Source organism: Marinobacter excellens LAMA 842, assembly GCF_001574445.1.
Taxonomy (GTDB): domain Bacteria; phylum Pseudomonadota; class Gammaproteobacteria; order Pseudomonadales; family Oleiphilaceae; genus Marinobacter; species Marinobacter shengliensis.
Genome location: NZ_LOCO01000002.1, coordinates 288,358 through 336,423, shown reverse-complemented (window position 1 = coordinate 336,423; position 48,066 = coordinate 288,358). Strand labels below are relative to the sequence as shown.

The 48,066-nt window shown below is 57.7% G+C and carries 40 protein-coding genes; 8 read left to right on the top strand and 32 right to left on the bottom strand.

Features of this window, described 5'->3' with window-relative positions; translation table 11 throughout:
• Window positions 1-119 precede the first annotated feature (119 nt).
• From J122_RS03605 to J122_RS03585, 5 genes are all read left to right on the top strand, one after another.
• Window positions 120-1,820 carry an extracellular solute-binding protein gene (locus J122_RS03605; protein WP_061331161.1) on the top strand — a complete coding sequence of 567 codons (1,701 nt, stop codon included), beginning with the start codon at window positions 120-122 and terminating at the stop codon, window positions 1,818-1,820.
• Between the two features lie 46 nt (window positions 1,821-1,866).
• Complete coding sequence (locus J122_RS03600) at window positions 1,867-2,952, top strand: microcin C ABC transporter permease YejB (protein WP_061331160.1); 1,086 nt, start codon at window positions 1,867-1,869, stop codon at window positions 2,950-2,952.
• A 2-nt stretch (window positions 2,953-2,954) separates the two neighbouring features.
• Window positions 2,955-3,977 (top strand): ABC transporter permease, encoded by a 1,023-nt coding sequence (locus tag J122_RS03595; RefSeq protein WP_061331159.1) that lies wholly within the window; start codon window positions 2,955-2,957, stop codon window positions 3,975-3,977.
• A gap of 1 nt (window position 3,978) precedes the next feature.
• Entirely contained in the window at window positions 3,979-5,577 is a 1,599-nt protein-coding gene (locus J122_RS03590; RefSeq protein WP_061331158.1) for an ABC transporter ATP-binding protein, read from the top strand.
• A 68-nt stretch (window positions 5,578-5,645) separates the two neighbouring features.
• Window positions 5,646-6,431, top strand: a complete 786-nt coding sequence (locus J122_RS03585) for an enoyl-ACP reductase (protein ID WP_061331157.1) — start codon at window positions 5,646-5,648, stop codon at window positions 6,429-6,431.
• Between the two features lie 52 nt (window positions 6,432-6,483).
• Here J122_RS03585 and J122_RS03580 read toward each other — a convergent pair whose 3' ends face one another.
• A complete protein-coding gene (locus tag J122_RS03580) occupies window positions 6,484-6,888 on the bottom strand; it encodes a PilZ domain-containing protein (protein ID WP_061331156.1) in 405 nt (134 codons plus the stop codon).
• Between the two features lie 9 nt (window positions 6,889-6,897).
• On the bottom strand, window positions 6,898-8,634 hold the full coding sequence (locus J122_RS03575; protein ID WP_227510075.1) for a DUF1631 family protein: 1,737 nt from the start codon (window positions 8,632-8,634) through the stop codon (window positions 6,898-6,900).
• A 267-nt stretch (window positions 8,635-8,901) separates the two neighbouring features.
• On the opposite strand from J122_RS03575, the gene J122_RS03570 reads away from it, so the two are divergent.
• A complete protein-coding gene (locus J122_RS03570) occupies window positions 8,902-9,975 on the top strand; it encodes a 3-deoxy-7-phosphoheptulonate synthase (RefSeq protein WP_061331154.1) in 1,074 nt (357 codons plus the stop codon).
• 84 nt (window positions 9,976-10,059) lie between these two features.
• On the opposite strand, the gene cobA is transcribed toward J122_RS03570, so the two are convergent.
• The 20 genes from cobA to leuC all read right to left on the bottom strand — a co-directional run bounded on the left by cobA (window position 10,060) and on the right by leuC (window position 34,855).
• Window positions 10,060-10,911 (bottom strand): uroporphyrinogen-III C-methyltransferase, encoded by an 852-nt coding sequence (cobA, locus tag J122_RS03565; RefSeq protein WP_061331153.1) that lies wholly within the window; start codon window positions 10,909-10,911, stop codon window positions 10,060-10,062.
• The gene (gene serS / locus J122_RS03560) at window positions 10,908-12,182 is read right to left on the bottom strand and encodes a serine--tRNA ligase (protein ID WP_061331152.1); all 1,275 of its coding nucleotides are present in this window, start codon (window positions 12,180-12,182) and stop codon (window positions 10,908-10,910) included. The genes cobA and serS overlap by 4 nt, the downstream gene beginning before the upstream one ends.
• A gap of 120 nt (window positions 12,183-12,302) precedes the next feature.
• The gene (locus J122_RS03555; RefSeq protein WP_061331151.1) at window positions 12,303-13,637 is read right to left on the bottom strand and encodes a replication-associated recombination protein A; all 1,335 of its coding nucleotides are present in this window, start codon (window positions 13,635-13,637) and stop codon (window positions 12,303-12,305) included.
• Complete coding sequence (gene lolA / locus J122_RS03550; RefSeq protein WP_228704052.1) at window positions 13,637-14,251, bottom strand: outer membrane lipoprotein chaperone LolA; 615 nt, start codon at window positions 14,249-14,251, stop codon at window positions 13,637-13,639. Before lolA ends, J122_RS03555 begins: the two co-directional genes overlap by 1 nt.
• Before the next feature lie 52 nt (window positions 14,252-14,303).
• Complete coding sequence (locus J122_RS03545; RefSeq protein ID WP_061331149.1) at window positions 14,304-16,889, bottom strand: DNA translocase FtsK; 2,586 nt, start codon at window positions 16,887-16,889, stop codon at window positions 14,304-14,306.
• 23 nt (window positions 16,890-16,912) lie between these two features.
• Entirely contained in the window at window positions 16,913-18,136 is a 1,224-nt protein-coding gene (locus tag J122_RS03540; protein ID WP_061331148.1) for an O-succinylhomoserine sulfhydrylase, read from the bottom strand.
• Between the two features lie 29 nt (window positions 18,137-18,165).
• On the bottom strand, window positions 18,166-19,689 hold the full coding sequence (purF, locus tag J122_RS03535) for an amidophosphoribosyltransferase (protein WP_061331147.1): 1,524 nt from the start codon (window positions 19,687-19,689) through the stop codon (window positions 18,166-18,168).
• Between the two features lie 34 nt (window positions 19,690-19,723).
• Entirely contained in the window at window positions 19,724-20,293 is a 570-nt protein-coding gene (locus J122_RS03530; RefSeq protein ID WP_061331146.1) for a CvpA family protein, read from the bottom strand.
• A 92-nt stretch (window positions 20,294-20,385) separates the two neighbouring features.
• Entirely contained in the window at window positions 20,386-21,066 is a 681-nt protein-coding gene (locus J122_RS03525) for an SPOR domain-containing protein (protein WP_061331145.1), read from the bottom strand.
• Between the two features lie 92 nt (window positions 21,067-21,158).
• Window positions 21,159-22,457: a bifunctional tetrahydrofolate synthase/dihydrofolate synthase gene (gene folC / locus J122_RS03520; RefSeq protein ID WP_061331144.1), complete on the bottom strand. Its 1,299-nt coding sequence runs from the start codon at window positions 22,455-22,457 to the stop codon at window positions 21,159-21,161.
• Complete coding sequence (gene accD / locus J122_RS03515; protein WP_058089715.1) at window positions 22,438-23,367, bottom strand: acetyl-CoA carboxylase, carboxyltransferase subunit beta; 930 nt, start codon at window positions 23,365-23,367, stop codon at window positions 22,438-22,440. The genes folC and accD overlap by 20 nt, the downstream gene beginning before the upstream one ends.
• Window positions 23,368-23,405: 38 nt before the next feature.
• Window positions 23,406-24,218 (bottom strand): tryptophan synthase subunit alpha, encoded by an 813-nt coding sequence (gene trpA, locus J122_RS03510; RefSeq protein ID WP_058089714.1) that lies wholly within the window; start codon window positions 24,216-24,218, stop codon window positions 23,406-23,408.
• 17 nt (window positions 24,219-24,235) lie between these two features.
• Window positions 24,236-25,444 (bottom strand): tryptophan synthase subunit beta, encoded by a 1,209-nt coding sequence (gene trpB / locus J122_RS03505; protein ID WP_197463805.1) that lies wholly within the window; start codon window positions 25,442-25,444, stop codon window positions 24,236-24,238.
• Window positions 25,437-26,066: a phosphoribosylanthranilate isomerase gene (locus J122_RS03500; RefSeq protein WP_061331143.1), complete on the bottom strand. Its 630-nt coding sequence runs from the start codon at window positions 26,064-26,066 to the stop codon at window positions 25,437-25,439. Before J122_RS03500 ends, trpB begins: the two co-directional genes overlap by 8 nt.
• Window positions 26,063-26,971 carry a tRNA pseudouridine(38-40) synthase TruA gene (truA, locus tag J122_RS03495; protein ID WP_061331142.1) on the bottom strand — a complete coding sequence of 303 codons (909 nt, stop codon included), beginning with the start codon at window positions 26,969-26,971 and terminating at the stop codon, window positions 26,063-26,065. The genes J122_RS03500 and truA overlap by 4 nt, the downstream gene beginning before the upstream one ends.
• A gap of 88 nt (window positions 26,972-27,059) precedes the next feature.
• On the bottom strand, window positions 27,060-30,125 hold the full coding sequence (locus tag J122_RS03490; RefSeq protein WP_061331141.1) for a FimV/HubP family polar landmark protein: 3,066 nt from the start codon (window positions 30,123-30,125) through the stop codon (window positions 27,060-27,062).
• Between the two features lie 313 nt (window positions 30,126-30,438).
• A complete protein-coding gene (asd, locus tag J122_RS03485; protein ID WP_061331140.1) occupies window positions 30,439-31,554 on the bottom strand; it encodes an aspartate-semialdehyde dehydrogenase in 1,116 nt (371 codons plus the stop codon).
• Between the two features lie 126 nt (window positions 31,555-31,680).
• Window positions 31,681-32,754, bottom strand: a complete 1,074-nt coding sequence (leuB, locus tag J122_RS03480; protein ID WP_061331139.1) for a 3-isopropylmalate dehydrogenase — start codon at window positions 32,752-32,754, stop codon at window positions 31,681-31,683.
• Between the two features lie 17 nt (window positions 32,755-32,771).
• Window positions 32,772-33,419 carry a 3-isopropylmalate dehydratase small subunit gene (gene leuD / locus J122_RS03475; RefSeq protein ID WP_061331138.1) on the bottom strand — a complete coding sequence of 216 codons (648 nt, stop codon included), beginning with the start codon at window positions 33,417-33,419 and terminating at the stop codon, window positions 32,772-32,774.
• 17 nt (window positions 33,420-33,436) lie between these two features.
• Window positions 33,437-34,855: a 3-isopropylmalate dehydratase large subunit gene (gene leuC, locus J122_RS03470; RefSeq protein ID WP_061331137.1), complete on the bottom strand. Its 1,419-nt coding sequence runs from the start codon at window positions 34,853-34,855 to the stop codon at window positions 33,437-33,439.
• Window positions 34,856-35,342: 487 nt separating this feature from the next.
• On the opposite strand from leuC, the gene J122_RS03460 reads away from it, so the two are divergent.
• Window positions 35,343-36,218, top strand: coding sequence for a LysR family transcriptional regulator (locus tag J122_RS03460; protein WP_061331135.1), 876 nt, complete (start codon window positions 35,343-35,345; stop codon window positions 36,216-36,218).
• On the opposite strand, the gene J122_RS03455 is transcribed toward J122_RS03460, so the two are convergent.
• The 10 genes from J122_RS03455 to J122_RS03410 form a co-directional block, all read right to left on the bottom strand.
• Window positions 36,219-37,364 (bottom strand): MFS transporter, encoded by a 1,146-nt coding sequence (locus J122_RS03455; protein WP_227510081.1) that lies wholly within the window; start codon window positions 37,362-37,364, stop codon window positions 36,219-36,221.
• Between the two features lie 30 nt (window positions 37,365-37,394).
• Window positions 37,395-38,489, bottom strand: a complete 1,095-nt coding sequence (aroC, locus tag J122_RS03450; protein ID WP_061331133.1) for a chorismate synthase — start codon at window positions 38,487-38,489, stop codon at window positions 37,395-37,397.
• A 35-nt stretch (window positions 38,490-38,524) separates the two neighbouring features.
• Entirely contained in the window at window positions 38,525-39,430 is a 906-nt protein-coding gene (prmB, locus tag J122_RS03445; RefSeq protein ID WP_061331132.1) for a 50S ribosomal protein L3 N(5)-glutamine methyltransferase, read from the bottom strand.
• A 78-nt stretch (window positions 39,431-39,508) separates the two neighbouring features.
• Window positions 39,509-40,735, bottom strand: a complete 1,227-nt coding sequence (locus J122_RS03440; RefSeq protein ID WP_061331131.1) for a patatin-like phospholipase family protein — start codon at window positions 40,733-40,735, stop codon at window positions 39,509-39,511.
• Between the two features lie 4 nt (window positions 40,736-40,739).
• Entirely contained in the window at window positions 40,740-41,651 is a 912-nt protein-coding gene (locus J122_RS03435) for a DUF4892 domain-containing protein (protein ID WP_082780498.1), read from the bottom strand.
• On the bottom strand, window positions 41,644-42,564 hold the full coding sequence (locus J122_RS03430) for an alpha/beta fold hydrolase (RefSeq protein WP_061331130.1): 921 nt from the start codon (window positions 42,562-42,564) through the stop codon (window positions 41,644-41,646). The genes J122_RS03435 and J122_RS03430 overlap by 8 nt, the downstream gene beginning before the upstream one ends.
• A 12-nt stretch (window positions 42,565-42,576) precedes the next feature.
• Window positions 42,577-42,927, bottom strand: coding sequence for a PilZ domain-containing protein (locus J122_RS03425; protein WP_058089697.1), 351 nt, complete (start codon window positions 42,925-42,927; stop codon window positions 42,577-42,579).
• Between the two features lie 106 nt (window positions 42,928-43,033).
• A complete protein-coding gene (gene holB, locus J122_RS03420; RefSeq protein WP_061331129.1) occupies window positions 43,034-44,065 on the bottom strand; it encodes a DNA polymerase III subunit delta' in 1,032 nt (343 codons plus the stop codon).
• Window positions 44,058-46,148, bottom strand: coding sequence for a DUF3488 and DUF4129 domain-containing transglutaminase family protein (locus J122_RS03415; protein ID WP_061331128.1), 2,091 nt, complete (start codon window positions 46,146-46,148; stop codon window positions 44,058-44,060). Before J122_RS03415 ends, holB begins: the two co-directional genes overlap by 8 nt.
• Window positions 46,145-47,176 carry a DUF58 domain-containing protein gene (locus tag J122_RS03410; protein ID WP_227510074.1) on the bottom strand — a complete coding sequence of 344 codons (1,032 nt, stop codon included), beginning with the start codon at window positions 47,174-47,176 and terminating at the stop codon, window positions 46,145-46,147. The genes J122_RS03415 and J122_RS03410 overlap by 4 nt, the downstream gene beginning before the upstream one ends.
• A gap of 231 nt (window positions 47,177-47,407) precedes the next feature.
• On the opposite strand from J122_RS03410, the gene J122_RS03405 reads away from it, so the two are divergent.
• Entirely contained in the window at window positions 47,408-48,022 is a 615-nt protein-coding gene (locus J122_RS03405) for a hypothetical protein (protein ID WP_061331127.1), read from the top strand.
• Window positions 48,023-48,066 lie beyond the last annotated feature (44 nt).

Sequence of the window (48,066 nt, the reverse complement as noted above, 5' to 3'; positions counted from 1 at the left end):
GCGAGTACGGGCGGAAAGTGGTTCCCATCAGACGTCCTGTTGCCGAAAAATTTTCGGTTTATTATGCCAGAAACGAGCTTCTGCCGCGCAGACTCCTAGCGCCCGTGCATGGGATCGCCATGCACGGTGAGTTGAAGTACCCGGAAGGCTTCAGCCACTTCGATTACGTCAATCCTGAAGCCCCAAAGGGCGGCACCCTGAAGCTGTCCGTGGTATCCAACGGCTTCGATAGCTTCAACCCGTTTGTGATTCGGGGCGTGGCAGCCGCCGGCGTCAGCACCTACGTCTATGACACACTGATGGAATCATCCTCGGATGAGCCGTTCTCCGAGTATGGCTTAATTGCCGAGAGCGTGGAGTTTCCCGAGGACCGCCGATATGTGATCTTTAATTTGCGGGAAGAAGCCAGGTTTCAGGATGGCACCCCGATCACCGCCAAAGACGTCGAATTCTCGCACCGTATCCTGACCACCGAAGGACACCCCTTCTACCGCAACTACTATGCGGACGTGAGCAAGGTCACCGTTGAAGATAGCCATCGTATCCGATTCGATTTCGGTGACACCGAAAACCGTGAGCTGCCTCTGATCCTGGGGCAGATGCCCATCCTCCCAGCCCATTACTGGGAAGAGCGGGAGTTTGGTCGAAACGGTCTGGACGTTCCGGTGGGCAGTGGGCCCTACCGCATTGGTTCGTTCGATGCTGGGCGCTCTGTTACCTATGAGTTGGTTGAAGACTACTGGGCAAAAGACCTGCCTGTACGTGTGGGACGTTTCAATTTCCAGCGCATCCAGTACGAATACTACAACGATGACACGGTAGCGCTGGAAGCCTTCAAAGCAGGCAACTTCGACTTCCGCCAGGAAACCTCCGCAAAGAACTGGGCAACCGCCTACACCGGCCGGCGTTTCGAAGATGGCCGAATCGTTCGCGAGGCCATCCCTCATCAACGCCCAAGCGGTATGCAGGGTTTTGTCTTCAACACCCGAAAGCCGGTATTCAGTAACCCGAAGGTCCGCCAGGCCCTGGCTTACGGCTTTGACTTCCAGTGGGCTAACCGCAACTTGTTCTTTGACCAGTACACCCGAACCAACAGCTATTTCGAAAACAGTGAACTGGCCTCATCCGGTCTACCTCAAGGCCCTGAACTGGACATCCTTGAACGCTTCCGCGATCAGCTGAACCCGGAGGTCTTTACCCGCGAATACACTCCGCCTGACACCAGCGACAGCCGGTCCATGCGCGACAATCTGCGGGCAGCCATGGAACTGCTGAACGAGGCCGGCTACAGCATCCGTGGCGGCAAAATGGTGCATGAGGAAAGCGGCAAGCAACTGAGCTTTGAAGTGCTGCTGTTCCAGAAGAGTTTTGAACGTGTGGTACTGCCCTTTACCCGCAACCTGGAACGCCTGGGCATAGACGTCACCGTGCGCCTTGTTGACAGCAACCAGTACATTCAACGGGTGCGCAGCTTTGACTTCGACATGATCACCCAGGTGCTTCCGCAATCCGACTCCCCCGGCAACGAGCAGAGGGAATACTGGCACTCCAGCACCGCGGACGTATCCGGCTCCCGAAACTTCATGGGTGTTAACGACCCCGTGGTAGATCAGTTAGTCGACATGGTGATCCAGGCACCGGATCGGGAACAATTGGTGCACCGTGTGCGCGCCCTCGACCGGGTACTGCTGCACAGTCACTATGTGATTCCGCACTGGTACCTGACCAAAGACCGGGTAGCCTACTGGAACCATTTACAGCGACCTGAGGTCACACCGAAAAATGGTATCGACCTGAACAACTGGTGGATCAACCGCTGATCCACCGACTGTCACCAACGCTGTAATGAAAGGATTCCTCCCCTAAATGGGCATCTACATTCTCCGGCGGCTTGCTCTGATCATCCCCACACTGGTGGGGATTATGCTCCTCAATTTCATCATTGTTCAGGCCGCACCGGGCGGCCCGGTTGACCAGCTTATTGCCCAGATGGAAGGCCACGGCAGCAGTGCCCTGGCACGGGCGGGCGGTGGTGATACCGGTGGCGAAGTCGTCACCAGCTCCGGCGACAGCCGGGGTTCCCGGGGCCTGCCACCGGAATTGCTGAAAGAAATCGAGGTGATGTACGGTTTCGACAAGCCCGCCCATGAACGCTTCCTGAAGATGCTCAAGGATTACGCCACGTTCAATTTCGGCGAATCCTTTTTCCGGGACCGTACCGTCGTTGAGCTGATCATCGACAAGATGCCGGTTTCCATTTCCCTGGGGCTCTGGTCAACCCTGATCATTTACCTGATTTCCATCCCCCTGGGCATTCGCAAAGCGGTGTCAGATGGCTCCCGATTCGATGTCTGGACAAGCTCTGCCATCGTGGTGGGCTATGCCATTCCCGGCTTCCTGTTTGCTATTCTGTTGATCGTGTTGTTTGCCGGCGGCAGCTATTTCGACTGGTTCCCCCTCCGGGGCCTGACCTCTCCGAATTTCGATGAGCTCAACTGGTACCAGAAGATCGCTGATTACTTCTGGCACCTTGCCTTGCCGGTGACCGCCAATGTGATTGGCGGCTTTGCCACCCTTACCTTGCTCACCAAGAACTCGTTCCTGGATGAAATCGGTAAACAATACGTGGTGACGGCCCGTGCCAAGGGACTGGCAGAAAAACAGGTACTCTATGGCCATGTGTTCCGCAACGCCATGCTTATAGTGATCGCCAGCATGCCGGGTGTTCTGGTGTCCCTGTTCTTTACCGGGTCTTTGCTGATCGAAGTGATTTTCTCCCTGGACGGCCTTGGCCTGCTAGGCTTCGAGGCGGCTCTTAACCGGGATTACCCGGTGATTTTCGGCACTCTCTACATCTTCACGCTGATGGGTTTGATTCTGAAGCTGATCAGCGACATCACCTATGTGCTGGTAGATCCGCGCATCGATTTTGAAAGCCGGGAGGGCGCATAACCATGCCCCGACTGACTCCCATCCAACAGCGCCGACTGCGGAATTTCAGGAATAATCGCCGTGGTTTCTGGTCACTGTGGCTTTTCCTGGCCCTGTTCGGTCTTTCCCTGGTGGCAGAACTGATCGCCAACGACAAGCCACTGGTGGTCTCCTATCAGGGCGATGTCTATTTCCCGGTGGTACAGATGGTGCCGGAGGAAACCTTTGGCGGCTTTCTGCCCACGGAAACCGACTACCGGGATCGCTTCATCCGGGACGAAATAGAGGCCAACGGCTGGATACTCTGGCCGCCGATCAAGTTCAGCTACGACACCATCAACTATGAACTGAGCGTACCCTCGCCCGCGCCACCCAGCGCCGAACACTGGCTGGGGACCGACGACCAGGGCCGGGACGTGGCTGCCCGGGTCATCTACGGCTTCCGGATTTCCGTGGTTTTTGGCCTGACCCTGACCATCGCCAGCTGCATTGTCGGCGTGATCGTCGGTGCCATTCAGGGCTTTTACGGCGGCAAGGTGGACCTGTTCGGCCAGCGTTTTATCGAGATCTGGTCCGGCCTGCCAATGCTGTACTTGCTGATTATCCTCTCCGCCATTGTCCAGCCCAACTTCTGGTGGTTGCTGGGCATTATGTTGCTGTTCAGCTGGATGGGGCTGGTGGATGTGGTTCGTGCCGAATTCCTGCGGGCGAGAAACTTCGAATACGTAAAAGCGGCCCGGGCGCTCGGGTTGGGTAACCGGCACATCATGTTCCGGCACATTCTGCCGAACGCCATGGTGGCCACCCTCACCTTTTTGCCGTTTATCCTGACCGGGGCCATTACCGGGCTTACCTCGCTGGATTTCCTGGGCTTTGGCCTGCCATCCGGTTCACCATCCCTGGGGGAGCTGATTGCCCAGGGCAAGGCCAACCTCCATGCCCCCTGGCTGGGCATTTCTGCCTTTGTGTCCCTGTCGGTGATGCTGACGCTCCTGGTATTTGTAGGCGAAGCCGTACGAGATGCCTTTGACCCGAGAAAGAACTGATATGAGTGAGCTCCTGACCATCTCGGATCTGTCCATCCACTTTGATAACGGCCCGTTGGTCGTAGACAGCCTGTCGCTGCGGGTTCGCCTTGGGGAAACCCTGGCGCTGGTGGGCGAAAGCGGCTCTGGCAAATCGGTGTCGGCCCTGTCTGTTCTCAGGTTACTGGATGCCCGGCACGCCCGTTATCCATCTGGCAAGATTCTGTATCGTGGCGAAGACTTGCTGGGCGCAAACGATAGCAGGTTGAGGCAAATCCGCGGCCGGGAGATCAGCATGATCTTCCAGGAGCCCATGACCTCGCTCAACCCCTTACACACGGTTGAAAAGCAGATCACCGAAACTCTGGAGCTACACAAGGGCATGCGTGGCCCCCAGGCCCGAAAGCGTTGTATTGAACTGCTCGACCTGGTGGGCATTCCCGAGCCAGAGCGGCGCCTGAACAGCTACCCACACCAGCTGTCCGGTGGCCAGAAACAGAGGATCATGATCGCCATGGCCCTGGCCAACGAACCGGATCTGCTAATCGCTGACGAACCCACCACGGCTCTGGATGTGACCGTACAGAAACAAGTACTGGAGTTGCTGGAATCGCTGAAACAGAAACTCGGCATGGCCATTCTGATGATCACCCACGACCTGAGCATTGTCCGCCGCTATGCGGATAGAGTGGTGGTTATGGAACAGGGTCAATGCGTTGAGGAAGCCGCCACCGAGCAACTGTTCACCGCGCCTGCGCACCCCTATACCCGGAAGCTCATTGATGCGGAACCACCAGAAAACCCTCTCCCACCGACGGATGGTGGTAGAACACTGATGGAAGTCACGGGGCTGAATGTTCAGTTCCCCATTCGCAAGAACCTGCTGGGCAAGGTCAAGGAGAGTTTCCACGCGGTTCAGAACGTGAGTTTTGCCCTGCAACCAGGCGAGACACTGGGTATTGTCGGTGAAAGCGGCAGTGGCAAAACCACCATCGGACATGCGCTACTGAAGTTAACCGCCAGCACCGGGAGTATCCGGTTGGCGGGAACCGAACTTGGGCCTCTGTCCCAGAAGCAGTTCCGACCCTGGCGCAAGCGGGTCCAGATTGTCTTTCAGGATCCTTTCGGTAGTCTGAGCCCCCGGATGTCGGTGGCTGAAATTGTCCGTGAAGGGCTAGAGATACACGACACCAACGATGCCGAGCAACACGACGCCAGAGTGATTCAGGCACTGAAGGATGTGGGGCTGGACCCAGACGCCAGGCACCGTTACCCCCACGAATTTTCCGGCGGGCAGCGACAACGCATTGCCATCGCCCGGGCACTGGTGTTGCAGCCGGAACTGATCATTCTCGATGAGCCTACCTCCGCCCTGGACCGGACCGTCCAGAAGCAAGTGATTGAGCTTTTACGGGAAATTCAGGCCAGATATAAGCTAAGCTACATCTTTATCAGTCATGATCTGGCTGTCGTTCGGGCACTCAGCCACAAATTGCTGGTGCTGAAGAACGGCCAGATAGTGGAGTACGGGGCCGCTGAGGCTATTTTCCGGGCACCGAAACAGGACTACACCCGGGAACTGCTGACCGCGGCTTTCTTTTATCAGCCTACGACCAATTGACCGTTACCCCAGCCGACGCATGTCGGGGATAATGCGCTGAAACCAAGGAACACAGGGAGCAGATACCCATGGGAATCCTCAGTGGCAAGAAAGCACTGATTGTTGGTGTAGCCAGCAAACATTCCATCGCCTACGGCATCGCCGAGGCATTCGCCCGTGAAGGCGCTGAACTGGCCTTCACTTACCAGAACGAAAAGCTTCAGTCCCGGGTTGAGAAATTCGCGGATCAGTGGGGCAGTCAGCTGACGTTCCCCTGCGATGTGGCCAGTGACGAGCAGATTGACGCTGTGTTCACCGAGCTCAACAAACACTGGGATAACATCGACATCATTATTCACGCTGTTGGTTACGCGCCAGCGCATGAACTCGACGGTAACTATGTGGATGTGACCACCCGTGACGGTTTCCGTATCGCCCACGACATCAGCTCCTATAGCTTTGTCGCACTGGCCAAGGGCGCTCGCAAGATGATGCATGAGGGCAGCAGCCTGCTGACCTTGAGCTATCTCGGTGCGGAAAGGGTTCTGCAGAACTACAACGTCATGGGGCTTGCCAAGGCCTCACTGGAAGCCAACGTGCGCTACATGGCCGCCAGCCTTGGCCGGGAAGGTATCCGGGTAAACGGTATTTCCGCAGGCCCTATCAAGACTCTGGCTGCTTCCGGCATCAAGAGTTTCCGCCGAATGCTGGCCGAGAACGCCAAGCAGGCTCCCCTTCGCCGCAACGTCACCACTGAAGAAGTCGGTAACGCCGCAGCGTTCATGTCGTCCGATCTTGCCTCTGGTATTACTGGTGAGATTCTCTACGTGGATGGCGGCTTTAACATCACCGGGATGAGCGAACTGGAATCCTGATTGTCATCCTGTGAAGTCATCAAATAAGCCGGCTCCATGCCGGCTTATTTGTTCAACTCTCAGCAAGGGCTGTGGCAACCGCATCCATCCATTCCAGATAATCCGTCTCATCCGATTCCAGAATCTGGACACCCATCAGGTATTCCTGGCCCGTTTCACGGCACCACACAACCTCCACCATTAACCGAAACCGCTGCGTTTTGTGCCCAAGACTGATCTCCGCCATCAGCAACGAGTTCAGCACCAACGGCTCCGACGAGACAAGGCTCAGGCCCCTCGCCGAAATATCGCGAATCTGGCATTCAAGAGGAACGGCATCCTGTACCTCAACATCCGGTTCAGGTGACTCAAGCCACAGCCATGCCCGAGCCCTGGCGGTTAAACGATATTCCTCGCGATTGTCCTGCCCACCGGGTAACCCCTGGGAGCTTCCGAACTCGTAGTTATCATCAACCATAAGCCATCCTCAGTTACGGCCAACACGGATCCGGCCAACAACCCGGCTCAGGGTGTCGTCGAACTCTGCTGCACTCCCCAATATCCGGATGCGGCCTGATACAACCCCGGATACCAGCTCATCGTGTAGAAACTCACGGCGATTAAGCCCCAGACGGTCCACGAACACGAACTTCCGGGATGCAGAAATCTTGACCGCCAGTTTCAGCCTGGTCGGTTCCTCATCATCCTTCTGGGCGGCCAGTACAATCCAGCCTCCCAAACCAATACTATCCACCTGTTTGGCCGCCGCCAGCTCACGTTCTTTCTGGAGACGTTCGTGCTCCGCTTTCTCATCTTCCTGGCGCTGCCGTTCCACTTCGGCCCTCTGTTGCTCCAGGGCTGCCTGTTTTGCCTCTTCTTCGGCCTTTCTTGCGCGCTCGGCGGCTTCCTTCTCCTTTCGCAGTGCCTCTGCCCGAGCCCTCGCTTCCCGAGCCGCCTCTTCACGTTGCTTCTGTTGTTTCTCGCACACTTTGAACAACAGGTTCACGGTTTCCGAGAGCACCTCACCAAACGGTGTCGGAGCCGGTAAGGGCCGCAGGGTGTCGGCTTCAAGATCTGCCAGGAACAGCGCCCAGTCCTGCAGGCCGAGCTTGACGCCGGCGCCGTTGGTCCAGAGCACTTCCCCACTATCTTCGAGCAGCGCGAACAAATAACGCCTTTGCTCAGCGGCGCCCTCACCTTCGACAAACCAGCGGCCGATAAAGCCCTCGGCCTGTTGCGGGTCTACCGAAGCCAGCGATAGCCAACGGCTGTCCCAGGTCAGACTGGTGCCGCTACCCAGGGCAGGCTTGAGTTCCGGCACCTCGCCGCGGATACGCGCTACGATAACCGTCTGAATATCCGCCAAAGCGTTCTCCGGTAACCCCTGGCCGAGGGCCCGGGTCCACACATCCTGTATCCGGCCTCCTATCTGCTCGCCTACATGGTAAAGCCGGTTCCGGTCTCTGTCCGACAGTGCAGGATCACCAAGCCATACCAACCACTCGAGCAGTTTGTTGGCGTGTCGATACAGCTCACTGTCTGTGCCCTCGGACCAGACGCTCTGTTTGAGAACCTTGTACCAGTCCTCGATGATGAATCGACTGATGACCACCGGTAACTCACGCCCTGTCAGTGCCCTGCCGATCAGCGCGCGGGAAACCTGGTCGGCAAGACGCTGCCGCGAAGCACCACGCTCGGTCTCAAGAAGACGTTCACGCAACCGGCTGACCTGGTGCTCACCTTTCTCCCGGTCATCAAGCCATTGTTGACAATAGCTCTCCACCAGTTCGGGCTGGCCACTTTCAAAGCTGCCGGACACCGCGATAACCAGGCTGTCCAATTGGTCCAGCAACACCCTGGATGATCGCCCCCCGGTATCACTCCACCCCCGCCACTCCTGCAGGTTGTCCAACCAGTCAAGAACAACGTCGCTGAACACATTGGTTCCGCGGGTATCGAGCTGCCACGCCAGCCAGAACCGTAATCTGGCAATACGACTGACCAGGGCACGATGCAAACCACTGGTTTTCAGGAACACGTCCATTATCCGGTCAGACAGATAGGCTGCATTGACCTGGCGCACGGTCCATTCGATCTGCACCGACCGCAGAACGTCCGTTACCCGCTCGTCCCGTTGTTCCGTCCAACAGGAAAACAACAGCGGGCGCCAATCGGCATTGGACTCAGGTGACGATTTTCCGGCCGGATAGGGTAAATCCGGCACCCGGATACCCGAAAGAACCTGCGTAATCCTCTCTGAAACCACCTTTCGGGGGGAAGAGTCTGCTTGTGGTTTCCTGGCTGGCGGCGACATCCGTTACCTGTTGACTGGAAGCGTTGAAAAGGGTCTTCAAATAACGCAGTATAACCAACTCGCCGGGGTTTACAGCAACTGCAGACCGGCACCATTCGCGTTAATTATTAAACACCGGGCCCATAATGACAGCGTTACCCGGTGATGTAACGATCTGATTCGGGGAAGCACAACAAGATGTCGGGCAAGAAACTGGAAAACCTGAACGTGGCCAGCCAGGAACCACTGATCACTCCTGAAGCGCTGAAGAACGAAATGCCGCTGTCAGATGAAGCTGCCGAAACCGTAGCCTCTGGCCGCCAGGCCATTTACGACATCATGGATGGCAAAGACCACCGCCTGTTTATCGTGGTTGGCCCCTGCTCTATCCACGATGTGGAGGCAGCCCGCGATTACGCTGCCCGGCTGAAAAAACTCGCCGACGAAGTCAGCGATACCCTGCTGCTGGTGATGCGGGTATATTTCGAGAAACCGCGCACCACCGTTGGCTGGAAAGGCCTGATCAACGACCCACACCTGAACGATACCTTCGATATTGAACAGGGCCTGCACATTGGCCGTCGCTTGCTGCTGGATATCAACGAGATGGGTCTGCCAACCGCCACCGAGGCCCTGGACCCAATCTCCCCCCAGTACCTGCAAGACACCATTGCCTGGTCCGCCATTGGCGCCCGCACCACCGAGTCTCAAACCCACCGGGAAATGAGCAGCGGCCTGTCCATGGCCATTGGCTTCAAGAATGGCACTGATGGCAGCCTGGACGTAGCCGTTAACGCCATGAAATCGGTTTCTCACCCCCACAGCTTCCTGGGCATCGACCAGCAAGGCAAGGTGGCCATCATCCGCACCAAGGGCAACAACTATGGCCACGTGGTGTTGCGCGGCGGCGGTGGCAAACCGAACTATGATTCCGTGAGTGTTGCACTGTGCGAGCAGGCGCTGGACAAAGCCAATCTGCGCAAGTCGATCATGGTGGATTGCAGCCACGCCAATTCCAGCAAAGATCCGGCCATTCAGCCTCTGGTCATGCAGGATGTGACCCATCAGATCCTGGAGGGCAACCAGTCTATCCAGAGCCTGATGGTGGAAAGCCACATCAACTGGGGTAACCAGTCCATTCCGGAAAACCTGGCAGACCTGAAATACGGCGTGTCGGTAACCGATGCCTGTATTGACTGGGAAACCACCGAGAAAGCCATTCGGGATATGCGCGAAAAGCTCAAAGACGTGCTGCCCAAGCGTAACGCCTGAGCGCGCTGACAGGATTCACGGGGTAGCCGATCAGCTTCGGCGCCCCGTGCTACGAATACACTGGCTCGCTTTACTTCTCCTCCCTCAGGCGCCCTCTACAGCTCCCCGCCATTCCAGGCGACTTCTGAGCCCGACCACGTGACCGATAATCACCAGAGTGGGCGCCTGAACACCACTGTTCTCCACCTTGCCAACAATATCACTGAGCGTGCCCACCACCACTTTCTGGTCGGCGGTTGTGCCCTTGGACACCAGCGCCACCGGCATATCTGGTGTCATGCCATGGCCAATCAATTGCCGGCAGATAATCGGCAATCCCACCAAACCCATGTAGAACACCAGTGTCTGATTATTCTGCACGAAGTCTGACCAGGGCAAATCGCAGGTATCGTTTTTCAAATGCCCGGTAATAAAGCGCACCGACTGGGCGTGGTCCCGGTGAGTCAGCGGAATGCCCGCATAGGCCGCACAGCCGGACGCTGCGGTTATGCCGGGAACCACCTGAAAGCGAACACCGGCAGCCGCCAGCGTTTCAATCTCTTCGCCGCCGCGGCCGAAGATGAACGGGTCACCACCCTTGAGGCGCACCACTTTTTGGCCCTCCCGGGCCAGCTCCACCAAGCGCTGGTTGATCTGATCCTGCGGCAACGTGTGATTTGAGCGCTGCTTGCCGACATGAACCACCTCAACGTTATCGGGGATCAGGGAGAGTATTTCCGGGGAAACCAGCCGATCGTAGAGAATAACGTCGGCGGACTGGATCAGGCGCCAGGCCTTGAGGGTCAGAAGTTCAGGATCACCTGGGCCGGCGCCCACCAGGGCGACCTCGCCCGCAGAATTATTCGGGTTTTCGGTTACCGGGTTGGGCCTGTACCGAACTGGTGCAGGCCCTGCCTTGACGCCCCTTCCTGGTGCATCCGTGAATGGTTCGCTCATTGGATCAGATCAATGCCTTTCATATAGGGTTTGAGAACGTCCGGAACCAGAATACTGCCGTCCTCCTGCTGGTAGTTCTCCATCACCGCGATCATCGCACGGCCAACGGCCAGACCCGATCCGTTCAGGGTATGAACAGGCTCGGGCTTTCCGGTTTCCGGGTTGCGCCAACGTGCTTGCATACGCCGTGCCTGAAAATCACGGGTGTTGGAGCAGGATGAAATTTCCCGGTATTTACCCTGCCCAGGCAGCCACACTTCCAGATCGTAGGTCTTCGCTGCGGAGAAGCCCATGTCGCCGCCACACAGGGTAACCACACGATACGGCAGTTCCAGCAACTGCAGCACCTTCTCGGCATGCCCAGTGAGCTGTTCAAGCGCCTCGGTGGAGTCCTCGGGGCGCACAACATGCACCAGTTCAACCTTGTCGAACTGATGCTGCCGGATCATGCCACGCACATCCCGGCCGTAGGAACCCGCTTCGCTGCGGAAACAGGGGGTATGGCAAACCATCCGCAGCGGCATTTCACTGACCTCGAGAATACTGTCGGCCACCAGGTTGGTCGCCGGCACTTCGGCGGTCGGGATCAGGTACAGCGGGTTGTCACCGGCGGTACGGAACAGATCCTCTTCAAACTTGGGTAGCTGGCCGGTACCGAACAGCGCGTTGGCATTGACCAGGTACGGCACATAGGCTTCGGTATAGCCATGCTCTTCTGTGTGCAGGTCGAGCATGAACTGAGCCAGTGCCCGATGCAGCTTCGCCAGTTGGCCGCGCATGACGGCAAAGCGGGAATGCGCCAGTTGGGTGGCCTTCTCGAAGTCCAGACCCTTGAGCTGTTCGCCCAGAGCAACGTGGTCCCTGGGTTCGAAATCAAAGTTACGCGGCGTGCCCCATACACGGGTCTCTACGTTGTCGTCTTCGTTGGCGCCCGGTGGAACGTCTTCATCCGGCAGATTGGGAATGCCGGCAAAAAACGCGTTCAGGGATTCCTGTACTGAGCGCAACTCCTCCTCAGCTTCGGCCTTCTGCTGCTTGAGATTGTCCACCTCTTCCAGTAGCGGTTTGATGTCTTCACCCGCCGCTTTGGCCTTACCAATGGATTTCGACCGTTTGTTCTGCTCGCTCTGCAGCGTTTCCGCACGAACCTGAATGGCTCGACGGCGTTCCTCAAGGCGTTCGAAGGTGGCAACGTCAAACTCGAAGTTTTTGATAGCCAGCCGACGGGCAATTTCTTCAGTCTGTGAACGGACACGTTTCGGATCGAGCATGATCTTCCTGAATTTTCCGGTTAACGAATAGTATGGATATCACGGCATTATACCTGCCGTGGTTCTGCTGACCACCATCCCCGGGCCGAGGGCCAGGTAATTTGCGGCATGAGGGTTACATCAATAACGCTTTTTGCCGCTTCGGGCATCGAGATCATCCAGGCGCTGGCGCTTTTCAGCCAGTTTGATCTCCAGTCCACGCATGACCGGCTGATAGTAACGGCGCTGGTGAATCACTTCAGGCAGGTAAGACTCTCCGGCAGCGTAAGCGTCCGGTTCGTCATGGGCGTAGCGATATTCATCACCGTGGCCCAGGCTTTTCATCAGCTTGGTAGGAGCATTACGCAGGTGCACCGGCACTTCGTAATCAGGATCCTTTCGGATGTCCGCCATGCACTGGTTGAACGCCTTGTACACGGCATTACTCTTTGGCGCCAGCGCCAGGTAGGTGACGGCCTGGGCCAGCGCCAGCTCCCCTTCCGGCGACCCCAACCGCTCCTGGGCATCCCAGGCCTGCATGGTAATTTGCAGGGCACGGGGGTCTGCGTTACCGATGTCTTCGCTGGCGATCCGCACCAGGCGCCGCGCCACATACAGGGGGTCACAGCCGCCATCCAGCATACGGCAAAGCCAGTACAGGGAACCATCGGGACTGGAGCCACGCACGGATTTGTGCAACGCGGAGATCTGGTCATAGAACACATCGCCGCCTTTGTCGAAACGGCGCAGACTGGTTTGCAGCACCTGTTCCAGAGTCTGGGCAGTTATGACGTTCTGTCCGGTACTATCAGGCTCGGCCAGATCGGCGGCCACCTCCAGAATGTTCAGGGCGCGCCGTGCATCGCCTCCAGAAGCTTCAGCCATGTTATCCAGCACCTCCGCTGGAACCTGCAGGCTGCCACCGAAACCCGCCGGCGAAACCAACGCTCGATTCAGAAGCTCAAGGATGTCCGGCTTGTCCAGATTTTTGAGCACATACACGCGAGTCCGCGACAGGAGCGCGCTGTTCAGTTCGAAAGAGGGGTTTTCCGTGGTGGCACCCACAAAAATGAAGGTGCCATCTTCAATATGTGGGAGAAATGCATCCTGCTGGCTTTTGTTGAACCGGTGCACCTCGTCAACGAACAGCAGCGTGTCCCTGCCCTGGGACTGCTTGCGGTTGCGGGCCCGCTCGACCACATCCCGGATATCCTTGACGCCGCTGAGCACGGCAGAGAGCGTTTCATAGGACAAGTCACCCACGTTGGCCAACAGCCGGGCAAAGGTGGTTTTGCCCACTCCGGGTGGCCCCCAGAGAATCATCGAATGCAGTTGGCCCTGTTCTACGGCGCGCCTGAGCGGTTTTCCGGGGCCGACCAGATGAGCCTGGCCAACGTATTCGTCCAGGTTGGTCGGCCGCATTCTGGCCGCAAGGGGCTGGAATCCGGCCTCGGGCTCAAACAGGTTGTCCTGCATCAGGCACCGTCCCGAATAATATCCACCTCCTCGGGGTATTCCAGGCGGAAGGCACTGTTGTCCAGTTCCTGATTCAGGGTTATCCGGTCAAAGCTGAGAATACTCAGTTGAGACAGCGAATCTTCCATTCTCATTTCCTGGAGCTCACCGTTGTAGAAGCTCAAGCGCAAGGATGTAAACAGGGAATCGGCGCCCCTGGGAACCAGTGTGAACTCGCGGGTATTGTCACCCATCCGGCGCTCACTCACATCGTAGGTTTCCTCAAGATTATCCACTTCGCCACTCAGAAGCAGCGCCGGTGTTGTCTGCACCCGGTCATCGAGGGTGTGAATAGTGACCTGTTCCAGATCCGGGTCGTAAACCTCCACCGTGTCGCCGTCACTGACAATAAACTGGGACAAAGGCGCACCGGTCTCCCAGTAGAACAGACCCGGGCGCTTGGCCTTGAGGGAACCGCGGGTTTCCTGAACCCGGTTGCCATTTTCATTGACCACAATCTGGATGAAATCGGCCTGGTAGGTTTGGTAACTGCGCAACATGGAAGCCAGCTCTTCAGCGGCATCGCGAGAGCTGTTACCCTGTTCCGCAGAGGCCGTTGCCACAACGGCCATCATGCACAGCGCCGCTATCGTCGTGTAGACAGATCTGATCATAAGTATGCTGCTCCTAGTCTCTTGGGGGCGGCGGCGCCAGAACTTCCCTGGCACCATTGTGACCCGCCGGACTGACCACTCCCGAGGCTTCCATGGCGTCCACCAGGTTCGCGGCACGGTTGTAGCCGATCTTGAATTTACGTTGTACGGAGGAGATCGACACCCGTCGGTTCTCGGTCACATAAGCGACCGCTTCGTCGAACAGCGCGTCTCCTTCGTCACCACCGCCTGCACCGCCTTCGCTGAGGGTTGGCACGCCCGGCAGGTGCTCACCTTCGGCGCCGTTAAGCACATCATCCACGTATTCCGGTTCACCCCGGGCTTTCCAGGCACTGACCACCCGGTGTACTTCGTCATCGTCAACGAAGGCTCCGTGTACCCGAACCGGCAGGCCGGAACCCGGCGGCAGGTATAACATATCGCCGTGGCCCAGCAGCTGTTCGGCGCCGCCCTGATCAAGCACGGTACGGGAGTCGATCTTGGACGACACCTGGAACGACATCCGGGTCGGGATATTGGCCTTGATCAGGCCTGTGATCACATCCACGGATGGCCGCTGGGTAGCAAGAATCAGATGGATACCGGCGGCACGGGCCTTCTGGGCAATGCGGGCGATCAGCTCTTCCACCTTTTTGCCGACAATCATCATCATGTCAGCAAATTCGTCGATTACGACAACGATGAACGGCAGGGTTTCCAGTTCTGGCCGCTCCTGTTCGTCGTTGGCCAGGTATTCATCCGGTTTCCAGAGAGGGTCCAGTAACGGCTCGCCCTCGGCGCGGGCGTCTTTCACCTTTTTGTTGTAACCGGCGATGTTGCGCACGCCCAGGCTGGCCATCAAACGGTAGCGCCGTTCCATCTCCGCCACACACCAGCGCAGTGCATTGGCGGCTTCTTTCATGTCCGTCACAACCGGTGCCAGCAGGTGCGGGATGCCATCGTAGATGCTCAGTTCCAGCATCTTCGGGTCCACCATGATAAAGCGCACTTCATCGGGGCTGGCCTTGAGCAGCATACTCAGCAGCATGGCGTTAACCCCGACCGATTTACCCGAACCGGTCGTACCGGCCACCAGCAGGTGCGGCATCTTGGCCAGGTTGGCCACCATCGGATTACCACCAATATCATTACCCAGCGCCAGGGTCAGCGGCGATGACGACTCGGTAAATACCCGGGCCCCAAGCACTTCGCTCAGACGAACGATTTCCCGCTCCTCATTGGGAATCTCGAGGCCCACCACGGACTTTCCGGGTATGACTTCCACCACCCGCACACTCAACACTGCCAATGAACGGGCCAGATCCTTGGCCAGGTTGGAAATCTTGCTGACTTTCACCCCGGCGGCGGGCTTGATCTCGAATCGGGTGATAACCGGGCCAGGATTGACTTCGACCACCTCAACCGTGACACCGAAATCCGCCAGTTTCTCTTCGAGCAGGCGCGACATGTGCTCCAGAGATTCTTCCGAGTAGCCCTTTTCTTTGTGTTCCTCTGGCGGGTCCAGCAAGGAAATCGGCGGAATCAGGCTCTCAATGTCTTCCAGCAAAGAGCCCTGCTTGCTGTTGGTTTTCTTGTCGGCCGGCTCCTGATCATCCTTCTTGAATGGGGCAATTTTCAGCGCCCGGTTCGCGGGCTTGGGCTGCTGAGGCGCGGCCGCCTTGCGAGGCGTTTCATCCCGATCCCCTGAGCTGAAACTTTCCAGTCTTGCGGGTTCAGGTTCAATTTCAAGAAGCCCGTCAATAGCCGGTTCCTTGCGAGCTTTGCTTCTGTCTTTTTGCGTTCCTTTCTCGGCCATTTTTGCTTTACGGCGGAACAAACGGCGCCACCAGGCGTCTTTCTTCGGTGGCTTTTCTGTTACCGGATCGGTCCTTGCCACCCGATCTTTGACGACCGGAGGCTCTGGATCAGGGCGGGCACTGGATGGCGCACCGGGGCTTTTCACATTGCGCTCGCTACTTTTAAACAGCGACTGAAGCCAGCGCCCGGTTTTCAGAGTGAATCCACCAACATGGTCCATCAGGCGGAACCAGGACAGGCCGACGGTCACGGTCAGGGCGAACAGGAAGATCGCGATCAGCAACAGCGTGGTGGCCGGCAGATTGAAGAAGCGCACCATGGCTTCTGAAACCGCGGTGCCCAGTACACCACCGGAGGAGGCACCAAGACCAAATACCGAATAAAGGGAAAGCAGGCTGGTGGCCGACAACAGAATCAGCAGAAACCCGCCAAAGCGAACCATGAACAGTGGCCAATGGAGGTCGAGTGACTCGTGCCTGCGACGGATCAGCATGACGGCATAACCGGCAATCATCACCGGGAAAAGCCAGGAAACCTGCCCGAAGAAGTCTACCAGCAGGCTTGCGAGCCAGGCGCCGGAGCGCCCGGCGGCGTTATCCACGCGGGTATCGTGGCCGATACTCGCCCACCCGGGGTCAGACGCACTGAAGGTAAACAGCGCCATCGCCAGATAGATGCACAGCACAATCATGCCGATAACCGCACCCTCTCTGGCCCCTTGGGCCATCAGGCGGCGAAAGCGCTGTTGTTTTTCTGTCAGTTCCGTCGATGCTGCTTGTTTCGCTTTAGCGGATTCCGCCATGAATGCTCAAACCGTCAGTGAGTTTAGTCTTTCAGCGCCTGAAAACCCCGTGTCAGATCGGCTTTCAGGTCATCAATGGCTTCAATGCCAACAGACAACCGGATCAGATTCTCGGTGATGCCCGCCTTGTCTTTATCCTCGGGAGATAACCGGCCATGGGTTGTCGTCGCCGGGTGGGTGATGGTGGTTTTCACATCACCCAGATTCGCTGTGATTGAAATCATTCGGGTGGCATCAATAAAGCGCCAGGCTTCTTCTCTGCCCCCTTTAACCAGAAACGACACAATTCCGCCAAACCCGTCCTGTTGCTTCTTCGCCAGCTGATGCTGGGGATGGCTTTCAAGACCGGCGTAGAACACCTTATCCACGCTCGGCTGGCTTTCCAGCCAATTCGCCAACTCTAACGCATTGTTGCAGTGGGCTCGCATACGGATCGGTAAGGTTTCCAGCCCTTTCTGGAACACCCAGGCATTGAACGGGCTCATGGTGGGCCCGGCAGATCGCAGGAACCCGTAGATCTCATCCAGATACCTGGCAGGCCCCACCACTACCCCGCCAACACAACGGCCCTGGCCATCCAGATACTTTGTGGCTGAATGAATCACCAGATCCGCACCTTGCTCAAGGGGTCGCTGCAATACCGGCGTACAGAAACAGTTATCCACCACAAACAGGGCATCGTTGGCCCTCGCCAACGCAGACAACGCGTCCATATCAGCGATTTCACAAAGCGGGTTGGATGGCGTTTCAATAAACAGCATCCGGGTTTCTGGCCGGACTGCTGCCTCCCAGCCGTCTGCATCGGTCAGGCTAACGAACGTGGTTTCAACCCCGAAACGCGCCATATACTTCTGGAACAAGACGTTGGTGGTACCAAACACGCCACGGGAACAGATAACGTGATCTCCGGACTGCAGCAACGCCATACAGGTACTCAGGATGGCCGCCATGCCCGAGGCAGTGGCAACGGCCTTTTCTCCACCTTCCATGGCAGCGATGCGAGCCTCAAAACCCTGAACCGTTGGATTGGTAAAACGGGAATAGATGTTGCCGGGCTCCTCACCACCAAAACGGGCTGCCGCCTGGGCGGCACTGCCATAGACGAAACTGGAGGTCGGAAAGATGGCGTCGCTGTGCTCCAGCTGACCGGTGCGGACCTGCCCTGCCCTCACGGCCAGGGTATCCACTGACATACCGTCCAGATCCGATTCAGGAATCCAGAGATGTTCTTCACGGCCGATTGTCATAGTGTTCTCCTGGCACGGGCGTTAGGGGTTCAGTCTTCGTCATTATGGAGGTCGATAATGGCATTATCACCATCGATGATCTGCCCACCGGGACGCTTCTCGTCTTTACGCAGGTCCTCGAGCCGGCGCAGGTAGGCTTCGTCTACGTCACCGGTTACGTAATCACCGGTAAACACCGAGCACTCCCAACCATCGATATCGTCGTTGACATCGTTGACGCAGGTAATCAGGTCTTCCAGGTCCTGGTATACCAGCCAGTCAGCACCGATCTGCTCCCGAACCTCCTCCACCGAACGGTCGTGGGCAATCAGCTCACTGGCCGAGGGCATATCAATGCCGTACACGTTGGGATAACGCACAGGCGGCGCTGCCGAGGCGAAGTAGACGTTCCGGGCACCGGCGTCCCGGGCCATCTGAACGATTTCCTTACAGGTGGTTCCCCGGACGATGGAATCATCCACCAGCATGACATTCTTGCCGCGAAACTCCAGGTCTATGGGATTGAGCTTCTGGCGCACCGACTTCTTCCGCATTTTCTGGCCGGGCATGATAAACGTCCGCCCGATATAGCGGTTCTTGATAAAGCCTTCGCGGTATTTGACACCCAACTGATAGGCCATCTGCATGGCCGAAGTCCGGCTGGTGTCCGGAATCGGGATCACCACATCAATGTCATGGTCCGGCCGCTCCCTGAGCACCTTGTCTGCCAGGGTTTCGCCCATGCGCAGTCGTGCCTTGTAAACCGACACGCGGTCCATGATGGAGTCAGGGCGCGCAAAATAGACGTGCTCGAAGATGCATGGATACAGCTTCGGGGATTCCGCACATTGCTCGGTGTAGAGGGTACCATCGGTTTCGATATAAACCGCTTCACCCGGTGCAATATCCCGAACGATCTCGAAACCGGCGGCGTTCAGAGCCACGCTCTCCGAGGCGATCATGTATTCTTTCTGGCCATCTTCGCTTTCCCGCACACCGTAACAGGCCGGGCGAATGCCATTGGGGTCCCGGAAACCGACAATGCCGTAGCCGGTAATCATGGCGATCACGGCATAGGCACCCCGGCAACGCTTGTGCACGGCGCGGACGGCGGAAAAAATCTCATCTTTGGTCGGGTTCAGTTTCCCAAGCTTCTGCAGCTCATGGGCAAATACGTTGAGCAACACTTCGGAATCGGAATTGGTGTTGATGTGGCGCAGATCGGTGCGGAACAAATCGCTGCTCAGGTCATCGGCATTGGTCAGGTTGCCGTTGTGCGCCAGAGTAATGCCGTAGGGGCTGTTCACGTAAAACGGCTGGGCCTCGGCAGAGCTTGAACTGCCAGCGGTGGGGTAACGGACGTGACCGATCCCCACATTGCCTACCAGTCTGCGCATATGCCGGGTATGGAATACGTCCCGGACCAGGCCATTGTCCTTGCGCAGAAAGAACCGGTTATCCTGAAAAGTCACAATACCCGCCGCATCCTGGCCACGGTGCTGGAGAACAGTCAGTGCATCGTAAAGAAGCTGGTTGACGTTTGAAGTACTGACAATACCGACAATGCCGCACATGGCTGGGGAACTCTCCGAGTGTTAAATCTGAATGTTAACGGGATGCAGGCGTGGGTTCCACGCCTTCCTGCTCTGTTGAGGATTCGGTGCTGTACCCGGCCCCTGCTTCGGGGCCCAGGAACCGGGCAAATTCATCACCCAGGGTTCGGCGGGACCAGTCTTCGACCACCGCCAGACGGTCGATCATCACGGACGTTCTCCACCAGGTATCTTCGGCAAGCGGTGTGTAGCGGGTAAACGCGATACCGGCAATGACCACCACCACACCCCGCAGCAACCCGAACCCCATGCCGAGAACGCGGTCGGTGGCTGACAATCCGGTCGCCCGCACCAGATGACCAATCATATTATTGATAATAGCGCCCACAATCAGGGTGCCGAAAAACAGAATTGCAAAGGCCGCAATCAAACGCACCAGTGGTGTTTCCACGGTGGATTCAAGCAATGACTGCATCTGAGGATGGAACGTGCGGGCAATGATGAATGCCGCAACCCAGGTCACCAGCGACAGGGCTTCGCGAACAAAGCCCCGCTTCAGACTGATCAGCGTGGAAACAGCAATCAGAGCAATGATGACCCAGTCAATCCAGATCAGCGCGTCCATGAAAAACCCGATGGAGAAAAGAAAGCGCGAATTCTAACAGGAAACCGGGCGTCACCAAACCGCCTGAGGCTCATAAATTGCAAGTCACCGGGTCACTTTCCGCCGGAGGTAACCAGGCTGTTCAGTGAGAAGGCATCATCCAGGGCTTTCTTGGCGGCCTCGGCCTCGGACTTGTTGACAAACGGCCCGCTGAACACCCGGGTCAACGTGGTGTCGCCGCGCTCCACTTGCTGCAGGTGAGCGCCGTACCCCATGTCGCGAACATTGTCGCGCAGCCGGCGGGCATTGTCGGCATTACCAAAGCTGCCAAGCTGGACAACCCAGGCACCTTCAAGTGACCGGGTGAACTCAGCGGATTCCTCCGCCGAGCCGGCAGAAGTGGCCGGCTCAGAGGATTGCGAAACCTGTGGCTGAGGTTCTGAACTGGCTGCACGGCTATCCGTCGTGCGGGTAACCGGCTCTGCTACCTCGGCCGCGGGCTCGCGGGCGCTGGACGATTCTGGCGCAGACTCCTCAACGCCTTCAATCAGTCGATAACCGGGAGCTGATTCCGTAGCGGGAGGGTCCTGAGGCGCTGAATTCATGCCGTAGTCGCTGCCGCCAAGGGCCGGCTCCGGGGGAACGTCCACTTCAGGGAACGGCGGCTCCTCGGGGATGGTGACAGGCCGGGACTGGCGCTCGGAATGGGGCTCGTCAAATATCATCGGCACAAAAATCACAGCCAGGGAGACCAGAACCAGCGCACCAATGATTCTTTGTTTCAATCCGTTCACGAGAAAGGGCTCCCTTAACCTAACAGTTTGGTACTGATACTAACCGCCGAGTGCCGTTAACACAAAGCTCCGGCGCCTGCCATGGACAAAGTTTAAGAGACTTCGCCGGCAAGTCGGGCCCGGGCCTCCGCAACAGTGTAGAACGAACCGAATACCACAATGGTGTCGTTCTCGCCGGCCTCCGCCAGTGCCGAAGAGATGGCATCAGCCACAGACTCAGACGCCGTGCAACCGGCAATTCCGCAAGCCCGCGCCCGCTCCACCAGAGTCTGCACCTTCAGCCCGCGCGGCACATCGAGACCGGCGAACCACCAGTGTTCGACAACTGGCGCCATGGCCCGCATTACCCCCTCCACGTCTTTATCCGCCAGAGCGGCATAAACACCGAACACCTTGCCCTGCCCTGACCGCTGCAACTCAAGCCGCTGAGCCAACCAGCGTGCGGCATGGGGATTGTGACCAACATCCACGATCACATCCGGCCTTGTTCTCAACCGCTCAAAACGCCCCGGCACCGTTACAGACCTGGCTGTATCCGCTAACAGGCTGACAGTCATGGTTGGCGCCAACACCCGCGCCAACACCACCGCTGCCGCAACACTTTCGACAGGTAGCGGGCCGGCCGGCAGGGTTATACTGAGCCCCTCAATCGTCAGCTCAACGGAATCGCCAACCGGCCTGAGCCGGTAATCACGCCCGGTCACCTTAAGATTGACCTTCTGCGCGGCGGCCTGCTGAAGAACAGAGGCGGGAGGCTCCGGATCTGCACAGACCGCAGTAATCCCGGGCCGCAGAATACCGGCCTTTTCGAAGCCGATCACTTCCCGGTTATCGCCCAGAAAGCCGATATGGTCGATATCAATAGAGGTGATCACCGCGAAGTCAGCGTCCAGCACATTAACGGCATCCAGACGTCCACCAAGGCCGACCTCCAGAATCCAGTCTTCGACACCCGCGTCGGCGAGCGCCACGAAGGCTGCCAGGGTTCCGAATTCAAAGTAGGTCAGGGAAACCTTACCCCGTGCCGCCTCCACTTGTTCGAAGGCGGATATCAACGCCGCATCGCTGATATCCTGACCGTTAATCCGCACCCGCTCGTTATAACGCTGAAGGTGGGGCGAAGTATAAGCTCCGGTGGTTCGCCCCGCGGCCCGCAAAAGCGACTCCAGGGCCGCCACGGTCGTGCCTTTGCCGTTGGTGCCCGCTACAGTGATGATTCGCGCTGCTGGCTTTCGCGGAAACAGGCGGCGCAAAACCACCAGAACCCGATCCAGGCCAAGGTCAATTTCGGTGGGATGAATGGCTTCCAGATACTGAAGCCACTTTTCAACAGACGCACCGGCCCCGGGAGGGACCGTTACGGGCCTTGCGTCAGTGCTGGGAGTGTTCATCTGTGTCAGGTTTTTCCGTGATCTCGAACTCGATGGGATCTTCTGTCCCTGGCTTTTCCTGGCCGGTGAACTTGGCAAGAACGTGGGCTACCCGCTCGCGCATCTGGTGCCGGTGCAGAATCATATCGATAGCACCGTGTTCCAGCAGGAATTCACTGCGCTGGAAACCTTCCGGCAGTTTCTCGCGGACGGTCTGCTCGATCACCCGGGGGCCCGCAAAACCGATCAGCGCATAAGGCTCGGCTATATTGAGGTCGCCCAGCATCGCGAGGCTGGCAGACACACCGCCGAACACCGGATCGGTCATGATCGAAATGTAGGGAATGCCTTCCTGCTTGAGCTTCTCCAGCACTGCAGCGGTCTTTGCCATCTGCATCAACGACAGAATGGCCTCCTGCATACGGGCGCCACCGCTGGCAGAAAAGCAGACCAGGGGAATACGGTGCTCAAGGGAAACATTGGCCGCCTGTACGAATTTCTCACCAACCACCTGGCCCATGGAACCGCCCAGGAAGTTGAACTCGAAAGCACAAGCCACCAGGGGAACGCCCATCGTTGAACCCTTCATAGCGACCAGGGCGTCTTTTTCGCCGGTTGCTTTCTGGGCTGCGGAAAGCCGGTCCTTGTAGCGCTTGCTGTCCTTGAACTTGAGCCGATCAGAAGGCTCCAGTTCTGCGGCTATTTCTTCGCGGCCGTCCTTGTCGAGGAAGATGTCCAGCCGGCGCCGGGCAGACACACGCAGGTGGTGGTTACACTTCGGGCAAACGTCCAGGTTTTTCTCGAGTTCAGGCTTGTATAAAAACGCCCCGCACTTGGGGCACTTCTTCCACAGCCCTTCCGGCACCCCGGTACGTTGCCGCGATTCCGAGCGAATCTTGCTCGGCATGATCTTATCCAGCCAGTTACTCATGCTTTCATCCTGTCCTTTGATGCCTGGAAGCCGGCCCCTCAGGATGCCAGACTATCCAGGGCTTCACGCATCGGGTGCAACAGATCCGTCAGCGCCTTGGCCAGGGCTTCGGGATCTGTCTGGTGTCGGGCTATTGTATCGACCAGCACGCTTCCGACAATTACACCATCGGATACTTTGCCAACGGCAGCCGCTGTCTCCGCATCCCGGATTCCGAATCCGACACCGACCGGCAGCGCCGTCAGTTCGTGCACATGGGCCACTTTTTTCGCCACTTCATCAACATTGATGGTTGCCGACCCAGTCACGCCCTTGATTGAAACATAGTACACATAACCGGATGAGTGTTCGCTGATTGCCTTGATGCGCTCATCCGTGGTAGTGGGCGCCAGCAGGAAGATTGGGTCCATGTTACGGGCGGAAAACAATGGAGCGACGTCTTCGGCCTCTTCCGGCGGCAGGTCAACGGTGAGGATACCGTCTACACCCGCATCGGCCGCAGCATCCGCAAACGCCTCGTAACCCATGGCTTCCATCGGGTTCAGATACCCCATCAGTACCACCGGTGTGGTGGTGTTGGCCTTCCGGAATTCCTTGACCATTCCGATGACCTGGCGCAGGGACGTGCCATGCACAAGGGCTCGCTCACAGGCAAGCTGGATAACAGGCCCGTCCGCCATGGGATCGGAAAACGGCACGCCCAACTCAATGATGTCTGAGCCAGCATCCACCAGGGTGTGCATCAGGCTGACCGTCTGCCCCGGCTCTGGGTCACCGGCGGTGATATAAGGGATCAGCGCCTTACGACCCTGCTCTTTCAATGATTTCAGTACGCCTTCAATTCGGCTCATGCCTGCTCCTGATACCTTCAGATCTCAATGCCATCCAACTGGGCAATGGTGTGAATATCCTTGTCGCCACGGCCGGAGACATTGATCACGATCATCTTGTCCTTGTCCATGGTTGCTGCCAGCTTAAGCGCGTAGGCAACCGCATGGGCGGTTTCCAGCGCCGGCATAATACCTTCAACACGGGTCAGCTTGCGGAAACCATCCAGCGCTTCGTCATCGGTGACCGAGACATAATTGGCGCGACCGATGTCTTTCAACCAGGAGTGCTCTGGGCCTACTCCCGGATAATCCAGGCCAGCGCTGACCGAATGGGTTGCTGCGATCTGGCCGTTTTCGTCTTCCATCAGGTAAGTACGGTTACCGTGAAGAACCCCCGGGCGCCCGGCACACAAAGGTGCGGCATGCTGACCGGTTTCGATACCCAGGCCGCCTGCTTCAACACCATAAAGCTCAACGTTTTCATCAGACAGGAACGGATAGAACATGCCGATGGCATTAGAGCCGCCACCAACACAGGCTACCAGCGCATCCGGCAGTTTACCCGCCTGCTCAAGGGCCTGGCGACGGGTTTCCCGACCAATCACCGACTGGAAATCGCGAACCAGCAGTGGATAAGGATGCGGGCCGGCCACGGTACCGATGATATAGAAGGTTTCATCAACATTGGCCACCCAGTCACGCATGGCGTCGTTCATGGCATCTTTCAGGGTTTTGGTGCCGCTCTGGACCGCATGCACGGTGGCCCCGAGGAGCTTCATCCGGTAGACGTTGAGGGACTGGCGTTTGACGTCTTCCGCCCCCATGAACACATGGCACTCAAGCCCAAGCCGCGCGCAGACCGTCGCGGTTGCCACACCATGCTGTCCGGCCCCGGTTTCAGCAATAATTCGTTTCTTGCCCAGGAAACTGGCCAGAAGCGCCTGGCCAATGGTGTTGTTCACCTTATGAGCACCGGTATGGTTGAGGTCTTCACGCTTCAGCCAGATCTGGGCACCACCGGTTTCCCTGGTCAGTCGCTCGGCAAAATACAATGGACTGGGACGCCCCACATAGTCCGCCAGGTCTTTATCGAAAGTGGCCTGGAATTCGGCATCATCTTTCAGCCGGAGATACTCTTTCTCCAGCGTCATCAACGAGTCCATCAGGGTTTCAGAAACAAACCGGCCACCGAAGGCACCGAAGTGACCTTTCGCATCCGGAAGCGCCTTCAACATCTCTTCAGTCAGTTTTACAGACACGGTGAACCTCTTTCATAAAATCGGATAGTTTGGTGGCGTCTTTCTTGCCCTTGCTCTGCTCCACCCCTCCGCTTACGTCGACAGCCCAGGGCCTGACTTCTTCAATGGCGCGGGCTACGTTAGCAGAAGACAACCCACCGGCCAATATCAGGGGTAACGGCCGGTGTTCAGGAATCAATGCCCAGTTGAAGGACTGCCCAGTTCCCCCATAGCGATTCGGATCCCAGGCATCAACCAGAAGGCCGGAGGCCTTGCGATAGTCATCAAAGGCGTTCTCTATCTGACCCTCTTCGCGAACCCTGACCGCTTTGATCCAGCGGCGTCCGAAGCTGTCACAGACGTCCGGGGATTCATCGCCGTGGAACTGCAACAGATCCAGCGGAACCTGATCCAGCACACTCTCGACAAACCGGACATCCGGATTCACAAACAAACCGGTCAGCGTGACGAAGGCAGGTATTCGATTCGCCAGCGCCCTGGCATGCTCAACCGTGACCGAGCGTGGGCTCGGCTCATAGAACACCAGACCGATCGCATCTGCGCCGCACCTTACCGCGACGTCAATATCTTCGGGCCGGGTCAAGCCGCAAACTTTTACACGGGTGGTCATGTTTCTGACACCGGTTGTTTGGGGTGAATGTGCGTTGGCTCAATAGGACCGTTCTCACCGTCGGTGAACCAGGGACTTACGAAACCGGGGCCGCACAGAGCCCGCGGTATTGCGTACTGATCCGGGTAGCCAACATCCACAAGATAGAGTCCGTCCGGTGGTGCGGTCACACCCGCCAACTTGCGATCTTTGCTGGCCAACACCTCACCAATCCATGGTTCAGGCTGCTTGCCCGCCCCTACGGCCATCAAGGCGCCGGCAATGTTGCGCACCATATGGTGTAGAAAAGCGTTGGCCTGAACATCTATTACGACATAGTCGCCCTTTCGGGTTACCGAAATCCGCTCAAGATAACGAACCGGCGTTCTGGACTGACAACCGGCTGCCCGGAACGAACTGAAGTCGTGTTCACCGACAAGCACCTGAGCCGCCCTGTGCATACTGGCAACGTCAAGCGGCCGAAAGGTCCAGCTCACCTGCCCCCGCTGAATCCCGGGCCTGACAGGACGATTCAGAATAACATACCGGTAGCGACGATAAACCGCCGAGAAACGTGCATGAAAATCTGCCACCCCGTTACCCGCCCAGTGCACGGAAATATCATCCGGCAAGGCGGTATTCATGCCCATGACCCAGGAGCGGAGATTCCTCACCGAGGGAGTATCGAAATGGGCCACCTGAAAGCTGGCATGAACGCGGGCATCCGTACGCCCTGCGCACACCAGGTCAACCGGGTGATCAGCAACCCTGGACACGGCCCTGGCCAGCTCGCTCTCCACTGACCGGACACCACTTTTCTGGAGTTGCCAGCCATGAAACCCGCGACCGTCGTATTCAAACGCAATGGCTACCCGACCGTTACCGATCGCATTATCTGTGGTCAAAGGCTGAGAATTGAGAAACAAGGATTGGTCCGTCGAAAAGAGTTCACTGAAAAACAAAGCGCCGGCCTTATGGCCGGCGCTGTTGCCGATATAACGAGATTATAACGGATCAGGAAAGATTTTTAAGGAGCTCCTGAGCTTCCGCCTTCTGCTCGTCGTTTCCTTCCAGAGCGACCTCTTCAAGGATATCACGGGCTCCGTCGCTGTCCCCCATCTCGATGTAGGCCCGGGCCAGATCGAGTTTGGTGGCTGCTTCGTCAGTCCCGGCAAGGAAATCGAAATCATCGTCCTCGCCCAATGACTCCTCATCGATATCAAGCGCGGAACTTTGCTCCGGCTTTCCGTCCAGCGATTCGGACGCCAGCGGAACCAGATCGTCATCCATGGCATCAGCCTCCTGCTCAGTAGCCCCGGGCTCACCCTCCTGAGTCTGTTCACTTGGCGGCTCTGAGTCAGCCGGTTCTTCGCTGCTGAAGGCGTCTTCCAGACCAAGCTCTTCATCCAGGGATGCGGCTTCCTGTTCCGGACCTGCGGGCTGCTCGTCAGACTCAGAGAACTCTTCCATCAGGGCGAGATCCTCGTCAGACACATCAAGTTCCAGGTCGTCCAGCGTAGACTCGTCAAGGTCCAGCCCTTCCGGCTCTCCTTCTTCCTCAGCAACCTTGTCCAGTTCGGCATCAAGCTCGTCCAGGAAGGACTCATCCAGGGCATCCACGTCGCCCGACAATTCATCCTCAACGGTTTCCGCATCTCCAACCTGTTCTGCTTTATCAGACTCCTCTTCCAGTCCGAAATCCAGAGTATCCTCTTCCGCTGTCTCAACCGCCGGCTCTTCGGTGGCTTCGTCTTCAAGTGCGGACTCGAAATCGAAACTCAGATCCTCTTCGTCGGCTTTGGCCTCGCCCGAGTCTTCAAGATCCATTTCGAGAGAAGAGAAATCCTGCTCTTCGGAAGTGTCGACGGCGGATTCGTCTTTTTCAGATACCTCAAGACCGGAAAGGTCGTATTCAATCAGATCGTCGGGAGAATCACCCTCCTTCTCGACGTCCGATTCCAGCTCTCCGAACTCGTTCTCCTGCTCAGGCTCGGGACTGGCCTCAAACTCGTCTGCTTTCAAGTCATCGGACAGTTGCCACTCATCATCAGACGGTAATTCGTCTTCCTGACCAAGCTCTTCCTCTGTCGCCACCGAAGTACTGAAGGAATCAGACCGCAGTTGCGACTCAAGGTCGTCGATGCTTGGCATAGACTCGGCTTCTTCAAGGCGCTCGCGGAGAACCGTTGCCTGCTCAATAGCAGCTTCGTCTTCCAGGGCCTCAATTTCACCGTACTGTTTCTCGAACGAATCACGATCCTGACTGTCCGCGTATACCCCAAGCAGCTTCAACCGGAGATCAGTGCGGCTCGGCTCCCGGGAAATGGCGGTTTCAAGTACCTGTGCTGCCTGATCATGACGACCATAGGCAATGTAGGTGTCGGCTTCGGCCAGGGCATCAGCGCCTTCTTGCTGATCGCCAGCTTCGTCTTCCAGGCTCAGATCAAACGAATCGCTTTCGCTACCGTCCTCGCTGTTGAGTTGATCGTAGAATGCCTTTTCACGATTGGCGTTCCGGCGTGCAACCAGCAGAAGCAACAGCAACAGCAAAACCAGACCGCCACCCAGGGCAATCTGGTACATCGGATTGTTTGAAATGGCGTCAATCACATTGCCGGGGAAACCCTTCTCCGCGGCGGGAGGGGCAACAGGAGTTGGCTGACGAGGCTGTTCGCTCGGCTGCTCTGCTGCCGGAGCGGCGGCCACGTCTGTCTCTTCCGCTTCCTGCTCTGCCGCTTCATCGACGGGTTGCGCTGATTCGGTAGTCGCGACTTCCTCACCGGCGCCATCAACGCCACTGTCGTCTGTCAGCTCATCCATTGCGGCCTGCTCGCCACCCTCAGCTGCGGGCATCTCTTCGAGCGCTTCCGAATCGTCCTCGGCGACCTCGTCAGCGCCGTCAACTGCCGACAGTTCTTCGGCCTCGTCGTCCGGGAGCTGATCTGCTGCTGCCTCTTCAGCCGTCATACCCTGCAAATCTGCAAGTTGGCTGTTCTTGAGCTCCAACAGACGCTGCAGGGTGGACACCTGATCCTGAAGATCCGCCAGGCGGCTGTTCAATTCTTCGTTTTCGCGGCGCGTGGCTTCCAGTTCTTCCATTGCTACCGCTGAGCCTACGTCGCTGCCGCCCGGCAAATCGCCGTCACCGCCAGCAGAGCCACCCTCGGTTACGTCTCGGGATTCACCATCAGCTACCAACAGGCGCAACTCATCGCCGGCAGTACCAGCCTGGGTAGGCGCCGGGGCAGATTCAGCCTCTGCGGTACGGGTGGCATCAACCGTGCGGGACTGGAACGCCTCATTCTGCTGCGCGACCACCCGGTTGGCTTCCGCCTGACTACGGCTTCGAATCTGTTCCAAAGTCGGAACTCGCAGGACTTCACCGCGCTTCAAACGGTTGATATTGTCACCGATGAAGGCATTCGGGTTCTGGTCCTGAAGGGCCAGCATAACCTGCTGCATGGACACAGAGCTGTCCGGGCGGACACGCTGGGCGATGGTCCAGAGTGTGTCTGATGGACCGGTCGGGCCGAACGTGTCAGCCTGATAACCCCGGGCAAGTGAACTCTCGGCCTGGGCCTGGCGACGCACAGACTCCTGGCTACGGGGCGCTGCCTGCCTTGGACTTGCTGGCGCTGCCGAAGGAGCACTCACCTGCTCCTGAACACCGGAATCTTCGGCATACACTGGTGGATCTACCAGCACCGAATATTCCCGCATCAGTCGGCCATTAGGCCAGGTCAGCTCCAACAGAAAATTCAGGTAAGGTTCCCGGAGTGGCTCCCGGGAAGAGACGTTAACAACGAGACTGCCGTCAGAAGCGGTAACCACCTCAAACCTCAGCCTGCTCAGAAACTGGTGGCGATCAATGCCAATCCGCTGATAAGCGGCTTCCGGTGCAACATTTACAAATACATCACCGGGATCCACGCCACGACTTTCACGGAGTGATATTTCCGCATCCAGGGGCTCATTCAGCCAGGACTGCAGTTCAATTTCCCCCAGCCCCAACGCCTGAGCGACACCGGAACCGAGCCCTCCCGCCAGCGCCATGGCAACCGCAAGCTTGCGTACCTTCATGCTTTTTCCTTTCCAGTCTCCGTTATTCTTTACTGCTGTATCTCAACAGAATCGGACGAGGTTGGATGACTTCCGTCTTTTTAGTTCTCGTTGTTATATCGCAATTATACCGTTCAGTTTGGCAAGTATTGTTGATAAAGCCTCTTTTATCAATCAATCAGCCGCAATCCTTGCACCGTTTTTTTACCAATCGGGCGGAACTCCTTAACAGCCCTGAAAATAACAGGGGCGGACGCTGAAATCAGCCTCCGCCCCACTCCGGCATACGAAAAACCGGACACAGTTGGCATTAATTACCACTGTGTAACACTATTTAACGTTCCTGCAGAATCCGCAACATGCGGCGCAGAGGCTCAGCGGCCCCCCACAGCAACTGGTCACCCACGGTAAACGCAGAAATGTATTCCGGCCCCATGGACAACTTGCGAATCCGCCCAATGGGGATACTCAGGGTGCCGGTCACTTTCGCCGGTGTGAGCTCCTGCATGGTGGCATCACGATCATTCGGGATGACTTTCACCCAGTCGTTGGCCTTGGCAAGGATACCCTCGATTTCCGCAACCGACAGGTCTTTCTTGAGCTTGATCGTCAACGCCTGGCTGTGAGAGCGCATGGCGCCAATACGAACACAGATGCCGTCGATAGGAATCGGATTGTCGCTGCGGCCAAGAATCTTGTTGGTCTCAACGCCCGCCTTCCACTCTTCCTTGCTCATGCCGTTATCGAGCTGCTTGTCGATAAACGGAATCAGGCTGCCCGCCAGGGGCACACCGAAGTGCTCGGTGGGAAAATCACCGGAACGCATGGTGTCAGTCACCTTGCGGTCGATTTCCAGGATGGCGGAGGAAGGATCGGCCAGCTCAGACTTGACGCTCTCATTCAACGCGCCCATCTGGCTCAACAGTTCCCGCATGTTCTGGGCACCGGAACCGGAAGCCGCCTGATAGGTCATCGGAGAGACCCACTCAATCAAATCCTGCTCCAGCAGACCACCCAGGGCCAGCATCATCAGGCTCACGGTGCAGTTACCGCCAATGTAATCTTTTACGCCCTTATCCAGGGCGGCATCGATTACGTTGCGGTTGACCGGGTCCAGCACGATGACGGAGTGATCCACCATCCGCAGGGACGATGCCGCGTCAATCCAGTAGCCATCCCAGCCTGCATCACGCAGTTTCTGATAAACGGCTGAGGTGTAATCCCCGCCCTGACAGGTCAGGATAACGTCCATGCCTTTCAGGATGTCGATATCAAAGGCATCCTGGAGTGGCGGAACGCCTTCTTTGCCTACGTCCGGGGCCGGCTTGCCCGCCTGGGAAGTGGTAAAAAACACCGGATCGATGTCGGCAAAATCGTTTTCTTCACGCATGCGCTGCATGAGGACTGAGCCCACCATGCCACGCCAACCTACAAGTCCAACTCGCTTCATGTGCGACCTTTGAACCTCACATTATGCCCGCCCGCTACCGTTATCGCTGGCAGGGACAGGATGGATGATCCCGCAGTGGCAGCATCGCGCCACTGTCGGGTCTCGGTTTAGCGAATCAGGGCTGACTCAAAGCGCATTGAGAACAGCTTCACCCATTTCCCGGGTTGAAACCTTCTTACCACCGTCTGACATGATGTCTGCGGTGCGCAGCCCCTGATCCAGTACCTTGCTGACCGCCGCTTCAATCGCTTCTGCGGCTTTTTCCTCATTCAGGCTATAACGCAGCATCATGGCTGCACTGATGATGGTGGCCAACGGGTTGGCAATGCCCTGCCCGGCAATATCCGGCGCCGAACCGTGGCAAGGCTCGTACATGCCCTGCTTTTCAGAGTTCAGCGACGCCGACGGCAACATGCCGATGGAGCCGGTGAGCATAGCCGCTTCGTCAGAAAGAATATCACCAAACATGTTACCAGTCACAATCACATCGAATTGCTTGGGTGCGCGCACCAGCTGCATGGCGGCGTTATCCACGTACATGTGGGACAACTCGACATCCGGGTATTCCCGCTTCAGATCTTCCATGACTTCGCGCCACAGCACGGTTACTTCCAGTACGTTGGCCTTGTCTACTGAGCACAGCTTTTTGCCACGCTGTTGGGCTGCCTCAAAGGCGACGCGGCCGATGCGGCGAATCTCGGACTCAGTGTATTGATAGGTGTTGTAGCCCTGGCGTTCACCATTCTCCAGCTCGCGTACACCGCGGGGCTGTCCAAAATAGATACCGCCGGTCAGCTCGCGCACGATCAGGATATCCAGGCCAGAAACCACTTCCGGCTTCAGGGAAGAAGCGGAGGCCAATTGCTGATACAGGATGGCAGGGCGCAGGTTGGCGAACAGCTGAAGGTTGGACCGCAAACCCAGCAAGCCCTTCTCCGGGCGCTTGGCCATCGGCAGGCTATCCCACTGAGGACCGCCGACGGCACCCAGCAGAATGGCGTCGGCATTGCGCGCCTTCTCCAGGGTTTCGTCCGGCAGCGGTGAGTCCGTGGCATCGATCGCCGCACCACCCACAAGAGCCTTGTCGAAGGTCAGGCCAAGATTGAACTGATCATTGACCTTGTTCAGAACCTTTTCCGCTTCAGCAACAATCTCCGGACCAATGCCGTCACCCGGCAGAAGCAACACATTACGGGACATATCAAAATCCTTGTTTATCAGTTTCCAGCGTTAAACAACCAGGGGGCAGTCTGGCGGCGAGCATCTTCGTAGGCGCGAATGGCATCGGCATCTTCAAGGGTCACACCGATATCATCAAGGCCATTGAGCAGACAGTGACGACGGAAATTATCGACATCAAAACTGTAAGACTCACCAGAGGGGGTCGTTACTGTCTGAGCTTCCAGGTCCACCGTTAACTCATAACCGTCATTAGCCTCTGTTTCACGGAACAACTTATCAACAATTTCTTCATCAAGAACAATGGGTAACAAGCCGTTCTTAAAGCAGTTATTATAGAAAATATCAGCAAAGCTCGGGGCAATAATCACCCGAAAACCAAAGTCATCCAACGCCCAGGGCGCGTGCTCACGGCTGGAGCCACACCCAAAGTTCCGGCGGGCCAGCAGCACACTGGCGTTCTTGTAGCGGTCCTGGTTGAGCACAAATTCCGGGTTCAGCGGGCGGCCAGAGCAATCCTGGTCCGGCTTTCCTTCGTCCAGGTAACGCAGCTCATCAAACAGGTTCGGGCCAAAGCCCGTGCGCTTGATCGACTTCAGAAACTGCTTGGGAATGATCATGTCCGTATCCACATTGGACCGGTCCATGGGGGCAACAATACCCTGGTGTTGCGTAAATGCGCGCATGGTCTCTCTCCTGTGGATCAGTTCAACAACTCACGAACATCAACAAAATGGCCAGACACGGCTGCCGCCGCCGCCATCGCCGGGCTCACCAGATGGGTACGCCCACCAAAGCCCTGACGGCCCTCGAAGTTCCGATTGGACGTGGACGCACAATGCTCGCCCTGCCCCAGCTTGTCGGCGTTCATGGCCAGACACATGGAACAACCGGGATCACGCCATTCCAGGCCCGCCTCGATGAAGATCTTGTCCAGACCTTCCTGTTCTGCCTGGGCTTTCACCAGACCAGAACCCGGCACAACCATCGCCTGTTTCAGGCTGGCGGCCACCTTGCGGCCTTTCACCACGGCCGCAGCTTCGCGTAAGTCTTCAATGCGGCTGTTGGTGCAGGAACCGATAAACACCCGGTCCAGCTGGATGTCGGTAATCTTCTGGTTCGGCTGCAGCCCCATGTATTTAAGCGCGCGAACAATGCCTTCACGCTTGATCGGGTCTTCTTCCTTCGCCGGGTCCGGCACATTGCCATCAACACCGGTCACCATCTCCGGAGACGTACCCCAGCTTACTTGCGGCTTGATGGCGGCACCGTCCAGCTCAACCACCTTGTCGAATACCGCATCGTCATCGCTGTGCAAGGTGCGCCAGTACTCAACCGCCTTGTCCCACGTTTCGCCTTTTGGCGAGAACGGACGGCCTTTCACGTAGTCAATGGTGATGTCGTCCACCGCCACCATGCCCACGCGGGCACCGCCTTCGATGGCCATGTTGCAGATGGTCATCCGGCCTTCCATGCTCAGGCCACGAATCGCCTCACCACCGAACTCGATGGCGTAACCGGTACCGCCAGCGGTGCCGATCTTGCCGATGATGGCCAGAACCACATCCTTACCGGTCACACCCGCGCCAAGCTTGCCGTTCACCTTCACCAGCATGTTCTTCATTTTCTTCTGAACCAGGCACTGGGTCGCCAACACGTGCTCAACTTCGGACGTACCGATACCATGAGCCAGGCAACCAAAGGCGCCGTGGGTAGAGGTGTGGGAGTCACCACAGACAATGCTCATACCCGGCAAGGTTGCCCCCTGCTCCGGCCCGATCACGTGCACGATGCCCTGGCGCTGGTCTTTGATCTTGAATTCCAGAATCCCGAACTCGTCGCAGTTCTTGTCCAGAGTCTCCACCTGGGTACGGGAAACCGGGTCAACAATGCCGTCGATGCCTTTGTCACGATCGGTAGTCGGCACGTTATGATCCGGCGTGGCGATGTTGGCATCAATCCGCCACGGCTTGCGGTTGGCCAGGCGCAGACCTTCAAACGCCTGCGGCGATGTCACTTCGTGCAGCAACTGCCGGTCGATGTAGATCAACGCAGAGCCATCGTCCCGCTGTTTGACCAAATGGTCGTCCCACAACTTGTCGTATAAAGTCTTGCCCGCCATGGTTGCTCTCTCACTCTCTGGGGGTTTCTGTTTATGCTCTCAGTTCGCCTATCTTACTCTTTCGCCCCGAATAACCTCAATTCATGTTTTTCATTCTTTGCATTCCTTTAGGTTATGGGCTTAATATTCCGGTTGTTTAGTGCAAGACGCAACTGGGTAGGTCAGGCTTTTCAAAACCCGCCTACAAGCACGTCCATGTGGGCTCGTTTCGGGCCGTCCATGGCCCTCAACGGTTTTGAAAAGCCTTCCCGCCCAGTCGCGCCCCGGACAATAATCGGGGCTTCTTTAGAACCAATGAATCGATCGGCTGTAACCCAAAGCTGGAGTTCCGGCTTGCGGGGCACCTTTCCAAAAATCTCGTAGGCCATGGATGGCCGGAGCGAAGCGCACAGGGATGTGCTCGTAGCGTTTTTTGAAAAGGTGCCCCGCAAGCCGGGACCTGCCACAGAACCAAAGGCCTATCCCAACCAGAGGCGGGACAACAAAAATGGACGCAAACTCCCTGAAAGCCTTCCTGACCATAGTCGACCAGGGCTCCTTCTCAGAAGCCGCCGAAACACTCCACCTGACACAACCGGCCATCAGCAAACGCCTCGCCGCCCTCGAAACCCAGCTTGGCACCAAACTCATCGACCGAAGCAACCGGGAAATCCGCGTCACCGAAGCCGGCGCCAGACTCCTGCCCCACGCCCGCAAGATCCTCGACGAAATACACAACGCCCGCCTCGCCCTCAGCCCAAACGCCGACACCATCGAAGGCGAGCTCCAGCTCATTGCCAGCCACCACATCGGCCTGCACCACCTGCCAAACTGGCTCAGGCGCTACCGCCGCGGATACCCACAAGTAACGCTGGACCTTCAGTTCATGGAATCCGACGCCGCCTACCACCAGATGAAGAAGCGTAACGCCGAGATTGCGTTCGTCACCCTCAGCGACAGCATGAACCCGGAATTCCGCATTCTGGTGCAATGGCCAGACCCGATGGCCTTTGTCATTGGCGCGGAGCATCCGCTGGCACAACTGAAACACCCACGGCTGGCAGACCTTGCCCAACACCCGGCCCTGCTGCCGGACACCAGTACTGCGACCTACCGGGTGGTCAGCCGATTGTTTCTGGAAGCGAACCAGCCACTGAAACCCTTGATGCCCACAAACTACCTGGAAACCATCAAAATGATGACCAGTGTCGGCCTGGGCTGGAGTGTGCTGCCGGTGAGCATGCTGGACAACAGTCTTCGGGTACTTGACGTTGGACACCCGGTTTCCCGGGTACTTGGCGCGGTGGCCCTGAGTGGCCGGCAATTGAGCAACGGTGCCCGGGCACTGCTTGAGATTGTCGAGGCTGAAGAGATCGGCTGCTAATCAATGACCAGAGTGGTCGTCCGGCACGGGCATTGGCTGTAAACCGCGCCAGGTCACGACAATAGCGATGGCCATGGCGAACGCACCGCCCCAGAATGCCGCGGAGGTACTGATTCCTTCCACCAGGAAACCGGACATCCAGGCGCCGAGGGCACCGCCGGCACCAAAGGTCAGGCCGCTGTACAAGGCCTGCCCCTGGCCATGGTGGTGCTTGCCAAAGAACCCCTGAATGTATTGCACAGAAATCGCATGCAACGCACCGTAGGACGCTGCGTGAAGCAGCTGGGCGAAGATAAGTATGGGCACGACCATGGTCAGTTCGGCAATGAGTATCCAGCGAATCATGGTCAGGAACAGAGCCCCGATAACAATCTGGCGCACACTGAACCGATGCGACAACCGGTGCATCACCAGAAACAGTCCTATTTCCGCCAGCACACCCAGTGACCAGAGCAAGCCAATCGACAGCTTGCCGTATCCATGTTGTTCCAGATGAATGCTGAAGAAGGTGTAGTAGGCACCGTGGGATACCTGCAGCAGGAAGTTCATCAGGAAGAAGGCAATAACAGCAGGATGAGTGACGATGGCTTTCAGGCTGCCTTTCGGAGCCGGCGGTTTACGCTCGCCCCGCTCCGCAGGCACCAGAAACGCCGATACGGCGATGCCTGCAAAGACGGGCAACAGCAGCCAGGGCAGATAACTGATCGGAACCCACTCCAGAATGGCACCCACGACAGCCACGGCACCGATAAAACCCACCGAGCCCCAGAGCCGAACCTTGCCGTACTTGTCTTTCCTCGTGCCAAGTGCCCGCAGGGTAATCACTTCGTAAAGTGGCAGGATCGCGTTCCAGAAGAAGGTAAAAGCCAGCATCACCAGAAGCAGGCCATAGAACCCGGGTTCCATGAACACACCGGCGAAGAACAGCGACCCGGTAATGGCGCCAAACCGGACCAATCGCACCCGCTGGCCGGAACGATCCCCCAGCCAGCCCCAGACGCTTGGCGCGACAATCTTGGTGAGCTGAATGGTCGCCATCAGAGTGGCGATTTGCAGATAGGAAAAGCCCTGGCCCTCCAGGTAGAGGGACCAATAAGGCAAAAGCCCTCCAAGGAGGGCGAAGAACCAGAAGTAGAGGTTAGACAGCCGCCAGTAGATGGTGACGCCTCCGTTTGATCAAAGCTGACCGATGACGGGTGTGCTCACTTCCACATCGCCATTCTGCCCCCGGTGGCGCAGGTAATGGTCCATCAACACGATGGCCATCATGGCCTCGGCGATAGGCGTGGCGCGAATGCCCACACAGGGATCGTGGCGACCGGTAGTAATCACCTCAACCGGATTACCATGCACATCAATACTCCGGCCCGGCAAACGCAAGCTGGATGTGGGCTTTAACGCGATGCTGGCAATAATTGGCTGGCCGGAGGAAATCCCGCCGAGCACGCCGCCGGCGTGATTGGACAAAAACCCTTCCGGCGTCATTTCATCCCGGTGTTCAGTGCCTTTCTGATCAATGCAGCCAAACCCGGCGCCGATTTCCACTCCCTTTACCGCGTTGATGCTCATCAGTGCGTGGGCCAAGTCTGCGTCCAACCGATCAAAAATCGGCTCACCCAGTCCCGGCGGCACACCATCAGCGACGACGTTAATGCGGGCACCGATGGAATCCCCTTCTTTGCGCAGGGCATCCATATAGGCTTCCATTTCTGGCACCTTGTCGGCGTCCGGACAGAAGAAGGGGTTCTGGTGCACCTGATCCCAATCGTGCTTTTCCGCCTTGATTGGCCCAAGCTGAGACAGGTAGCCACGAATGCGAATGCCCAGACGCTGCTCAAGAAACTTTCGGGCGACCGCGCCGGCGGCAACACGCATGGCCGTTTCGCGGGCCGATGACCGGCCACCACCCCGATAATCCCGTACACCATACTTATGTGTGTAGGTGTAGTCGGCGTGCGCCGGACGAAACTGTTCGGAAATCTTGGAGTAATCCTTGGAGCGCTGGTCGGTGTTCTCGATGATCAGGCCAATCGGCGTCCCGGTGGTTTTACCCTCGAACACACCAGAGAGAATGCGCACTTCATCCGCCTCACGCCGCTGCGTGGTGTGGCGGGAAGTCCCAGGCTTGCGGCGGTCCAGATCCTTCTGCATATCGGCTTCTGATAGTTCAAGGCCCGGAGGGCAGCCATCGATAATGCACCCCAGAGCAGCCCCATGGCTCTCACCGAATGTGGTTACGGTGAACAGTTTACCAAATGTATTTCCCGACATAATTCAGCACTTTATAAAGGTTTTATAAAATATTTTTAACTGTTTCTGACCTGCCATTCGCGCAGGTCAGCAGCCGTTACCAGAAACACGCCATCGCCGCCGCTATCAAATTCCAGCCAGGTAAGCGGCAGGTCCGGATAGGCATCATCCATGGCACCCCAGGAGTTACCTACCTCCACGATTAACAAACCATTCTCGGTAAGATGCTCCGCAGCCCCGGCGATAATACGGTGGGCAATATCAAGACCATCGTCGCCTGCAGCCAGACCCAACTCCGGTTCGTGACGGTACTCTTCAGGCATGTCTGCCATGTCTTCAGCATCCACGTAGGGCGGATTACTGAGGATCACGTCGTAACGGCCTTCGATGTTCTCAAACACGTCCGAACGGATGGTCTGAACCCGACCTTCCAGGCCATGCAACTCGATATTTGAGTCCGCCACTTCGAGGGCGGCCTCGGAAATATCAGACAGATCAACCTCGGCTTCATCAAAGACGGTGGCCGCGCCGATACCGATACAACCGCTGCCCGTGCACAAATCCAGTATCCGTTGAACGGGCTGGCTCCCCAACCAGGGCTGCAGGCCATTCTCCAGCAGCTCGCCAATCGGCGACCGGGGAACCAGCACCCTCTCATCAATGTTGAACGGCATACCCATAAACCAGCCTTCGCCCAGAAGGTAGGCGATTGGTACGCGCTCATTAATGCGGCGCTCGATGCGCTCAACAATCAGTTCGCGCTCTGTGCGCACCAGGCGCGCATCCAGGAACACATTGTTGTTTTCCAATGGCAGGTGGACACTGCGTAAAACCAGCTGCACGGCTTCATCCCACACGTTGTCGGTACCATGCCCGAAATACAACGGCGATGCCGCAAACCGTGACGCGGCGTAGCGCAGAAAGTCCCGGATGGTGTGTAGATCGTCAACTGGACTGGTCACAAAAACGTCTTCCTGGTCAGGCTAATGTAGCGCGGCATTATACGCCTATTAAGCACAGGCCTGCAGCCCACACACAGATTAAAGGGCCAACGGGCCGGAACTGCTGCGGCTTTGCTCAAACCGGTCCAGGGCGGCGGCCATACGCTCCCGGCCCAACTGAATCAGCTCCGGGGCCTTGTGATAATCGTAACTTCGGCTGGCGTTCTTGGGGATATTAACCAGGAGATCAGGCGGATACCCGGCAATCTTGTATTGAACCAGAGCACTCTGCATGGTTTCGATGGTGAGGTTCATCACATCAAATTTGCCAATGCCCAGCTTGTCCCAGTCAATGGTCTCGTGGTCATCTCGCTTCTGGTGATGAGCGGCCTTCTCCGGCTCCTCATGCCGGGCTTTCAAATCCTTCTCTTTATGCTTTTTCGCCATCTCCCGGGTGATTTTTTCTTCGGGAGATTCCCCGGTATCGAGTTTCCTGGAAGTCAGGGATTTAATGGCATCCCAGTCAAACCACCGTGAGGCTTTGTCACGGATGGCATCGACCCATTCATCCATATCACTGCCGGAGTCTTCATCGGCAAATGCCGCATCGGGAATTCGCCTTGGCTGTTCATCCTCGCCACTCAGGTTGACGGCCATGATCAAATCGGCGTGGGCAGAGATCGTCGGAATAATCGGCAGGGGATTCAGCAATGCACCGTCTACCAGCACCCTGCCATCCAGCACCAGAGGCGTCACAACACTCGGGATGGCAATGGATGCCCGGATGGCGCGATCCAGCGGCCCTTCCTGAAACCAGATTTCCTTGTGGGCAAGGAGATCGGTGGCAACCGCAGTAAACGCAATGGGCAAGTCTTCGATCCGGGTATCGCCCAGAATGTCACGGACCACCGAGAAGACCTTCTCTCCCCGAATAGCGCCGACCGAGGTGAAGGTAACGTCAAGCAGTTTAAGGACATCGAACTGGCCCAGCCCGGTCACCCAGTCCTTGTATTCCTTCATCTTGCCAGCCGCGTACATACCGCCGATCAGGGCGCCCATGGAACAGCCCGAGATCGCGATAATGTTGTAACCCCGCTCCTGCAGTACCTCAATGGCGCCAATATGGGCGTAACCCCGGGCACCGCCACTACCGAGGGTCAAGGCGACCGTTTTGCCGTTTCCGGTTTGCGAGGGCTTGCGTACAGTATTGGCCGGAGCTTCGGCCGGCGATACGTCAGAACTTGCCAATACTTTGTTGACGCCATCCTCTGCAGGCACTTGCTCACTGCCGACCTGTTGGTTGTCTGGCTTGTTGTCCCCGGACATTCCCTTACCTCTTGATTACCAGGATTTCGATGCGGTCACCCGTGCGGTTAGGGTCCGCTACCTGAACCCCCGGCCCGATAGCCAGGGTGCGGACCTGCTCCCGGGAAACTCCGGATTTCGCCAGCACGTCGGCCAGGGCGCCCGCAGCCCTTTCCGCCCTTGCGATCGAATCATTCAGGGTTTCATCATTTTCCAGCGAAGAAAACGCGGCAAGCACCACCTCGGCGCCCTCCTCTGCCGCCCACTCTCCCAGCCGCCGGCGATCCGTAGTCGACAGGTCAAACCGATGGGTAACACCGCCCTGCCAGGGCACAATAATGGGGCCCAGCAGTCGTGCAGCAGACGCCTGAAAGCCGGGAATGTCCGCCCCGGCTGCTACCCGGAGGTGTTCAACCCACACATATTCACGCTGATTGCCACGGGTAACGGTGTACACCAGGGTCAACCATCGGTTGCCATCAACATCTGCCACGGCACCGACGAAGTAGTCCTGGTCCTGATCCCGGCCGAGGAGTCTGGGTTGCTCAAAAATCTGGTTTGCCCAGACGTTGCTTCGGCCGCAGGCCACTCCGGAACATTCAAAAAGGATCTGGCCGCCTCGCGCCTGAAGCTCTCGCCGGTAGTGTTCCTGTGCGGCCCTACGGCTAGCATCCCGGTTGATTTCGAATAACTGACCCTTGCCGTTCACCGGCAGCCTGGCCATGACATCCGAGCGGATCTCTCCGCGTATTTCGCGAACCGGGCTCATAAGCACGAGGTGTCCGGACGACCGAATGTCCAGCGCCGACTGAAGGCTCGACTGGGCGAACTTATCCAATGGCTCGCCAAGCTCCGATGCTGACGCCACTGAACCGCAAGCCAGCAAAGCAGCCGCCAACAGGCTTCGGAGTTTCATTACAACAGCACGATTATTCATTGAATAGAAACCTTTTTATAGCATGTGCAACCGGCTTGGTGTCACCATCCAGGTGACAATGGTGCCCCCCGGGAACGTCCACTGTCGTCAGATCGGGTATCAGCTCTGCACGTTTGTCCAATCCGCCACGGCTGGCCAACAACCCTTCAGACGCTCTTACGAACAGGGTTGGCGTCCGGATGGCGGCCAGTGAGGCATGAACCTGCTCTTCGGTCATCATTAAAGGCGTGGGGTGTCTTAGCCGTGCATCAGTGCGCCAGACAAAGCCATCTCCTTCAGCCCGCATGTTTCTGGGCACCAGCAATGCTGCGGCCTCCGCGCTCAACGGGCTGAGCCCGCCCTCACGGATCCTCGCCGCCGTCGCCACATCGGGATAGACCGCCGGAGGTGCCGATCCGTTCCGTCTTTTCTGCAAGGCCCGGCGCAACTGGGGGATGGTTTCCTTGGCGGGGCGGCTCAGGGCACCCAGACTGTCAATCATCACCAGCCGCCTCACCCTCTCAGGGAAAGCTGCCGCATACAGGGCACAAACGATACCACCCAGCGAATGGCCCACCAGATCAAGGGGGTACCGTTCGCTTTCCGGAAAATGATGGTCAATCAATTCACTGAGGTCTGCCACATAGTCCATCAGCCAGTAACCATAGCCCGGTGGTCGATGCCCCGAATGGCCATGACCGGCCATGTCGATTGCGTGAACACTGGCATCGGTGGCCAGCGCTGGTGCCAACCGGGCGAATGTCATGGCGTTATCAAGCCAGCCGTGCACCATAAGTATGGGGGAGCGAACTTCGTGCGAGGGGTCAGTATGCCAGGTCAGGCCGGCAAGGGTCAGGTTATCGAGCGGCCAGTGTGCCTCCCGGCAGCCGGCCGGAATGTCGTGCCCACTGCCGGGTAACACAGTGTCAGTCATGCAAGGCGAGTCCTACATGGTGTGCGTTGGGCGATCAGAGCTCAGCGAGCCTGCGAGGTAAGACTCGATCTTGGTCCTTGCGGATTCATCGTCACCGTTAAACTGGACGCCGATACCTGCCGCACGGTTACCTTGCGCTCCTTTAGGGGTAATCCACACCACTTTACCCGCCACGGGTATCTTTTCCGGCTCGTCCATCAGGTTGAGCAGCAAAAACACCTCGTCTCCGAGCTGATATTGCTTCTGGGTAGGAATGAATAGACCACCTTGCCGAATGTAGGGCATATAGGCGGCGTACAGAACCGCTTTGTCCTTGATGGTCAGGGTGAGAATGCCGCTGCGTGCGCCAAATCCTGGGCCCATATCACATACCTTCTACGCTGGAAGTTCTTGTGTCGTTAAACATTGCCACAATGCTTCAGGAATTTCCTGACATTTCACAATCATAGCAGCTGAAATTGAAGAAAGCTCAGCTTGCTTTCCGCTTCCTTGGCATCAGTTCCCGCCAGGCAATCAGAAGCTGGCTGGCCTCCAGTTCCGGGCTGGCATTGTATACCGCGGCACTGCGACTTTCCTTAACCAGGTCCAGGAGCTGATGAGCCCGCCACGGCGGATTGTTGTTTGCCAGATAACCAAGCATGTCCGCCGCTTCCGGGTCAGATACTGCGCCCCCCACACTGGCCCGCGCCAGATCCGCGGCCCAGCTTTCAAATAACCAGAGCGAATCGTCAAGGCCAAGGGCCTTGAAGGATTTAGCCGCCTCGCCAACCGGAATTTGCCCTTTCATAAACTGCCGGAATGCTTCAAAGGCCTTGTCCCGAAGGGGCAGAAAATCTCCCAGGGCATAGTCCAGCGCCAACCGTGGTGCATTGCCCGCCAGCATCAGGCTTTTGGCCAAGGTCTCCGCACCCGGCCGGCCTGCTTCGTCCAGCTCAGCCACGCGGGCAGCCAGCCATTGCCCACCCTGCTCTGCTGTCGGCAAGGGTATGGTCAGCGCCTGACAACGGGAGCGAATGGTCGGCAGGACCGGCCGGCCGCTCTCCTGCAACAGCAGCAAAGTCACATCCGGCAACGGCTCTTCCAGGGTTTTCAGCAGCGCATTGGCGGCATTGATGTTTAATTGATCTGCCCGGTCAACAATCGCGACCTTGTGGTGGCCAACCTGGGGCGAAGCAACGGCAAACGTGGAGAGTGACCGTATCTGGTCAACCTTCACCATGCGCGATTTTTCCGGGGCATAAACCCGTAAATCCGGGTGGCTGCCTGCAGCCAACAGATCACATTGCTTGCAACGGCCACACGCCACCGCCGCGCCGTATTCTGACTTGGCCGGTGCTTCACACAACAGCAATTCGGCCACTGCCTGGGCCCAGGCGCGCTTTCCTACGCCACGCTCACCCACTACCAGCAATGCGTGGGGCAAGCGGTCCTGTGCCAGTCGGCTTTGCACTGCCGACCAGGCGCGGGCCAGCCAGGGCATTTCCTGTGCGATGTCAGTCATGTTTCGGCATCCGGGATCCGGTTTCCTGATTGCGTTTGAGTTGACGCTTCATGGTTTTCAGCAGCCGCCTCAGCCGCCGTGTATCGTCATCAGCCTGACGGGTTGAGGCAGAGCTATAGTAATGGCTGTTCACTGTCCGGGCAAAGATCCGGGCAGACTCCGCCACCGATGGCCGGGCCTCGGCCATGCGTTCCGCCAGCACAACCGGGGTTTCGCCACTGCGCACAGGTACACCGGCCTGTTCACACAGCCGGTGCCATGATCCGACGACGCGCCTGAAGCCATCCTGACGTGCTCCCCGGGTCATTGAAAGCGCCGACACCAACCCGGCCACAAGAAGGGCAAAGCCAACCAGCCCGGCGGTAATGTAGCCAAGCTCCTTCATGCCAATGCCGCCTGGCAGCCGGGACATCAGGTTCATCTGGCTCTGGCCCTGATAGCCCACCACCCAACGCTGCCAGTGGTAGTTTATTCGGTCGAGCTGCAGTGACGCCCACTGCAAAACCGCCAGATCGCCATAACGCTGGGGAGAGGTCAGGTTGTTCTCCAGGAAGGAGCCCTCTTCGGCCATCGCCTCCCGCAATCCGAACTCAATACGATCAGGAGCAATTGCAGCAGTTGGATCAACCCGAACCCAGCCCCGGCCTTCCAGCCATACCTCAACCCAGGCATGGGCATCGTACTGCCGCACAATGAGATAATCGCCCCCGGCGCCGGCATCTCCGCCCTGGTAACCCACCACCACGCGCGATGGAATACCAGCAGCCCGGAAAACAAAGGTGGCAGCGCCCGCGTAATGGGCACAGAACCCGCGCTGCTCCTCAAACAACAGGGTATCCACACCATCGTTGGGCATCGGCGGTGGCCGCAGTGTGTAATAGTATTCTTCGTTACGGAACCGCTGCATGAGCTCGTTAACCACCTGGGCCGGGGAATACTGGCCCGCCAACTCACTGGCCAACGCCCTTGCCCGCGGGTTCCCTTCACCAGGCAATTGCAGGTAGCGCTCCCGCGCTGCCTGGGAAAGCTCGCTGTCTGGCCGGGTTTGCCCGGCAGCAATCGCCAACCGGTAGCGCACAGGGCTGTCTGCTGGGCGACGGAAACGGAACAGGTCTTCCCCTGCGTCAAACACGTTGTCCGACACCGCAATGGAATTTTCCAGTGAGAAGGCCCATCGTTGGTCCGTCGGCTCCATCAGTACATCGTACTGGTTGCTCGCCAGCGCACCAATACCACCATCCACCGCCACCCTGCCCGGGCGTTGAAATGGCTCCCGGTCGCGTTGCCGCCAGGTCTCACCGTCAAGATAATCGAGAATCAGCCCTCGCCAATAGCGATCGCGATACTCGGGAATCGGACCACCAAAACTCACACGGAACGCTCGCTCACTGCTCTGGGCCAGATTGGAGATGTCGCCGGGGCGCATGGTATCGGAGATACCGCTGCGAGCCTCGCCGGAAACCAGCGGGACACTCCACAGCGGCGCCATACGCGGAAAGAACACGAATAACAGGACGACTACCGGCAGGGTTTTCACCATCAAAAGTCCCAGCCGCTTCCAGCCCGCCTTCAATGAACCGGGCAAATCCGGGGCATTGAGAATCTGCAGCCCCACCAGCAGGCAGGCAATGGCCGCGAACGTCAGCAGGGCCCACAGGATGTCCTGCTGAAACAGGAAGTTTACAGCCGCCAGGTACACCAGAATAAAAAACAGTACATAGAAGTCCCGGGCGGAGCGGGTTTCCAGCCATTTGAGCCCAACCGCCAACACGAAGAACGACGCAGCAGTATCGACGGTAAAGCGGCCCTGAACAGTGCCTACGTAGACTCCGATCAACACCAGCATAATGCCCGTCCGCAACCAGCGCCCCGGCAATCGCACCCGACCACTCTGGGCCAGCCAGCGCCAACCTGCCAGCACCACGCAGGCGGCAATCAGCCACCAGGGTAACCGGTTCCACTGTGGCAACAGTAACAGTGCAAAACTGCCAATCAGCCAGAGAAGCGCTGTGCCAGGAATGGCATCTATCGGTACTTCGGAACGACGGTTTCTACCAAGGAGCACATCGACCAGGCGGCTCATATACTGCCTCCCGCCGCAGCCCCGTCTACGGCTTTACGGGTACCAAACGGTAATGCATCCTGCTCTCTCGGTGGCTTTTCGCCCCAGACCGCCAGCGCCCGCAGGCATCGGTCTGCATGGATTGGGCCGGTGTCGGGTTCGATGACTTCCCCCGGCAGGTTCAAACCAAACTTCGCGCCTTTCTGTAGCCGGTCAGCCACCAGCCAGGCCAGGTAACTGAGCCTGAGCTCAGTATCCGCGCCCGGGAAAGCGTTGAAATCCAGCCAGTGGGGGCTTCCTTGCTCCCCTTCCCAATCGGCAACCACCATCTGCCCGGAGCGGGCAAACCGTTTCCACATGACCCTCTGGCTAAGATCCCCTTCACGCCAGGGCCGAAGGTCGGCATTATCCTGACCGGCCACAGGCGCGGAAGAGCGGGCCTCACTGCCGTCATTCACCTGGCTGATTACCTCCGGAGCAACCAGTGGCCTGGGATAGGCAATGCCGGCCGAACTCGGGCGCAACCAGGACCAGGCCTTGAGCAACCCGAATGGAAAACGGGTTTCAATCCGAACCTTGTCTGGCCGAAGGTACCCACGATGGGCTGAGGGAATGGGCAAAATAACGTCCCGGGCCTGGCCAGCCGGCACATGGACACCTTCCAGCTTTGAATCCTCAACCGACAGCGCAATGGCAAGCCCGCTATCCTTGCCAGCGGTGACCCGGAATCGAAACGGTACATCATCCCCGGCCTCGCCCTCGCCGGGCTGAATAAGGGCGAGCGTCAGCCCCGAGAGATTGCGATGGGTCTGATGCATGGCACCGACGAACAGGGCCCCGAGAATGAAGGTCAGGAGGTAAATAAGGCTGTTCTGGTAATTGATACCGGTGATCAGCATGATCAGCAGCAGAACACCAAAAACCACCCCAGCACCGGTTGGCAGGATGAAGATGTTTTTCTGGCTGAACGTCTGGCTGTCTCCGCGGGGAACCCTGCGGTTAATCCAGTGCTGCCATCGTTGCCGGAGTTTTCGCGTTATCATGCCCATCAGGCCGCATTCTTCCTCAAAAGTTCACCCGTTACCGGCACGCATCAAACCATATTATCCGGCCGCCCATAAAGCTTTACTGCCAAACTGCGGATTCTGATCACAGACCAGGCACTTTCCGGTTGAAAAACTGTCTGACAAACCGAATACTCCGATAAGGAAGCGTATTGACTGAATAGAGTAGTCTCAGCCGCGCCCCTCAACTGATCCGGTAACGCAAGAGGCTATGCCATGACACGCCCAACACTGCTTGCAACGGCCATCACCGTCACTCTCTCCGCTCCGGCCATGGCCGGCGTTCAGACGATGACATCGGATGAGATGGTGGAAACCTATGTTCAGGATTCCGCCGTCATTGTCGTTCCAAGGGACCAGCAAAAGACCGAGGCGGACCGCCAGCGCATCATCAGGGCGCTGACCATCTCGCCCGGGGAACCGGTACTGAGTGAAGCCGAAGAGGAAGCCTACCGCGAAGCGCTCCAGCGCTATATGGGAGATGGCAAGTCCGACGCTCTGAGCAGCGCCGAGGAGGAATTCCTGCGCAGGGCTCTCCTGCTGCCAACCGAGGAACTGGCCCGGGCACAACCCCCGGCCAATTTTGCCGATACCCTTCCACAACTCATTTTCGGCCAGCAACCACAGATACCCGACGAACCTTTTACCCAGACGTTTCTTAACGACCAACTGGGAATCGGATTCGACGGGCAGAACCTGAACTTCACTATCGGTAATCCGCCGGGCATTGATCGCATTGATATTCCCCACGGGATCAATGAGGGGCCAATCCAACTAACCCCAAGACCCGGTGGCGGATTCGACCTGTCCATTCAGGTGCCCGACCGCTGATTCAGAGCTCTCATCTTAAAAAAAAGTAAAACGGCGACCTTCTT

Coding starts and splice junctions, on each gene's coding strand:
- lolA (WP_228704052.1), bottom strand. CDS start 14,251: ATGATGGCCGTTGTGGCAACGGCCTCTGCGGAACAGGGTAACAGCTCT.
- aroC (WP_061331133.1), bottom strand. CDS start 38,489: ATGTCGGGAAATACATTTGGTAAACTGTTCACCGTAACCACATTCGGT.
- J122_RS03545 (WP_061331149.1), bottom strand. CDS start 16,889: ATGGCGGAATCCGCTAAAGCGAAACAAGCAGCATCGACGGAACTGACA.
- J122_RS03540 (WP_061331148.1), bottom strand. CDS start 18,136: ATGACAATCGGCCGTGAAGAACATCTCTGGATTCCTGAATCGGATCTG.
- J122_RS03425 (WP_058089697.1), bottom strand. CDS start 42,927: ATGGGCCCAGGATTTGGCGCACGCAGCGGCATTCTCACCCTGACCATC.
- J122_RS03440 (WP_061331131.1), bottom strand. CDS start 40,735: ATGTCCGGGGACAACAAGCCAGACAACCAACAGGTCGGCAGTGAGCAA.
- J122_RS03435 (WP_082780498.1), bottom strand. CDS start 41,651: ATGAATAATCGTGCTGTTGTAATGAAACTCCGAAGCCTGTTGGCGGCT.
- J122_RS03605 (WP_061331161.1), top strand. CDS start 120: ATGCACGGTGAGTTGAAGTACCCGGAAGGCTTCAGCCACTTCGATTAC.
- J122_RS03600 (WP_061331160.1), top strand. CDS start 1,867: ATGGGCATCTACATTCTCCGGCGGCTTGCTCTGATCATCCCCACACTG.
- J122_RS03415 (WP_061331128.1), bottom strand. CDS start 46,148: ATGAGCCGCCTGGTCGATGTGCTCCTTGGTAGAAACCGTCGTTCCGAA.
- J122_RS03555 (WP_061331151.1), bottom strand. CDS start 13,637: ATGCAGGACAACCTGTTTGAGCCCGAGGCCGGATTCCAGCCCCTTGCG.
- trpA (WP_058089714.1), bottom strand. CDS start 24,218: ATGAGCCGAATTGAAGGCGTACTGAAATCATTGAAAGAGCAGGGTCGT.
- J122_RS03585 (WP_061331157.1), top strand. CDS start 5,646: ATGGGAATCCTCAGTGGCAAGAAAGCACTGATTGTTGGTGTAGCCAGC.
- J122_RS03580 (WP_061331156.1), bottom strand. CDS start 6,888: ATGGTTGATGATAACTACGAGTTCGGAAGCTCCCAGGGGTTACCCGGT.
- serS (WP_061331152.1), bottom strand. CDS start 12,182: ATGCTCGATCCGAAACGTGTCCGTTCACAGACTGAAGAAATTGCCCGT.
- J122_RS03530 (WP_061331146.1), bottom strand. CDS start 20,293: ATGGACGCGCTGATCTGGATTGACTGGGTCATCATTGCTCTGATTGCT.
- cobA (WP_061331153.1), bottom strand. CDS start 10,911: ATGAGCGAACCATTCACGGATGCACCAGGAAGGGGCGTCAAGGCAGGG.
- accD (WP_058089715.1), bottom strand. CDS start 23,367: ATGAGTAACTGGCTGGATAAGATCATGCCGAGCAAGATTCGCTCGGAA.
- J122_RS03490 (WP_061331141.1), bottom strand. CDS start 30,125: ATGAAGGTACGCAAGCTTGCGGTTGCCATGGCGCTGGCGGGAGGGCTC.
- leuC (WP_061331137.1), bottom strand. CDS start 34,855: ATGGCGGGCAAGACTTTATACGACAAGTTGTGGGACGACCATTTGGTC.
- J122_RS03570 (WP_061331154.1), top strand. CDS start 8,902: ATGTCGGGCAAGAAACTGGAAAACCTGAACGTGGCCAGCCAGGAACCA.
- asd (WP_061331140.1), bottom strand. CDS start 31,554: ATGAAGCGAGTTGGACTTGTAGGTTGGCGTGGCATGGTGGGCTCAGTC.
- J122_RS03430 (WP_061331130.1), bottom strand. CDS start 42,564: ATGACTGACACTGTGTTACCCGGCAGTGGGCACGACATTCCGGCCGGC.
- purF (WP_061331147.1), bottom strand. CDS start 19,689: ATGTGCGGCATTGTCGGTATTGTCAGTACTTCAAACGTCAACCAGCTT.
- holB (WP_061331129.1), bottom strand. CDS start 44,065: ATGACTGACATCGCACAGGAAATGCCCTGGCTGGCCCGCGCCTGGTCG.
- folC (WP_061331144.1), bottom strand. CDS start 22,457: ATGAACACTCCCAGCACTGACGCAAGGCCCGTAACGGTCCCTCCCGGG.
- J122_RS03500 (WP_061331143.1), bottom strand. CDS start 26,066: ATGACCACCCGTGTAAAAGTTTGCGGCTTGACCCGGCCCGAAGATATT.
- leuD (WP_061331138.1), bottom strand. CDS start 33,419: ATGCGCGCATTTACGCAACACCAGGGTATTGTTGCCCCCATGGACCGG.
- J122_RS03405 (WP_061331127.1), top strand. CDS start 47,408: ATGACACGCCCAACACTGCTTGCAACGGCCATCACCGTCACTCTCTCC.
- J122_RS03460 (WP_061331135.1), top strand. CDS start 35,343: ATGGACGCAAACTCCCTGAAAGCCTTCCTGACCATAGTCGACCAGGGC.
- J122_RS03595 (WP_061331159.1), top strand. CDS start 2,955: ATGCCCCGACTGACTCCCATCCAACAGCGCCGACTGCGGAATTTCAGG.
- leuB (WP_061331139.1), bottom strand. CDS start 32,754: ATGTCCCGTAATGTGTTGCTTCTGCCGGGTGACGGCATTGGTCCGGAG.
- J122_RS03590 (WP_061331158.1), top strand. CDS start 3,979: ATGAGTGAGCTCCTGACCATCTCGGATCTGTCCATCCACTTTGATAAC.
- J122_RS03410 (WP_227510074.1), bottom strand. CDS start 47,176: ATGGGCATGATAACGCGAAAACTCCGGCAACGATGGCAGCACTGGATT.